The 57,671-nt window shown below is 40.9% G+C and carries 65 protein-coding genes and 1 riboswitch (1 of these 66 cut by a window edge); of the genes, 61 read left to right on the forward strand and 4 right to left on the reverse strand.

Annotated elements, in window-relative coordinates:
* A protein-coding gene (serA, locus tag ES896_RS09250) for a phosphoglycerate dehydrogenase (RefSeq protein WP_008344488.1) crosses the window boundary here: on the reverse strand, positions 1–1,081 show its 5' portion. It extends 494 nt beyond the left edge of the window; 1,081 of the gene's 1,575 nt are visible here — the first part of the coding sequence; it begins with the start codon at positions 1,079–1,081; its stop codon lies beyond the left edge, outside the window.
* 287 nt (positions 1,082–1,368) lie between these two features.
* A riboswitch (FMN riboswitch) is annotated at positions 1,369–1,501 on the forward strand.
* A 149-nt stretch (positions 1,502–1,650) separates the two neighbouring features.
* On the opposite strand from serA, the gene ES896_RS09255 reads away from it, so the two are divergent.
* Positions 1,651–2,232 (forward strand): ECF transporter S component, encoded by a 582-nt coding sequence (locus ES896_RS09255; RefSeq protein ID WP_135226725.1) that lies wholly within the window; start codon positions 1,651–1,653, stop codon positions 2,230–2,232.
* A gap of 34 nt (positions 2,233–2,266) precedes the next feature.
* Here ES896_RS09255 and ES896_RS09260 read toward each other — a convergent pair whose 3' ends face one another.
* Positions 2,267–2,515: a ferredoxin gene (locus ES896_RS09260; protein ID WP_008344492.1), complete on the reverse strand. Its 249-nt coding sequence runs from the start codon at positions 2,513–2,515 to the stop codon at positions 2,267–2,269.
* A 268-nt stretch (positions 2,516–2,783) separates the two neighbouring features.
* On the opposite strand from ES896_RS09260, the gene ES896_RS09265 reads away from it, so the two are divergent.
* The 17 genes from ES896_RS09265 to fni all read left to right on the forward strand — a co-directional run bounded on the left by ES896_RS09265 (position 2,784) and on the right by fni (position 18,817).
* Positions 2,784–3,836, forward strand: a complete 1,053-nt coding sequence (locus tag ES896_RS09265; protein WP_135226726.1) for a YpbB family protein — start codon at positions 2,784–2,786, stop codon at positions 3,834–3,836.
* Positions 3,829–5,337: a RecQ family ATP-dependent DNA helicase gene (locus ES896_RS09270; protein ID WP_135226727.1), complete on the forward strand. Its 1,509-nt coding sequence runs from the start codon at positions 3,829–3,831 to the stop codon at positions 5,335–5,337. The genes ES896_RS09265 and ES896_RS09270 overlap by 8 nt, the downstream gene beginning before the upstream one ends.
* A complete protein-coding gene (locus ES896_RS09275; RefSeq protein ID WP_008344498.1) occupies positions 5,334–5,975 on the forward strand; it encodes a CPBP family intramembrane glutamic endopeptidase in 642 nt (213 codons plus the stop codon). The genes ES896_RS09270 and ES896_RS09275 overlap by 4 nt, the downstream gene beginning before the upstream one ends.
* Positions 5,920–6,681 carry a LysM peptidoglycan-binding domain-containing protein gene (locus ES896_RS09280; RefSeq protein WP_017367515.1) on the forward strand — a complete coding sequence of 254 codons (762 nt, stop codon included), beginning with the start codon at positions 5,920–5,922 and terminating at the stop codon, positions 6,679–6,681. Before ES896_RS09275 ends, ES896_RS09280 begins: the two co-directional genes overlap by 56 nt.
* Positions 6,682–6,745: 64 nt before the next feature.
* Complete coding sequence (locus ES896_RS09285) at positions 6,746–7,198, forward strand: DUF2663 family protein (protein WP_007500988.1); 453 nt, start codon at positions 6,746–6,748, stop codon at positions 7,196–7,198.
* Positions 7,199–7,285: 87 nt separating this feature from the next.
* Complete coding sequence (locus ES896_RS09290) at positions 7,286–8,074, forward strand: metallophosphoesterase (RefSeq protein WP_017367513.1); 789 nt, start codon at positions 7,286–7,288, stop codon at positions 8,072–8,074.
* 164 nt (positions 8,075–8,238) lie between these two features.
* Entirely contained in the window at positions 8,239–8,817 is a 579-nt protein-coding gene (locus ES896_RS09295) for a genetic competence negative regulator (protein WP_007500984.1), read from the forward strand.
* 196 nt (positions 8,818–9,013) lie between these two features.
* Entirely contained in the window at positions 9,014–10,288 is a 1,275-nt protein-coding gene (locus ES896_RS09300; RefSeq protein WP_007500982.1) for a Glu/Leu/Phe/Val family dehydrogenase, read from the forward strand.
* Between the two features lie 124 nt (positions 10,289–10,412).
* On the forward strand, positions 10,413–11,384 hold the full coding sequence (locus ES896_RS09305; protein ID WP_035702895.1) for a YpdA family putative bacillithiol disulfide reductase: 972 nt from the start codon (positions 10,413–10,415) through the stop codon (positions 11,382–11,384).
* A 155-nt stretch (positions 11,385–11,539) separates the two neighbouring features.
* The gene (gene prsW, locus ES896_RS09310) at positions 11,540–12,196 is read left to right on the forward strand and encodes a glutamic-type intramembrane protease PrsW (RefSeq protein ID WP_008344507.1); all 657 of its coding nucleotides are present in this window, start codon (positions 11,540–11,542) and stop codon (positions 12,194–12,196) included.
* Positions 12,197–12,328: 132 nt separating this feature from the next.
* Positions 12,329–13,249 carry a spore cortex-lytic enzyme gene (gene sleB, locus ES896_RS09315; protein ID WP_045034327.1) on the forward strand — a complete coding sequence of 307 codons (921 nt, stop codon included), beginning with the start codon at positions 12,329–12,331 and terminating at the stop codon, positions 13,247–13,249.
* Between the two features lie 16 nt (positions 13,250–13,265).
* A complete protein-coding gene (ypeB, locus tag ES896_RS09320; RefSeq protein ID WP_135226728.1) occupies positions 13,266–14,615 on the forward strand; it encodes a germination protein YpeB in 1,350 nt (449 codons plus the stop codon).
* A 102-nt stretch (positions 14,616–14,717) separates the two neighbouring features.
* Positions 14,718–15,365, forward strand: a complete 648-nt coding sequence (locus ES896_RS09325) for a flagellar brake protein (RefSeq protein ID WP_007500975.1) — start codon at positions 14,718–14,720, stop codon at positions 15,363–15,365.
* 63 nt (positions 15,366–15,428) lie between these two features.
* Entirely contained in the window at positions 15,429–15,611 is a 183-nt protein-coding gene (locus ES896_RS09330) for a YpfB family protein (RefSeq protein ID WP_008344514.1), read from the forward strand.
* Positions 15,612–15,682: 71 nt separating this feature from the next.
* Positions 15,683–16,360 carry a (d)CMP kinase gene (gene cmk, locus ES896_RS09335; protein ID WP_135226729.1) on the forward strand — a complete coding sequence of 226 codons (678 nt, stop codon included), beginning with the start codon at positions 15,683–15,685 and terminating at the stop codon, positions 16,358–16,360.
* 223 nt (positions 16,361–16,583) lie between these two features.
* Entirely contained in the window at positions 16,584–17,735 is a 1,152-nt protein-coding gene (gene rpsA / locus ES896_RS09340) for a 30S ribosomal protein S1 (RefSeq protein ID WP_008344519.1), read from the forward strand.
* Between the two features lie 14 nt (positions 17,736–17,749).
* Positions 17,750–18,817: a type 2 isopentenyl-diphosphate Delta-isomerase gene (gene fni, locus ES896_RS09345; protein WP_017359764.1), complete on the forward strand. Its 1,068-nt coding sequence runs from the start codon at positions 17,750–17,752 to the stop codon at positions 18,815–18,817.
* A gap of 195 nt (positions 18,818–19,012) precedes the next feature.
* Here the strand turns inward: fni and ES896_RS09350 are convergent, their stop codons facing one another.
* Positions 19,013–19,144: a YpzI family protein gene (locus tag ES896_RS09350; RefSeq protein WP_008344525.1), complete on the reverse strand. Its 132-nt coding sequence runs from the start codon at positions 19,142–19,144 to the stop codon at positions 19,013–19,015.
* A 127-nt stretch (positions 19,145–19,271) separates the two neighbouring features.
* On the opposite strand from ES896_RS09350, the gene ES896_RS09355 reads away from it, so the two are divergent.
* From ES896_RS09355 to ypjB, 36 genes are all read left to right on the forward strand, one after another.
* Complete coding sequence (locus tag ES896_RS09355) at positions 19,272–19,865, forward strand: YphA family membrane protein (protein WP_427254979.1); 594 nt, start codon at positions 19,272–19,274, stop codon at positions 19,863–19,865.
* Complete coding sequence (locus ES896_RS09360; protein WP_007500964.1) at positions 19,862–20,746, forward strand: YIEGIA family protein; 885 nt, start codon at positions 19,862–19,864, stop codon at positions 20,744–20,746. Before ES896_RS09355 ends, ES896_RS09360 begins: the two co-directional genes overlap by 4 nt.
* 6 nt (positions 20,747–20,752) lie before the next feature.
* The gene (locus ES896_RS09365; RefSeq protein ID WP_008344527.1) at positions 20,753–20,947 is read left to right on the forward strand and encodes a capping complex subunit for YIEGIA; all 195 of its coding nucleotides are present in this window, start codon (positions 20,753–20,755) and stop codon (positions 20,945–20,947) included.
* 159 nt (positions 20,948–21,106) lie between these two features.
* Positions 21,107–22,417 carry a ribosome biogenesis GTPase Der gene (gene der, locus ES896_RS09370; RefSeq protein ID WP_008344528.1) on the forward strand — a complete coding sequence of 437 codons (1,311 nt, stop codon included), beginning with the start codon at positions 21,107–21,109 and terminating at the stop codon, positions 22,415–22,417.
* A gap of 14 nt (positions 22,418–22,431) precedes the next feature.
* Positions 22,432–23,469 (forward strand): NAD(P)H-dependent glycerol-3-phosphate dehydrogenase, encoded by a 1,038-nt coding sequence (locus ES896_RS09375; protein WP_008344529.1) that lies wholly within the window; start codon positions 22,432–22,434, stop codon positions 23,467–23,469.
* Between the two features lie 267 nt (positions 23,470–23,736).
* Positions 23,737–23,940: a DUF2768 domain-containing protein gene (locus ES896_RS09380; RefSeq protein WP_008344530.1), complete on the forward strand. Its 204-nt coding sequence runs from the start codon at positions 23,737–23,739 to the stop codon at positions 23,938–23,940.
* A gap of 18 nt (positions 23,941–23,958) precedes the next feature.
* Complete coding sequence (locus tag ES896_RS09385) at positions 23,959–24,684, forward strand: hypothetical protein (RefSeq protein ID WP_007500961.1); 726 nt, start codon at positions 23,959–23,961, stop codon at positions 24,682–24,684.
* A 205-nt stretch (positions 24,685–24,889) separates the two neighbouring features.
* On the forward strand, positions 24,890–26,368 hold the full coding sequence (gene spoIVA / locus ES896_RS09390) for a stage IV sporulation protein A (protein WP_008344534.1): 1,479 nt from the start codon (positions 24,890–24,892) through the stop codon (positions 26,366–26,368).
* Positions 26,369–26,742: 374 nt separating this feature from the next.
* A complete protein-coding gene (gene hbs / locus ES896_RS09395) occupies positions 26,743–27,021 on the forward strand; it encodes a non-specific DNA-binding protein Hbs (RefSeq protein WP_003215863.1) in 279 nt (92 codons plus the stop codon).
* Positions 27,022–27,211: 190 nt separating this feature from the next.
* On the forward strand, positions 27,212–27,781 hold the full coding sequence (gene folE / locus ES896_RS09400; RefSeq protein WP_003215789.1) for a GTP cyclohydrolase I FolE: 570 nt from the start codon (positions 27,212–27,214) through the stop codon (positions 27,779–27,781).
* Between the two features lie 23 nt (positions 27,782–27,804).
* Complete coding sequence (gene mtrB / locus ES896_RS09405) at positions 27,805–28,035, forward strand: trp RNA-binding attenuation protein MtrB (protein ID WP_008344541.1); 231 nt, start codon at positions 27,805–27,807, stop codon at positions 28,033–28,035.
* A 115-nt stretch (positions 28,036–28,150) separates the two neighbouring features.
* Complete coding sequence (locus tag ES896_RS09410) at positions 28,151–28,918, forward strand: heptaprenyl diphosphate synthase component 1 (RefSeq protein WP_007500958.1); 768 nt, start codon at positions 28,151–28,153, stop codon at positions 28,916–28,918.
* A 3-nt stretch (positions 28,919–28,921) separates the two neighbouring features.
* Positions 28,922–29,626, forward strand: a complete 705-nt coding sequence (locus ES896_RS09415; RefSeq protein WP_007500957.1) for a demethylmenaquinone methyltransferase — start codon at positions 28,922–28,924, stop codon at positions 29,624–29,626.
* A gap of 24 nt (positions 29,627–29,650) precedes the next feature.
* On the forward strand, positions 29,651–30,613 hold the full coding sequence (gene hepT, locus ES896_RS09420; protein WP_007500951.1) for a heptaprenyl diphosphate synthase component II: 963 nt from the start codon (positions 29,651–29,653) through the stop codon (positions 30,611–30,613).
* A 129-nt stretch (positions 30,614–30,742) separates the two neighbouring features.
* Entirely contained in the window at positions 30,743–31,189 is a 447-nt protein-coding gene (gene ndk / locus ES896_RS09425) for a nucleoside-diphosphate kinase (protein WP_135226730.1), read from the forward strand.
* A gap of 144 nt (positions 31,190–31,333) precedes the next feature.
* A complete protein-coding gene (locus ES896_RS09430; RefSeq protein ID WP_008344547.1) occupies positions 31,334–32,110 on the forward strand; it encodes a CheR family methyltransferase in 777 nt (258 codons plus the stop codon).
* A 76-nt stretch (positions 32,111–32,186) separates the two neighbouring features.
* Positions 32,187–33,359 (forward strand): chorismate synthase, encoded by a 1,173-nt coding sequence (gene aroC, locus ES896_RS09435; RefSeq protein ID WP_008344548.1) that lies wholly within the window; start codon positions 32,187–32,189, stop codon positions 33,357–33,359.
* Positions 33,359–34,450: a 3-dehydroquinate synthase gene (gene aroB, locus ES896_RS09440; protein WP_007500945.1), complete on the forward strand. Its 1,092-nt coding sequence runs from the start codon at positions 33,359–33,361 to the stop codon at positions 34,448–34,450. The genes aroC and aroB overlap by 1 nt, the downstream gene beginning before the upstream one ends.
* The gene (gene aroH, locus ES896_RS09445) at positions 34,447–34,830 is read left to right on the forward strand and encodes a chorismate mutase (RefSeq protein ID WP_035702913.1); all 384 of its coding nucleotides are present in this window, start codon (positions 34,447–34,449) and stop codon (positions 34,828–34,830) included. The genes aroB and aroH overlap by 4 nt, the downstream gene beginning before the upstream one ends.
* Positions 34,831–35,062: 232 nt before the next feature.
* Positions 35,063–36,610, forward strand: coding sequence for an anthranilate synthase component I (trpE, locus tag ES896_RS09450; protein WP_017359756.1), 1,548 nt, complete (start codon positions 35,063–35,065; stop codon positions 36,608–36,610).
* Positions 36,582–37,604, forward strand: coding sequence for an anthranilate phosphoribosyltransferase (gene trpD / locus ES896_RS09455; protein WP_025207548.1), 1,023 nt, complete (start codon positions 36,582–36,584; stop codon positions 37,602–37,604). The genes trpE and trpD overlap by 29 nt, the downstream gene beginning before the upstream one ends.
* A complete protein-coding gene (gene trpC, locus ES896_RS09460) occupies positions 37,597–38,349 on the forward strand; it encodes an indole-3-glycerol phosphate synthase TrpC (protein ID WP_008344552.1) in 753 nt (250 codons plus the stop codon). Before trpD ends, trpC begins: the two co-directional genes overlap by 8 nt.
* Positions 38,346–39,014, forward strand: coding sequence for a phosphoribosylanthranilate isomerase (locus ES896_RS09465; protein ID WP_135226731.1), 669 nt, complete (start codon positions 38,346–38,348; stop codon positions 39,012–39,014). Before trpC ends, ES896_RS09465 begins: the two co-directional genes overlap by 4 nt.
* Entirely contained in the window at positions 38,995–40,194 is a 1,200-nt protein-coding gene (trpB, locus tag ES896_RS09470) for a tryptophan synthase subunit beta (RefSeq protein WP_007500937.1), read from the forward strand. The genes ES896_RS09465 and trpB overlap by 20 nt, the downstream gene beginning before the upstream one ends.
* Positions 40,191–40,994: a tryptophan synthase subunit alpha gene (trpA, locus tag ES896_RS09475; RefSeq protein WP_017359752.1), complete on the forward strand. Its 804-nt coding sequence runs from the start codon at positions 40,191–40,193 to the stop codon at positions 40,992–40,994. Before trpB ends, trpA begins: the two co-directional genes overlap by 4 nt.
* An 11-nt stretch (positions 40,995–41,005) precedes the next feature.
* The gene (gene hisC, locus ES896_RS09480; protein ID WP_007500922.1) at positions 41,006–42,103 is read left to right on the forward strand and encodes a histidinol-phosphate transaminase; all 1,098 of its coding nucleotides are present in this window, start codon (positions 41,006–41,008) and stop codon (positions 42,101–42,103) included.
* A 117-nt stretch (positions 42,104–42,220) separates the two neighbouring features.
* Entirely contained in the window at positions 42,221–43,336 is a 1,116-nt protein-coding gene (locus ES896_RS09485; protein ID WP_113747228.1) for a prephenate dehydrogenase, read from the forward strand.
* Between the two features lie 10 nt (positions 43,337–43,346).
* Positions 43,347–44,633 carry a 3-phosphoshikimate 1-carboxyvinyltransferase gene (aroA, locus tag ES896_RS09490; RefSeq protein ID WP_048001885.1) on the forward strand — a complete coding sequence of 429 codons (1,287 nt, stop codon included), beginning with the start codon at positions 43,347–43,349 and terminating at the stop codon, positions 44,631–44,633.
* A 289-nt stretch (positions 44,634–44,922) separates the two neighbouring features.
* Positions 44,923–46,194 (forward strand): tetratricopeptide repeat protein, encoded by a 1,272-nt coding sequence (locus ES896_RS09495; RefSeq protein WP_065460635.1) that lies wholly within the window; start codon positions 44,923–44,925, stop codon positions 46,192–46,194.
* 75 nt (positions 46,195–46,269) lie between these two features.
* Positions 46,270–46,809, forward strand: coding sequence for a ReoY family proteolytic degradation factor (locus ES896_RS09500; RefSeq protein ID WP_008344562.1), 540 nt, complete (start codon positions 46,270–46,272; stop codon positions 46,807–46,809).
* 61 nt (positions 46,810–46,870) lie between these two features.
* On the forward strand, positions 46,871–47,317 hold the full coding sequence (locus ES896_RS09505) for a YpiF family protein (protein WP_076822140.1): 447 nt from the start codon (positions 46,871–46,873) through the stop codon (positions 47,315–47,317).
* 144 nt (positions 47,318–47,461) lie between these two features.
* The gene (locus tag ES896_RS09510; RefSeq protein ID WP_007500911.1) at positions 47,462–47,968 is read left to right on the forward strand and encodes a ubiquinol-cytochrome c reductase iron-sulfur subunit; all 507 of its coding nucleotides are present in this window, start codon (positions 47,462–47,464) and stop codon (positions 47,966–47,968) included.
* A gap of 2 nt (positions 47,969–47,970) precedes the next feature.
* Entirely contained in the window at positions 47,971–48,645 is a 675-nt protein-coding gene (gene qcrB, locus ES896_RS09515) for a menaquinol-cytochrome c reductase cytochrome b subunit (protein ID WP_003215804.1), read from the forward strand.
* A 41-nt stretch (positions 48,646–48,686) separates the two neighbouring features.
* Positions 48,687–49,454, forward strand: a complete 768-nt coding sequence (locus ES896_RS09520) for a menaquinol-cytochrome c reductase cytochrome b/c subunit (RefSeq protein ID WP_008344567.1) — start codon at positions 48,687–48,689, stop codon at positions 49,452–49,454.
* A gap of 102 nt (positions 49,455–49,556) precedes the next feature.
* Positions 49,557–50,150, forward strand: coding sequence for a lipoprotein heptaprenylglyceryl N-acetyltransferase LhaT (gene lhaT, locus ES896_RS09525; protein WP_135226732.1), 594 nt, complete (start codon positions 49,557–49,559; stop codon positions 50,148–50,150).
* Between the two features lie 65 nt (positions 50,151–50,215).
* The gene (gene ypjB, locus ES896_RS09530; protein ID WP_008344572.1) at positions 50,216–51,022 is read left to right on the forward strand and encodes a sporulation protein YpjB; all 807 of its coding nucleotides are present in this window, start codon (positions 50,216–50,218) and stop codon (positions 51,020–51,022) included.
* A gap of 31 nt (positions 51,023–51,053) precedes the next feature.
* Here the strand turns inward: ypjB and ES896_RS09535 are convergent, their stop codons facing one another.
* Positions 51,054–51,926 carry a YitT family protein gene (locus tag ES896_RS09535; RefSeq protein ID WP_003215598.1) on the reverse strand — a complete coding sequence of 291 codons (873 nt, stop codon included), beginning with the start codon at positions 51,924–51,926 and terminating at the stop codon, positions 51,054–51,056.
* A gap of 137 nt (positions 51,927–52,063) precedes the next feature.
* On the opposite strand from ES896_RS09535, the gene ES896_RS09540 reads away from it, so the two are divergent.
* Genes ES896_RS09540 through ES896_RS09570 form a run of 7 tightly spaced genes read left to right on the forward strand, consistent with a single transcriptional unit; the run spans position 52,064 to position 57,635 of the window.
* Positions 52,064–52,399 carry a nucleotide pyrophosphohydrolase gene (locus ES896_RS09540; RefSeq protein ID WP_008344575.1) on the forward strand — a complete coding sequence of 112 codons (336 nt, stop codon included), beginning with the start codon at positions 52,064–52,066 and terminating at the stop codon, positions 52,397–52,399.
* Between the two features lie 5 nt (positions 52,400–52,404).
* Positions 52,405–53,208: a 4-hydroxy-tetrahydrodipicolinate reductase gene (gene dapB, locus ES896_RS09545; protein WP_008344578.1), complete on the forward strand. Its 804-nt coding sequence runs from the start codon at positions 52,405–52,407 to the stop codon at positions 53,206–53,208.
* 17 nt (positions 53,209–53,225) lie between these two features.
* Entirely contained in the window at positions 53,226–53,645 is a 420-nt protein-coding gene (gene mgsA / locus ES896_RS09550; protein ID WP_048001888.1) for a methylglyoxal synthase, read from the forward strand.
* Entirely contained in the window at positions 53,632–54,336 is a 705-nt protein-coding gene (gene bshB1, locus ES896_RS09555) for a bacillithiol biosynthesis deacetylase BshB1 (RefSeq protein WP_024718519.1), read from the forward strand. Before mgsA ends, bshB1 begins: the two co-directional genes overlap by 14 nt.
* Before the next feature lie 2 nt (positions 54,337–54,338).
* Positions 54,339–55,484, forward strand: coding sequence for an N-acetyl-alpha-D-glucosaminyl L-malate synthase BshA (gene bshA / locus ES896_RS09560; RefSeq protein WP_135226733.1), 1,146 nt, complete (start codon positions 54,339–54,341; stop codon positions 55,482–55,484).
* Positions 55,477–56,679 (forward strand): CCA tRNA nucleotidyltransferase, encoded by a 1,203-nt coding sequence (locus ES896_RS09565; RefSeq protein ID WP_008344585.1) that lies wholly within the window; start codon positions 55,477–55,479, stop codon positions 56,677–56,679. The genes bshA and ES896_RS09565 overlap by 8 nt, the downstream gene beginning before the upstream one ends.
* Positions 56,652–57,635, forward strand: coding sequence for a biotin--[acetyl-CoA-carboxylase] ligase (locus ES896_RS09570; protein ID WP_135226734.1), 984 nt, complete (start codon positions 56,652–56,654; stop codon positions 57,633–57,635). Before ES896_RS09565 ends, ES896_RS09570 begins: the two co-directional genes overlap by 28 nt.
* Positions 57,636–57,671: the final 36 nt, after the last annotated feature.

Here is a 57,671-nt window from a genome sequence, read left to right on the forward strand (position 1 = left end):
ATGTTTCGAGTTTTGCGATAGATCCTTCATATGAAATGCTGACTTCTTTTACAGGTTCTCTCATCGATTGAGAAACAAGACGTCCAAGTTTTCCTGCAAATTGATGATAAGGCTGGATTTTTTTGAACTCGTCTTTTGTCATCGCTGGTAGATTAATAGATGACATGACCGGGAGTCCTTTTGCAAATTGAAGAACTTCTTCAGAGACTTGTGCCGCCACATTTAATTGTGCTTCTTTTGTAGATGCACCAAGATGCGGAGTGGCAATGACGTTTGGATGATCCACAAGTGGATTCTCAGTAGGTGGTTCTACTTCAAATACATCGAGAGCAGCCCCTGCGACATGACCATTTTCAAGTGCTTCAAGAAGGTCTCGTTCGTCAATGATGCCGCCGCGTGCACAGTTCACTAGACGAACACCTTTTTTCGTTTTTGCGATTGTTTCTTTATTGAGAAGTCCTCTAGTTTCTTTTGTTAAAGGTGTATGTACCGTAATAATATCTGATACTTCAAGCACTTCATCAAGTGATTTTGCATTGACACCAATTTTTTCGGCACGTTCTTTTGTAAGGAAAGGGTCAAATACGTTGACGGTCATGCCAAATGCTCTTGCACGCTGGGCGATTTCACTTCCAATTCTGCCTAAGCCAACAATCCCAAGAGATTTTCCGTAAAGCTCAGCACCGACATATGCGCCTCTGTTCCATTCTTTTGATTTCACAGAAATATTCGCTTGAGGAATATGACGCATGAGAGATGAGATCATCGCAAACGTATGCTCTGCCGTTGAAATCGTATTCCCATTTGGTGCATTGATGACAATCACACCGTGTTTTGTTGCTTCATCAATGTCAATGTTGTCGACTCCCACACCAGCACGGCCAACAATTTTTAATGAAGTCATTTTTTCATAAAGTTCTTTTGTTACTTTTGTGGCACTTCTGACAAGTAAGGCATCAAACGTGTGTAATTCATCTTCTGCTTCTGTTACATTTTTTTGAACAATTTCAACAAAATCTGATTCTAATAGTGGTAAAAGACCATCATTGCTCATCTTATCTGAGACTAATACTCGAAACATCGTAAGATTTCCTCCTAAAATAAACGTCATAAATATCTGATAATTTACCATATTCCTTTTCACTGTGTCAATCAAATTAAAGCAGTAAAGCGAAAAAGAAAACACGAACATTTTTTAGTGTCTTGATCAAGAATGGACACCTTTAAACAAAAGATAACCAATTTTTACGCATTTGTCATTATAAATTTTAGGTTTTTTACGATTTCTTAAAACTGATGAATTTGCTCAGGATTTTTATCTGTACAAATGCTCATATATCATATATAATGATGTCGAATTGAATAATGATCAATCTTCGGGGCAGGGTGTAATTCCCTACCGGCGGTGATGAGACATAGTCTCTAAGCCCGCGAGCCTTTTTTGGCAGGATTCGGTGTGATTCCGAAGCCGACAGTATAGTCTGGATGGGAGAAGATGGAGGTTCGTAAACGTTGAAAACATGTCTGTTTATACGTTTATTTGTGTAGCCTAAATTTCCCGCTCCTGTGTATGTATTCAGAGCGGTTTTTTTGTGGCTAAAATTGAACAATCCTCTTTTCGAAAGATTTGATCGAAAAGGAGAGAGAATATTGAATCAAAGTAGAGTAAAACGTTTAGTTGTTACCAGTATGCTTAGCAGTATTTCGTTTGTATTAATTTTATTAGATTTCCCTTTTCCGGGACTTCCAGCGTATTTAAAAATTGATTTTAGCGATATTCCGGCGATTATTGCGATTTTGATTTATGGGCCAGGTGCAGGGATTGCCGTTGAGGCTTTAAAAAATGTACTACATTACCTCATTCAGGGCAGTATGTCCGGTGTTCCTGTTGGGCAAGTAGCCAATTTCATTGCAGGCACATTATTCATTTTGCCAGTCGCTTTTATGTTTAAAAAAATCAAATCAGCAAGAGGAATGGCGTGGTCAATGGTCATCGGTACAGTGCTTATGACCGTCATGATGAGCATTTTAAATTACTTCTTGTTCCTTCCAGCGTACACATGGTTTTTAAACGCACCTGAACTATCAGATCATGCGCTTAAAACAACCATTACAGCAGGAATCTTACCTTTTAACTTTATTAAAGGAATCATCATCACCATCGTCTTTAGTTTCATTTTTGTCAAAATGCGTCCGTGGTTTGAAAATAAACGCCGACTTCAAAATACTTAATATAAAAAAAGCCCCTTTAAAAGGGGCTTTTATCCTATTCATGCTTAAGTGGATCACCATCGAAAGTTTCGTCCGCAACTTTGATTGAGTCAGTTGGGCAACCTTCAAATGCATCAAGCATATCTTCTTCAAGTACTTCTGGAACTTCTACAGTCCCCTGATTGTCATCAAGCGTGACAAATGCAATGCCTTCATCATCATAATCATAAATGTCTGGAGCAGCTGCACCGCATGCGCCGCAAGCAATACATGTGTCTTTGTCTACAATTGTATATTTTGCCATGTTAAAAAAATACCTCCCAGATTGTTCGATGGAACAAATGGTTTAACCTTTTTAGTTTCACCGATAAAAAACCAATTTCCTCAAACCTTATTGTAATGATTTTAAATTCACATTTCAACTGTAAAGTGATTGAGAATGCTTATCACATAAGGGTTTGTTCATAACTTTCCCCCATTAATTGAGTTTAAACATTTCTTCTTCAATGAAATCTGTTAAAATAAAGGGAGAAAATATTCGAATTTTGTCAGGAAGACAGGTGCTTTGGTCAATGACGATTCATTACTTGGATGTCATGTTGATGGACAGCGTACATAAATTGAACGGCGAACGCTCCATTAGTGCTGTCTACCATCTTTTTAAAGGGAAAAAATCATCACAAACGATACAGGATGCAAGTTTGTTTCAGCTTTCTAGCTACTTCGGCTGCTATCCAGCTTTTACGAGGGATCAGCTGAACCGCTCTGTGCAAAGGCTAAAAGAGCAGCACTTCATCAGAAAGACAGGGGATACATTCATCGCCACAGATGCAGGAATAAGTATGCTCAGGCAGTGTTTCACTGAAAAACCGATGCCAATTTATTTTGATGGTGCCAAGTATCATGATAAAGCAAAGGTGTTATGGATGAGGCTGTCTTTACTTGTGCAAGTCCTTTCACATCATGCAGCGGGGTCACAACAATATGCACCGATTCAAAGAGATGTATCGGTTCAAAGCTGGACGAAATCCTTTTTCTCGCAATATCACCAGAAGAAAAAGCTTTCTGAAGATATCCATCATGAGATTGAAACACTTCTTGCTCATTTAACTGATCAAGAGGCACTGCTTTTTGTTTATTCATTGACTTCAAATGAAAGAATCGGACGGACGTACCAGCAAATGGCGGAATGGATGAAAGAAGATGTATGGTATGTTTACTTGCGTTTTTGGAATGTGCTCCATTATTTTATTCAATGTGCGCAAAAAGGTGAGGCACCGATCATCCAGCGAATGATAGATGATCTTCAATTCAAACGTGTGCTGACCACCTCTACCCATAAAACGCTTGAGCTTGTACAAAAAGGGTTCAGTATTGATCAAATTGCTCATATTCGTTCATTAAAAAAAGCGACAATCGAAGATCATATTGTGGAGCTCTCGATACATGAGCCGAGCTTCTCGATTGAACCATATGTCAGCAGTGAAGCTCAAAAGGCGATACATGAGGTAGCCGGTCAGCTCCAAACCAACAAGATGAAGCTGATCAAAGAAAGTCTCGAGCATTCATTTACTTATTTTCAAATACGATTGGCATTGACAAGGATGGTGAAAGCAAATGGATAAGCTTCATCAGACGCTGATGCGATATTTTGGTTATGATGCCTTCAAAACAGGTCAGGAGGACATTATTCGAAGTGTACTTCAACAAAAAGATACGGTTGCCATGCTTCCTACTGGTGGCGGGAAGTCCCTTTGTTATCAAATTCCGGGCTATTTGACAGACGGGTTAGTGCTGATCATTTCACCTCTTTTATCACTCATGGAAGATCAAGTAGAACGCATGAAAATGCGCGGTGAAAAGCGAGTGGCTGCGCTTAACAGTACACTGTCCTTTCAGGAAAGAAGACATATTATTCGGCATTTGCCATCATATAAATTTTTATTTGTCGCACCTGAAGCGCTTATGTCAGAGGTATTGGTAGAGCAGCTCAAAGCGATGCATGTGGGTCTATTCGTTGTAGATGAAGCTCACTGTATATCGGAATGGGGACATGATTTCCGCCCGGAATACTCCAAGCTTGGAGAATGGAGAGAAGCGCTCGGCAATCCTGTCGCCTTAGCACTAACGGCAACTGCGACGAAACAAACCTTAAAAGATACTGTGCAAACGTTGCGGCTAGAGCATCCAGATGTTCATATTCATTCAGTCAACCGGCCGAATATTGCACTATTAAAAGAGGCGCATGAAACGAAAGAAGCAAAAGAGAAACGAGCACTTGAGCTTGTGGAAACCCTTCAAGGGCCTGGGCTGATTTATTGTCCGACCCGGCAAATGACAGAAGATATTTCACGTTTGGTGAAACAAAAAACGCATCAACGTGTAGAGTTTTATCATGGCGGAATGGAGTCAGGGGACCGCATGCTGATCCAGCAGCAATTTATCAGTGGTCAAATTGATCTCATTTGCTGTACAAGTGCTTTTGGAATGGGAATTGATAAAGCAAATATACGCTTTGTGATTCATATGAGTCCGCCTCAGTCAATTGAAGCATTTATGCAGGAAATTGGAAGAGCTGGACGGGACGGGAAAAATAGTGTGAGCGTTCTTTTATATACAGAAGAGGATGCGGATATTCAAAGTCATTTGATTCAAGCAGAAGGTTTTGATGATCCAGAAATTGATTTTTTCTTAGCTCGAGTATCACAAATGCCGATCAATGATGAAAAGAAATTACGTGAACAATTGATGGAAGCAGGGCTTCAGGAGACGCGCGCGCGAATGCTCTCGCATTATTACACGATGTACCAAACTGAACAGCCCCGTTTGCTCATGAAGAAGCTGAAAGAAAAGCTGCAGGATAGACAAACAGAAAAGCTAAAAAAAGTGTGGCAGTTTAAAGAGCATATCACTGGCCATCGCTGCTTTAGGCAATCTTTGTTATCATACTTTGATGAGCAGCTTGATCTAACGGAGGACGCTTCCTTTGGGAACTGCTGTTCTTCATGCGGACTTGACCTGTCTGATTACGAAAAAAAAGATCAACCATTGGAGCTGAATGAAATGAAACACTGGAAGACCGAGCTGGATCGTCTGTTTCACCTGACAAAAGAGGCGCAGCATTGATTGAACAACATCGCCGTATTATTGAAAAATTAACCGATCGACAAGTAGTAGAACAGTTGTATTTTACACAGCTGCTCATGCTGATTGTCTCTTTTTTACTAGGGATGTTTATGTTTGATCATTGGACTGATTTTACAGCCCTATGGCAGATCCGAGATATGCGTATCCTGACTTACGGAATTGGCGGCGCTTTGCTTGTGATTATTGTTGACGCTATTGTCATGAAGGTGTTTCCAGCTCATATGTACGATGATGGCGGATTAAATGAAAAAATGTTCAAAAACCGCAGCATCCCGCATATTGTTTGGTTAACGCTACTCATTGCCTTTTCAGAAGAAATTTTATTTCGCGGGATCGTTCAGCAGCAATTTGGACTGGAGATTGCAAGCATTGTGTTTGCACTTCTTCACTTTCGCTACTTGTCAAAAATACTCTTGTTTATCCTTGTGGTTTCTATTAGTATTTTTTTAGGACTTTTATACGAGTGGACAGGAAATTTATTCGTTCCTGTCATGACACACTTTGTCATTGACCTAGTCTTTGCATGTCAAATTCGTTTTAAATATTGGGGGAGGGATGAACATGGAAGAAATGTCGAGAATGAAGAGAAAAAAGCAGCAGCTGACAAACATCCATGATGATGTAGAGGAAAATCTTGAAGAAGAAAAAGTGCATCCTTCAGATGACTCTCACTTTCCTACACGAGAAGATTTTCATGAATATAAAAAGCAGCGAACCAAAAAGGTGCGTAATCCATTGTTTACGACACTGGCTATTATCTTTCCTATTATTGTCGTCACGGTTTTCTTCCTGTTGATTTATTACACATCAAAGGAAATTAACGATAACAACAATCAAGGTGTTTATATTGATAAAACATCGAGTGCTGACACAGATCCAGTCCCGTCAGCACTTGTTGAAACAAAAAATGATTCAAGCGCTGACAAAGCGGATGCGTCTGATGATGAGAAGAAAAAGAAAGATGCTGATAAAGAAAAGCAGCGTTCAAAAGAAAAAGCAGAGCAAAAGAAAAAAGAACAAGCCGCTAAAGAGAAGGCTGAGCGTGAAAAGGCCGAAGCTGCAAAAAAGCGTGAGCAGCAACAGCTCGCTCTTCAAAAACAGCAGGAAGAGAAAAAGCGAAAAGAAGCAGAAGAGAAGAAGAAGCAGGAAGAAAAACCTGTTCGTGTCGTGCAGCATACTGTTGGACCAGAGGAAAACTTGTATCGAATTTCCATGAAGTATTATCAAAACCGATCAGGGGAAGAGAAAATTCGAGCTTACAATCATTTAAAAGGAAATAGCGTGTACAGCGGACAAGTATTGAATATCCCATTAGAAAATTAATATTTGACATGAATGAATCGAAAAGCACATACATATGTAGAAAAAAGGGACAAGGGTGTATGTGATGACATTGCACGCAATCAGCCGCTATATGGATCAGCCGACACAGAAAATGATTGAAACATTGATCAAAAGGAAGCGCAAATACGAGGGGTTTGCAAAACAATGCAAAAGGTGGCAATGGACAGCCCTTTTATCACTTGCGATTCTTCTGTTTTATTTTGTGATAACAGCTAATAGCGGGGGCTCCCTGCAGCCGGAAGCGATGATTGCCACATTGCTTGGCCATGAGGTGTTTCTGTTTTGGATCATGGCTGAAGTGTTTGCTTTTTACGCATCGTATTATTATAAGAAAAAAGAAGAAAAGGCTGAGGATGAATATCATAAGCTCAGATGTGAAATTATACAGAAAAGCACAGATTTATGGCCTCAATCAAATCAATGGAAAGAGCGCGAGGCCGTTTTCCACTTCATGCAGACGCAATATGATATCAATCTCTATTATGAAAGTAAATAAATGAGCAAAAGACGTTTAAACAGTTGAAACGTCTTTTTTCATTCAAGCGTCTTATAAAAGAAAGCTGATACAAGGGAGTCATTCATAATGAAATATGCCATCGGATTTACTGCTGCCATAGCGGCTGTGACAACAGGTGTGTGTGTAACAGCGAAAATGGTGAAAACGGCAAAACAAAACAACATCAAAAAGCATTACTTTACAATAGAAGGACTTCAGTCAGATCGACCTGCAGTCATTTTCTTTATTTCTGATACCCATCGCCGTCTAATTAGTGATACTTTATTAGCGGAAGTAAAAGAGCAGCAGCCTGATGTCATTATGATCGGCGGGGACTTAGCTGAAAAGGGAGTCCCTTATGCTAGAGTTGAAGAAAATGTGAAACGTTTAGCAAGGATTGCCCCGGTGTATTTTGTGTGGGGGAATAACGACCATGAGCTGCATCAGCAAAAACTCAAAGACATCCTCCATACCTATCAGGTGACGACATTGCAAAATGAGACGGCTGTGTGGAATTTTGAAGGACAGCCCATTAAAATAGGCGGAATCGATGATATCCGGCTTGAAAAAGCAGATTATGAAGCGATACGGCCGGAGTTTGTCAAAGAAGACGTGAATATCCTTTTATCACACAACCCAGATGTGCATCATTTGATGAGTGAAGAAGAGGGAATTGATCTTGTTTTGAGCGGTCATACCCATGGGGGTCAAATTCGTATTGGGAAATTTGGTCCGTATGAAAAAGGAAGAACAGGCCAAGTCAAAGGTGCTTTCTTTCTGATTAGTAATGGTTACGGAACAACAAAGATTCCGATGCGTCTTGGAGCAGAACCAGAAACCCATCTGATCTATTTAATGCCGCTAAAAACGCGCTAAGTTGATGCCCCATCAATATTTTCCATAAAAGTCACCGTAAGCATAGCTTCATGCTTGTCTTCCGTCTTGACACAGTGTAAACTGAATACAAAATTAAGAACCTATGACTCATCATCTCATATACTACAGTATGATGTGTGTTAGAAGAGGCAGGAGGGAACGTTATGCGGCTAGAGCGTCTGAATTATAATAAAATCAAAATTTTTCTCACACTAGATGATCTGACAGACCGAGGTCTTACGAAAGAAGACCTTTGGAAAGATTCGTTCAAAGTTCATCAGCTGTTTAAAGACATGATGAACGAAGCGAATCAGGAGCTCGGTTTTGAAGCGAATGGACCGATTGCTGTTGAAGTATTTTCTCTTCAGGCGCAGGGGATGGTCGTCATTGTGACAAAGAGTCAGCAGGAAGATGCTGATGATGAGTTTGATGAAGATTACATTGAGATGCAAGTCAAGCTCGACGAGAGCAAGCATGTGCTCTATCAATTTGCCTCGTTTGAAGATGTGATTCAACTGTCCCATAGTTTAAGTCGTATTGGACTTTTAGGGGGTACAGTTTACCACTATGAAGGTCAATATTTTCTCAGCCTAGATGATTTCGAAGAACTGTCTGCAGATACAGTCATTTCTATTTTAGCGGAGTTCGGTTCTCCGACGACATTAACCATTCACCGGTTAAAAGAATACGGAAAAGTGATCATGCAGGAAGATGCAGTGAAAACGATTCAACTGTATTTTTAATCACTTTTTTCTATTATATTTAATACTGTTGTGATGAAACAACAGTATTTTTTTATATCCATTTTTATATTTATAAACGCTGATATTTTATTTTGATAAAAAACGCTTTTTACCTTTGCTTTACCAGTACGAAGGTGTATACTATTGCTTGAAAGGGAGCAGTAGATCATGAAAGATTTCTAGGGGGTTTATTTTAATGGCAGCCGATCAAAACGCCGCTCATAACGCAGAAGATAAGCTAGATGTTTTAAAGTCAACTCAAACCGTCATACATAAAGCGCTTGATAAATTGGGCTATCCGCAAGAAGTGTATGAATTGCTGAAGGAGCCAATTCGCCTATTAACGGTCAAAATTCCAGTACGTATGGATGATGGATCGGTGAAAATTTTCACTGGTTATCGTGCGCAGCATAATGATGCTGTCGGTCCAACAAAAGGCGGAATTCGATTCCACCCGAACGTTACTGAAAAAGAAGTAAAAGCGCTTTCAATTTGGATGAGTTTAAAATGTGGTATTGTGGATCTTCCTTATGGCGGAGGAAAAGGCGGTATTATCTGTGATCCAAGAGAAATGTCATTTAGGGAGCTTGAAAAACTAAGCCGCGGCTATGTTCGCGCAATTAGCCAAATCGTTGGACCAACAAAAGATGTTCCAGCACCAGATGTGTTTACAAACTCTCAAATCATGGCATGGATGATGGATGAGTATTCTAGAATTGATGAATTTAACTCGCCAGGATTTATTACAGGAAAACCAATTGTTCTTGGAGGCTCACATGGACGTGATACTGCAACGGCAAAAGGTGTAACGATCTGTATCAAAGAAGCGGCGAAGAAAAAAGGAATTGACATCAATGGGGCTCGTGTTGTCGTTCAGGGATTCGGAAATGCAGGAAGTTACTTGGCTAAATTTATGTATGATGCCGGAGCGAAAATCGTAGGAATTTCAGATGCTTACGGCGGTTTGTATGATGAAGATGGTCTCGATATTGACTACTTGCTTGACCGACGTGACAGCTTTGGAACCGTCACTAAATTATTTAATGATACAATTACAAACCAAGAGCTGCTTGAGCTAGATTGTGATATCTTAGTACCTGCAGCCATTGAAAATCAAATTACAGAAGATAATGCGGCGAACATTAAAGCCAAAATTGTCGTAGAAGCAGCAAATGGACCAACGACATTGGAAGGGACAAAAATTCTTTCAGATCGTGGTGTACTGCTTGTTCCGGACGTACTTGCAAGTGCGGGTGGAGTGACTGTTTCTTACTTTGAATGGGTTCAGAATAACCAAGGGTTCTACTGGACAGAAGAAGAAGTAGAAACTCGTTTAGAAGATATGATGGTGAAATCATTTAATAATATTTATGAAATGGCGCAAAACCGCCGTATTGATATGCGACTAGCAGCATATATGGTCGGTGTACGTAAAATGGCTGAAGCTTCTCGATTCAGAGGCTGGATTTAAGCGACTTATTTGCATCGCGCCTTAAAATCTCCTATCCTTAAATAGGAGATTTTTTTATGGAATCATGCAAAGAATCAAACAGCCCAGCAATTGTTATTGCAGTGAAACGACAGGAGTGGAACAAATGAAACAAGAAAAAGCGATCATAATAGGAGGAGGCCCGTGCGGTCTATCAGCTGCCATTGCATTCAAGCAAATTGGGATTGATGCACTTGTGATTGAAAAGGGCAATGTGGTCAACAGTATTTATCATTACCCTACACACCAAACCTTCTTCAGTACAAGTGAAAAGCTTGAGATCGGTGACGTCGCTTTTATCACTGAAAATCGGAAACCCGTTCGTATTCAGGCGCTTTCCTATTACCGAGAGGTGGTCAGACGAAAAAGCCTTCGTGTGAATGCTTTTGAAAAGGTAAACGCTGTGACGAAAAAAGATGGCCGTTTTACGGTAAATACATCAAAAGACGTCTATACATGTGACTATGTTGTGATTGCGACTGGGTACTATGATCATCCTAACTATATGAATGTAAAAGGGGAAGACCTTCCTCATGTGTATCATTATTTTAAAGAAGGACACCCCTACTTTGATAAAGATGTGACGGTGATCGGCGGGAAGAACTCTAGTGTTGATGCTGCCCTGGAACTTGTGAAATGCGGAAGCAGGGTGACGGTTTTATATAGAGGAACTGAATATTCATCCAGCATCAAACCTTGGATTTTACCAGAGTTTGAAGCGCTTGTTCGAAATGGCACCATTCGAATGGAGTTCGGTGCAGAGGTGAAAGAAATAACAGAACAGGATATTGTCTTTACAAACCAGCAGGGCCAAACGGATCGAGTGAAAAGTGATTATGTGTTTGCGATGACAGGTTATCATCCTGATCATTCATTTTTAGAAAAAATGGGTGTAACAATCGATCCAGAATCAGGCCGCCCAGCATTTGATGAACAAACAATGGAAACAAATGTAGAAGGTATTTTTATTGCAGGGGTCATTGCAGCTGGTAACAACGCCAACGAAATTTTCATTGAAAATGGAAGATTTCATGGCGGGTTAATTGCAGAAGAAATCAACAAAAGAATCAACGGGTAAAAAAAGAACTGGGTCCTTCTAAGGGATTCAGTTCTTTTTTATGTAAATTGGGATTATATAGAAGATTATTTTTGGGAAAATGGGCTCGAGTCATATAAAAAAGGGGTGATTCGTGGTACGATAATAAAGGATAATGTAGGGAAAGAGGTCTGATTATGATCGCAATCATTTCAGCAGGTTTAGCTCCCGGCATCGCACTTTTAAGTTATTTTTATTTGAAAGATCAATACGACAATGAGCCGGTTCATATGGTCATCAGATCTTTTATGCTAGGTGTCATACTTGTGTTTCCAACCATGTTTATTCAGTATGTCCTCCAAGAGGAAAATATCGCTACGAATCCTATCGTGATTTCATTTGTGACATCGGGTTTTTTAGAAGAATCATTAAAGTGGTTTATTTTAATGGTCAGTGTCTATGCGCACGTACAGTTTGATGAACACTATGACGGGATTGTCTATGGAACAAGTGTCTCGCTTGGATTTGCGACACTTGAAAATATTCTGTACTTAGTGGGTCATGGGGTAGAGTACGCGTTTACACGTGCCTTGCTGCCTGTATCAAGCCACGCTTTATTTGGTGTGGTGATGGGATTTTATATAGGTAAAGCTCGCTTCTCTGATAAAAAAGAGCAGCGAAAATGGCTGATTCTCTCTTTAATACTTCCTATCCTTTTTCATGGCTTATATGATTTCATTCTTCTTGGCATGAAAAATTGGGGATATATTATGTTGCCGTTCATGATTTTTTTATGGTGGTTTGGTCTGCGGAAAGCCAAAAAAGCCCGTGCGGTGAAGATGGTACAAATTTAAATTGGAAAACGTCCTATACGTCTTTAGGGCGTTTTTTGTCTTTTCCATCCAATTCCCTCCTGTGATGAATGTATAAAAATAGGGATCGGAAGAAACATATATTCAAACATCAAAAGTACAGGAGGATCAAATATGGACAAAGCTCGTTTCATGAAACAAATCGTCCTTATCTTCTCAATTGTTCTGCTCGCGTCTTCATTGATGACAGCTGAAAAAAGTGAAGCTTTCACGAATCAAGTGATTCAGCGAGGAGCTACAGGAGAAGATGTCGTCGAGCTCCAGGCAAGGCTCCAATACAATGGTTTTTACAATGGAAAAATAGACGGGGTGTATGGCTGGGGAACTTACTGGGCCGTGCGCAATTTTCAAAGCCAGTTTGGTGTAAAGAAAGTCGATGGACTCGTAGGGGAAAAAACAAAAAGCCTATTAGTTCAAAAGACGAAATACTATAAAGAGTTTGTGCAACAGCAGTTGCAAAAAGGGAATCAGTTTACGCATTATGGTGGGAAACCTCTTGATCAGCAAACAAAGGCTCCTGCGCAAAGAAACACGCAAAAAAAGACAGCACAAGGTGCAAAAGAGAATCAAAAAAGTCAAAGCGGAGGAAACAGCTCGTCTGGGAAGTCTGGAAACCAGTCAGGAAATGGTCAAGCAAATCAAACGCCGAAACAAACAGCAGCCAACATGCCAGGTGGTTTTTCAAGCAATGACATTCAGCTTCTTTCACAAGCTGTTTATAGTGAAGCGAGAGGTGAACCTTATGAAGGACAGGTAGCGATCGCAGCCGTCATCTTAAACCGTTTAAACAACCCGACCTTTCCAAACACGATTGCTGGTGTCATTTTTGAACCGCTTGCGTTTACTGCTGTAGCAGATGGACAATTTTATATGGCGCCAAATGAAACCGCTAAAAAGGCAGTATTTGATGCCATTAATGGCTGGGACCCATCTGAAAGCGCCGTTTATTACTTTAATCCTGATACAGCGACAAGCCCATGGATTTGGGGAAGACCACAAATTAAACGAATCGGGAAACATATTTTCTGTGAATAAAAAGAGGTGTAAATAAATGATCAGAGGAATATTGATTGCTATTTTAGGAATTGCTGTCATCTCAACAGGATACTGGGGCTATAAAGAGCATCAAGAAAAAGATGCAGTACTGCTTCATGCAGAGAACAACTATCAAAGAGCCTTCCATGATTTAACGTATCAAGTCGATCAGCTGCACGATAAACTTGGCGCAACACTTGCGATGAATAGCCAAACATCTATATCTCCAGCACTGGCAGATGTATGGAGAATGTCATCAGAAGCGCATAACAATGTCAGTCAGCTTCCGCTCACATTGATGCCTTTTAACAAAACAGAAGAGTTTCTAGCGAATGTCGGTGACTTTAGCTACAAATCGTCACTTAAATCTTTATCAGATGAACCATTAAACAAAGATACACACAAAACCATTACCACTTTATATGATCAAGCGGCAGATATTCAAAACGAACTTAGACAAGTGCAGCATCTCGTACTCAACAAAAATTTAAAATGGATGGATGTTGAAATGGCACTGGCTGATGGAGATCGAAAAAACGACAACACCATCATTGACGGATTAAAAACCGTTGAAAGAAATGCTGATGCGTTTGCAGATGTTGATCTTGGCCCTACAAATGTGTCAACTGAATCAGAAACGCAAGGCTACAATCACTTAAAAGGGCAAAAGATTTCAAAAAAAGAAGCGATCCGTATCGCCCAGCAATTTGCGCCTGACCATAACAAAGATTTTAAGGTGAGAAAAAGTGGGAGTAAAACGAACCGTGATGTCTACAGCCTATCAATGTCTGACCCAGACAATCGGGCAAACTTTTATTTAGACTTGACTGAAAAAGGCGGCCATCCTGTCTATCTTCTTCAGAACCGTGAAGTGAAAAAACAAAAAATCAGTTTAAATGATGCCTCAGAAAAAGCACTAAGTTTCTTAAAGAAGCATGGATTTGATACTGAATCATTTCATTTAGATGAGAGTGCGCAATTTGATAATATCGGCGTATTTACCTATGTCCCTTTACAGAATAACGTATTGCTTTATCCAGATAGCATTCGAATGAAAGTCGCTTTAGATGATGGAGAGGTTGTGGGATTCTCAGCGAAAGACTATTTAATGAATCACAGAAAACGTGACCTTAAAGCACCAAAAATTTCTCAAAAAGAAGCTGAAAAGACCTTAAATAAACATGTGAAGATCGAGGATACACATGTAGCTCTTGTTCAAAATGATATGTCAGAGGAAGTTCTCTGCTATGAGTTTTTAGGAACCATTAAAAACGACACGTACCGAATGTTCATTAATGCAGATACTGGAAAAGAAGAAAGAGTAGATAAACTAAAAAATGCAGAACCTATATATAAAGACCTATAGAAAAGGAAGCGAGGAAAAGGCGAATAAGCCTTTTCCTTTTGTTTTATACATGGTTTAATATAAGAGAGGATACGATTTCACAGATGAAAAGAGTGATGAGGAATGTTACAAATAGGGGATGCAATCACAATTGAGTATGTCAATGAGAACAAAGAAGTGAAAACTGCAAAATCGAAAGTTTTGGAAAATAATAACGATGATATTTGCATTAATTATCCAGCTGATAAAGAAACGGGGCGCACGATCTATTTAAATCAAGAAACAGAAATCACCGTCTTCTTTTTCGATGAAAATCAAATTCCATACAAATGTACAAGCAAAGTCATTGGGAAAAGAAAAGAAGATATCCCGATGATTGTCGTTTCGATTCCGCCAAAAGAAGAAATGATTCGGCTTCAACGAAGAGAATATCTTCGAGTGGATACGATGGTGAAAGCGTCCATTACGCAAAATGGTGAAGAAACCTTCGACACATTTATTGTCAATATGAGTGCTGGCGGTGTAGCAATTGCTGTTCCAGAAGGTGTCTCACTAAAAGAATATGGCGAGGTCGTCACAGAGTTTGAACTTTCACTTAAAGAACCAGTGAAAATTAAAGCGATTGCAGAAATGAATCGTGTTTATCAAGATGAACAGACCGGGAAAACAAGAGCGATCATGGAATTTACTGAAATCACAAACGACCACCAGCAGCACATCATGAAGTACTGCTTCCAGCAGCAGCTTCTAACACGTGTGAAAAAAGTATAAGAATAAAGGTTGTCAAAAGCTTCCATACTAGAGAGAAAGAATCTAGCGTTGGAGGCTTTTTGTATGAAAACAATGGAAAGATGGCTATTCAAAGCAGTGCTCATTCAGCTCATTCTGCTTTTGGCGGTTCAGGTCACCCTTCACCTGACGAAAGGAGAACTATTTTTGTCAAAAGTCGTACAATACGAGGGTGTGAATAACATGAGCATTGAAGATTGGATTGAGACATTTAAGCAAAAGGATTGATAGAAAATTCCCCCGTTTGAGCGGTGATCGTGTTACAATTCATAAGGGAGATTCAATCAAGGAGAGGTATTATGAAAAAGAAATTATCTATCGCAATTGACGGTCCTGCTGCAGCAGGAAAAAGCACTGTGGCAAAAATTGTCGCAGCGAAAAAATCATATATTTATATCGATACAGGTGCGATGTACCGCGCAATTACACTTGCAGCACTCAATCAAGGCGTAGACCTTGAAGACGAACAGGCACTTGATGCGTTATTGAAAAGCACAGTCATTGAACTTGTGTCAACTGACGAAGGTCAAAAAGTACATTTAGACACGATCGATGTCACAGAAGACATCAGAACAGACCGCGTAAGCAATCAAGTCTCTGTTGTTGCAAAGCATAGAGCTGTCCGGGAAGAAATGGTCCGCAGGCAGCAAGAGCTGGGGAACCGAGGCGGTGTTGTTATGGATGGAAGAGACATCGGCACGCATGTTCTTCCAGATGCAGAAGTGAAAATTTTCTTACTTGCGTCAGTAGAGGAAAGAGCAAAACGTCGTTTTGAAGAAAATCAGAAAAAAGGCTATGATGTCAATTACGATCAGCTGATCGAAGAGATTGCAAGACGTGACAAGCTTGATTCTGAGCGGGAGGTATCACCGCTGAAGAAAGCAGATGATGCCATTGAAATTGACACGACTTCCCTTTCTATTCAAGAGGTTGCAGGTAAAATTTTAGATGCAGCAGAGCGTGTAGAAAAACAGTAAGAAATTTTAGAAAACTTTTATAAGTTAGAGGTTTATCTCTTGACAAACAAGGTCTTTTATTAGAAGTTTATACTAATACTATTTTTATTGATCATTCAAGCAATTCTGTTGATTTGAATGTTTCTATAATACATATTCGGCTGGCAATCATCATGCTAAGGACACATATTCACCCAGTCGTTTTAACTAAGCTGTGTAGGTTTGGACCAAGGAGGTTATCGAAATGACAGAGGAAATGAATCAAATCGATGTTCAGGTACCAGAGGTTGGAGATGTAGTGAAAGGGATTGTTTCTAAAGTTGAGGACAAGCATGTCAATGTAGATATCGTCAATGTGAAACAACCTGGGATCATCCCAATCAGTGAATTATCAAGTCTTCACGTTGAAAAAGCATCAGATGTCGTGAAAGATGGCGACGAGTTAGAGCTTAAAGTAACAAAGGTCGAAGACGATGCTTTGATTTTATCGAAACGTGCTGTTGATGCAGACCGCGCTTGGGAAGACCTAGAGAAAAAGTTTGAAACAAAAGAAGTATTTGAAGCAGAAGTAAAAGACGTTGTCAAAGGTGGTCTAGTGGTCGACATTGGTGTTCGCGGATTTATTCCTGCGTCTCTTGTTGAGGCACACTATGTAGAAGACTTCACTGACTACAAAGGAAAAACACTCTCGCTTGTTGTGGTAGAGCTTGACCGCGAAAAAAACCGCGTGATTCTATCGCATCGTGCAGTCGTTGAGCAAGAACAATTAGACAAGAAGCAAGACTTCCTGCAAAAGCTTGCAGTAGGCAGTGTGATTGATGGAAAAGTGCAGCGTCTGACTGACTTTGGTGCATTTGTTGACATTGGCGGCATTGATGGATTAGTTCACATTTCTCAACTATCCCATGCGCATGTCGAAAAGCCATCTGACGTTGTTGAAGAAGGACAGGAAGTAAAAGTCAAAGTTCTTGCTGTTGACCGTGATAACGAACGTATCTCACTATCTATTAAAGAAACATTACCAGGACCTTGGAGCCAAATTGGTGAAAAGGTAAAACAAGGTGATGTTCTTGAAGGAACCGTTCAACGTCTTGTGAGCTTTGGAGCATTTGTTGAAATTCTGCCAGGTGTAGAAGGACTTGTGCATATTTCCCAAATTTCACACAAACATATCGGTACTCCTCAAGAAGTCCTTGAAGAAGGGCAGACTGTGAAAGTGAAAGTGCTTGATGTCAATGAAGATGAAGAGCGCATTTCACTTAGCATTCGTGAATTAGAAGAGAATCCTGAAAAACAAATCGAAGAGGATTACCGTCAATATCAGGCGAAAGAAGAAAATACAAGCGGATTCCAGCTTGGTGACCTGATTGGTGATAAACTCAATAAACTAAAATAATTTGGTGATCAAAATTGACGCGAGCAGAAAGAAAGAAACAGCATATTGAGCATGCTTTGTCGACTGGCCAGCATGCAGCAACAGGTTTACAAGATGTTTCCTTCGTTCACGCCAGTTTACCAGATCTTGCGACATCACAAATTGATACACATACGACAATTGGCGGACTGACTTTCGGTTCGCCAATTTTTATCAATGCAATGACTGGTGGAGGCGGAGAATCGACCTATGAGATTAATCGCTCTTTATCTATCGCAGCGAAGGAAACCAATATTCCAGTAGCAGTCGGATCACAAATGGCTGCACTGAAAGATGCAGACGAACGTCGTACGTATGAAGTGGTTCGAAAGGTGAATCCGGATGGACTCGTTTTTGCCAATTTAGGCAGTGAGGCGACAATTCAGCAAGCGCAGGATGCCGTTGACATGCTGGAGGCAAACATGCTCCAAATTCACTTAAACGTGATTCAAGAGATCGTCATGCCTGAAGGAGATCGTGATTTCAGAGGTGCTGTTGAGCGGATCGCAGCCATCACTGAATCAATTGAGGTACCTGTTGTCGTCAAAGAAGTTGGATTTGGGATGAATAAGGAAACAGCAAAGAAATTATTTGATGCTGGAGTTGCTGCTGTTGATGTAGGCGGATTTGGGGGAACGAATTTTTCTAAAATCGAGAACCTGCGCCGTCAAAAAGCACTTCGCTATTTTGACCAGTGGGGAATTCCAACTGCAGCGAGTCTGGCTGAAGTACATACAGCCTTTCCAGATCAAACCGTCCTAGCTTCTGGAGGCATTCAAGATGCACTTGATGTGACAAAATCAATTGCTCTTGGTGCGTCTGCCGCTGGATTAGCCGGCTTTTTCTTAAAATCCCTGACGAGTGGTGGAGAAAAGGGCCTCATTTCTGATATCATTGATCTACAAGATGATGTGAAGATGTTGATGACAGTACTTGGCATGAAGACAATTGAGGAGCTACGGCAAGCTCCAATTGTGCTTACAGGGAAAACAAGTCATTGGCTGAAAGAAAGAGGCGTGGATACTACGTACTATAGTTTAAGAAATAAGAAGACAAAGGACTAAATGAAATTTTAGCCCTTTGTTTTCTTTTCAGTGTGAAAGAAAACTTTTTTGTCTACGAAAGACAGCTGCTTTTTGCGGAGCGAATTTGACATTCATGAGCACCAATGCGCAGGACTGACATTGAATGCGCAGGACTGACATTGAATGCGAGGGTTTGTTTGCACGCTGAGACATGTGGTGATCACATGTCTTTTTTTATTGATTTCTTTTGCGAGCGTCTTCCGGGCCTTCTAAAGTTGTTGCCCCTTTGTGATGAATGGATTGATCGCGGTCAGATTCAACTCTTCTTGACGCCTTTAGGCGTTTTTCCTGTCTATCCTTACCCATTATACATCCCTCCTCAACTATTAGGGTGTCACCTCTTGTTTATTTCATGCAAATCCCGCACCTTCTCATACGTTTAAAAACTGGAGATTTTCCCATAATGTAATTGAGGTGATGAGGGTTGGAGGCATTGTACTATTATTGGTCAATATGGTTCGTTTGGATTATGGTGACATTTATCATGGAGAAAAGCACGTGGCGCAATGTGCTAGGCGTATGTGTTCTCATTCATATTATATGCAGTCATGTCATGGTTTCTATTTTAGACATTAGGATCAATGCAGGATTTTTGATGACCTTTTTATATGCTTGCATGTCATTCGTAATCTTTCGGCCTGCTCATCGAATCATGCGATTCATGCAATTAGGTTCCATGGTCAGTGCGTATGCCTTTTTTATGATTTTTGCATTATATGATCCAGTTTGGTTCACGATAATAAAGGTGGACTGGGTTGTATTTGCCTTGCTGATCTTGATGTGTTTAACATATGGGCATCGGTTAACAGAACGGATCACTTTATGGATGATGGCTATATGTCTGGGGGAAGCCCTTTATGCGCTTACGATTCATCGCCTCACATCTTCCATTGTCATAGGAGATCTCTCGTTTCTTTCCATGGCTGTTCAAGGAGCTGTCTTTCTATTAGGTGTAGGTCAGCTTGAAAAACTCTTGAACACCCGTTCATCTAGAAAACCAGTAAAAGGGGCTGCAAAATCAACATGACGGATTACACGTTTCCTGTGATTATTGGTGTCATCTTTGGGATGGCCGCTAGGCTTTATATGCTAAGAACTGATTATCGGCAATATCCCACATATATTCATGGACAAGTGATTCACATTGCGCTAGGTTTTATCGCATCAGGCCTTGGTGCTATTATTATGCCTGCGCTGATACAGGAAGAATTCACTGCAATTACCTTCCTGACGCTTGCAGCCACGCAATTTCGTGATGTGCGTAATATGGAAAGAAATACATTGACCCAAATGGATTCGTATGAGCTTGTCTCACGAGGCAGTACATATATCGAAGGCATTGCGATCGCCTTTGAAAGTCGAAATTATATTGCCATTCTTACTGCCCTTATTACAACGACCGCCTGTATTTTCTTTTCGCTCGTTGTTGGGACCGTGGTCGGTATTCTTTGTTTTTTCATGGCAAAACTATTAATGTCAGGGAGCCAATTAAAGGATATCGTGAATATTCAAAAAGGGGAACTTCGTTTTGACGGCGCAGGACTTTACGTAAATGATATTTACATTATGAATATCGGGCTGCCTGAAAAGCAAAAATTGATTTTAGAGCATGGAATGGGGTTCATCTTGACTCCGAAGAATTTTAACTCGGCCACAACCATCGCAAACCTTGGGCAGCGGCAAGCCATCTTATTTGATTTATCCAACGTGCTTGGTGTATACCGAGATTCTGGTGAACCATCGCTTTGTCCGCTTGCAAAACGTGATCTGAATAATGGCACACTTGGCGTATTCATTTTACCGCAATGGCAGCGTGAAGATTTGGCTGTCCGTGTATTAGAAGAGGTGCCTATTTTAGAAAATGCCATTAGAATGCCGACAGATTTCATTAAAAAGAAAGTGAGGTAATAGGGCATGGCGAACACCATTGAACAATTTATATTGGCTGTGGCGACAACAAATAAAGAGCGGGTCATTGGCGGAACAGCCGTTTTTTTCTGTGAAAATAAAGAAGAGCTCGACATGTATGCCATGAATTTAGAGGCCATTTTAGATGGAATTGCACACGGCATTGGAGAAGATCTTTATTTGATTGTCAAACATTTTTAAGTTATTCATTGTGGTCTGATTAAAAATTGATATAATATATAAGTTGAACCCTTCATGTTTGAAGGGTTTATTTCATAAAACTGAATGAAAATTATAAATCCCGGTTGAAACATGATGATGAACATATTGAATCGCGGCTGGATTGAAAGGAAGGGTACTATGGGTAAACCTGTCGTAGCCATTGTTGGAAGGCCCAACGTTGGAAAATCTACAATTTTTAATCGAATCGCAGGCGAAAGAATATCGATTGTAGAAGACACACCTGGTGTAACAAGAGATCGAATCTATAGCTCTGCTGAATGGTTAAATTATGACTTTAATTTAATAGATACTGGTGGAATTGATATTGGAGATGAGCCATTCTTGGCGCAAATTCGCCATCAGGCAGAAATCGCAATGGACGAAGCGGATGTCATTATCTTTATGGTGAATGGCCGAGATGGCGTGACATCTGCGGATGAAGAAGTCGCAAAAATTTTATATCGCACGAAAAAGCCAGTCGTACTTGCTGTCAATAAATTGGACAACCCTGAAATGAGAAGCGACGTGTATGACTTTTATGCACTTGGATTTGGCGAACCGTATCCGATTTCTGGAACACACGGACTCGGTCTAGGTGATCTGCTTGATGCTGTCGCAGAGCATTTCAAAAACTTACCAGATACACAGTATGATGAAGAAGTGGTCCAGTTCTGCTTAATTGGCCGCCCAAATGTAGGGAAATCCTCTTTGGTGAATGCGATGCTCGGTGAAGAACGTGTCATTGTCAGCAACATCGCTGGTACGACAAGAGATGCTGTAGATACAATGTTTACGTACAACCAACGTGACTTTGTCATTGTGGACACAGCAGGTATGAGGAAAAAAGGGAAAGTATATGAAACAACAGAGAAATACAGTGTACTCCGTGCGTTGAAAGCCATTGATCGATCGGATGTTGTCGCTGTTGTTCTTGATGGTGAAGAAGGCATTATTGAACAGGATAAACGTATTGCCGGCTACGCACACGAAGCGGGTAAAGCCGTTGTGATCATTGTGAACAAGTGGGATGCTGTTGAAAAAGACGAGCGTACAATGAAGGAATTTGAGCAAAACATTCGTGAGCATTTTCAATTCCTTGATTATGCACCTGTCTTATTCATGTCTGCTCTTACGAAAAAGAGAATTCACACGTTAATGCCAACAATTATTACCGCTAGTGAAAATCATGCGATGCGCGTTCAAACGAACATTCTAAACGATATTATCATGGATGCTGTAGCGATGAACCCAACGCCGACCCATAACGGACAGCGTCTGAAAATTTACTATGCAACACAAGTGGCGATCAAACCGCCGTCCTTTGTTGTGTTTGTAAATGATCCAGAACTTATGCACTTTTCTTATGAGCGTTTCCTAGAAAACCGAATTCGAGATGCATTTGGTTTTGAAGGAACACCAATTAAAATATTTGCGAGAGCGAGAAAATAAAAAGGGTGAGCAGGATGAAGAAAATTTCAGTACTTGGAGCAGGGAGCTGGGGAACAGCTCTTGCGCTTGTATTAGCTGATAATCATCATGATGTACACATGTGGGGACATAGACAAGAATTAATTGATCAAATCAATGAGAAACATGAAAATCATGATTACTTGCCTAATGTTGCATTGCCAGCATCTATTCAAGCGACAACAGATATGAAACAGGCACTAGAAGGGACAGATGCGATTATTGTCGCTGTGCCAACAAAGGCCATTCGAGAAGTATTGAAACAGGCAAATGAGTTCATTACGTCAAAGGTGCCATTTGTTCATGTCAGTAAAGGAATTGAACCAGATACGCTTCTTAGAATTTCTCAAATGATTGAACAAGAAGTCCCAGAAGCAAAAAGAGAAGCAGTTGTTGTCCTGTCAGGACCAAGTCACGCTGAAGAAGTTGGCTTGCGTCATCCGACAACTGTTACAGTTTCATCAGAACATATTGAAGCGGCTCAATTTGTTCAAGATTTGTTTATGAACAACAACTTCAGAGTGTACACCAACCCTGATGTGATTGGGGTGGAAATTGGCGGGGCGCTGAAAAACATCATCGCTCTTGCGGCAGGGATCACAGACGGACTCGGATATGGCGATAATGCGAAAGCAGCGCTCATCACAAGGGGTCTTGCTGAAATCGCCCGCCTCGGCACAAAAATGGGAGGAAACCCTCTTACGTTTGCCGGATTAACAGGTGTTGGAGATTTGATTGTCACATGTACAAGTGTTCATTCGCGTAACTGGCGCTGCGGGAATTTACTCGGTAAAGGATATAAGCTCGAAGAAGTGCTTGAAAAAATGGGGATGGTTGTCGAAGGCGTCCGCACAACAAAAGGCGCTTATCAGCTCTCCAAAGAATACAAGGTCAGCATGCCGATTACAGAGGCTCTTTACGGCGTCCTATTTGAAGGGAAAAAGGTAGACGATGCTGTAGAATCATTAATGGCACGTGTGAAAACACATGAGATGGAAGACCTTGTGAACATGTTCGAAAACCAAACAAAATAATTGGAAGACTGAACTTAGGCGTGTAGAGGATGCAAGAAGGGGAAGACTTGCATAACATAACAATGAAGTTTGAATAGAGCTTTGCCTCTACAGAATGAGGAAAAATAGTCGACCTAATGACTGAAGCAGAGTCCCCCTCTTTGCTTCAGTTTTTTTATGCACTTTTTTCTGAATTGATTGGAAAAATGATTGATATTTTACTTAATTTTGGTTTAGAATGAAATATAAACGCTTACAATTCGTTTGTATTAAAGGGGGACAGGCACGATGAGTTTTGCTTTAATCAAGATGTGGTTTGCGCTTGGTTCAATGGGGCTCATGTTTTTAGCCGTTGTAACCATTTATCTGAGTAGGTTTAAGCTGAAGAGCCGGTTTCTGAAAATAACAGCCTCAACTGTCGCGTACAGCTTAATGCTCATATCAGGTATCATTGTGTTTTTAGTTGTATTTAGCGGACCAGTCAATGAATAAAGAAAAAGGAAGAATGTGATGATCAAAGCAAAAATCAGTGTCATGCTGTTAACACTTATTTTACTTACGGGGTGCCTCTATCCAGAGAATCGTAAAGCTGAAAACCGCGTGCCATATAAAGAGCAGCTGCAAAGTGTGCAGACCGCAATTGAAGATTTTCAAAAAGCGACAAATGGCCTTTTACCGATTGAAACAAAAGAAGGCGACACACCTATTTATCAGAAGTATGTCATTGACTTTAAGCGTCTGTCACCAAGATATTTACACGATGTACCGTCGACATCTTTTGAAGGCGGGGGCGAATATATCTATGTCCTCACAGACGTCGAACAAAACCCAACGGTGAAACTGCTTGATGTCAAAATGACACAAACGATCAGTGAATTACGTCTAAGGATCAAAATATATCAAGATGAACATACATATCCGCCATATGGCAAAGTAGTCTCTAAAGATTTATATACGTTAAATGAAAAAAAACTAGGGTTAAAAGCACCGCCTACAGTGACGAGCCCTGTCACGGGTGAATCACTTCCATTACTGATTTCCTCAAATGGCGAAATCTATGTTGACTATCGCAGTGATTTTGCCCAGATTTTGAAAAATACGAAACAAAAGCTGAAACCAGGTGAAAATATTCAAGATGTCTATTGGCAGGAAACCCCGTTTGTACCAGCGTTTTCTGTTCCATATACGATCAACAAAAAAGGTGAGCCGGCTTTTTTAGAAAAAAAGACGTCATAAACAAGAATGAACCTTTCTCCTCTGCATATAAATGAGGAGAAAGGTTTTTTTATGGCTAAACATACTCTCAAAACAAAAAAGGTGTCATATTCAAATAGGACAACGTCATACACATATATTGTCCTGACACCTTTCAAGCACCGTTTGATTGAAGTATAGAGTATTTTATTTGAAAACGAGGATAGCAAGTCCGGGAGGGGATCACTTGGAAAAAGTCGATATTTTCAAGGATATCGCTGAACGAACAGGAGGCGATATATATTTAGGAGTCGTTGGAGCCGTTCGTACAGGGAAATCTACGTTTATTAAAAAGTTTATGGAGCTCGTGGTGCTCCCGAATATCAATAATGAGGCAGACCGTGCAAGAGCACAGGATGAATTGCCGCAAAGCGCAGCAGGAAAAACCATTATGACCACAGAACCAAAATTTGTGCCAAATCAAGCGGCATCCATTCACGTGAGCGACGGCCTGGATGTCAACATTAGGCTTGTCGATTGTGTTGGCTACACCGTGCCTGGTGCACGCGGTTATGAAGATGAAAATGGTCCGAGAATGATTAATACGCCGTGGTATGAAGAACCAATCCCGTTTCATGAAGCAGCGGAAATTGGTACACGCAAGGTCATTCAAGAGCATTCAACCATTGGTGTTGTGATTACAACAGATGGATCAATTGGAGAAATCCCAAGACATGACTATATTGAATCAGAAGAACGTGTCATTGACGAACTCAAAGAAGTTGGAAAGCCGTTTATTATGGTAATCAACTCTGTGAGACCTTATCACCCTGAAACAGAAGCACTGCGGCAGGAACTTAGTCAAAAATATGATATTCCTGTACTCGCGATGAGTGTCGAAAGTATGAGAGAACAAGACGTCCTCAGTGTACTTCGTGAAGCATTATATGAATTCCCAGTGCTTGAGGTGAATGTGAACCTGCCAAGCTGGGTCATGGTACTAAAAGAAGATCATTGGCTAAGAGAGAGTTATCAGGATTCAGTGAAAGAAACCGTCAAGGATATTAAGAGATTAAGAGATGTTGACCGAGTGGTAGGTCAGTTCAGTGAATTCGATTTTATCGAAAGAGCAGGCTTAGCAGGCATTGAAATGGGTCAGGGGATCGCAGAAATTGATCTGTATGCGCCGGATGATCTATATGATCATATCCTAAAAGAAGTGGTTGGTGTGGAAATTAGGGGCAAAGATCACCTTCTTGAGCTCATGCAAGATTTTGCACATGCGAAAACGGAGTATGATCAAGTGTCTGACGCTTTAAAAATGGTGAAGCAGACTGGATACGGAATTGCGGCACCAGCTTTGTCAGATATGAGTTTAGATGAGCCGGAAATCATTAGGCAAGGATCAAGATTCGGCGTCAGATTAAAAGCAGTCGCGCCATCTATTCATATGATTAAGGTAGATGTAGAAAGTGAGTTTGCGCCGATTATCGGAACAGAAAAACAAAGTGAAGAGCTCGTCCGATACTTAATGCAAGACTTTGAAGATGATCCGCTTTCTATCTGGAATTCCGATATATTTGGACGCTCACTCAGCTCGCTTGTCAGAGAAGGCATTCAAGCAAAACTCTCGCTGATGCCGGAAAATGCAAGGTATAAACTAAAGGAAACGCTTGAACGAATTATTAACGAAGGATCAGGCGGTCTGATCGCGATTATTCTATAGGATGTGAGACCTCTCATTGATGGGGGTCTTTTTTTGCGTGCGGGTTAAGTCATAAAAAGACAATTGTATAAAGATTAGTCAGATTCAGGCTGAAATTAGGAATATTCGTTCGCAAAAGTGCCCTTAATCCTTGACGAATAAGGATTCTTCCCTTTAAAATGCTTGATATGGTATTTCATATGTGTTAATCTACTTACAGAAAATCTTCACTTTGTTGGACAAACATTCCTTCAAAGAGAAGTTTTCTAATGAAAAGCCATGTATGACGCTTTCTAGACGCTCTTTTTTTCAAAAAAAGTGTATAGAAAGAAGATGAATTGTGAAGAAATGATAACAATCTATTGAATGCATATTTTTGGGAGGAGGTGAAAGGCATGAACAAGACAGAACTTATTAACGCGGTTGCTGAAGCAAGCGAGTTATCTAAAAAAGACGCGACAAAAGCAGTTGATTCTGTTTTTGATACAATTTTAGATGCACTTAAAAATGGTGACAAAATCCAACTTATTGGTTTTGGTAACTTTGAAGTACGTGAGCGTTCAGCTCGTAAAGGACGTAACCCACAAACTGGTGCAGAGATCGAAATCCCTGCAAGCAAAGTACCTGCTTTCAAACCAGGTAAAGCACTTAAAGACGCGGTGGCAGGTAAATAATCGTTATGTGTAATGATCCTATTGAAGGAGTTATACATATACAGTTTCACACTGGTCTAGAAAAGCCCCTTTGATAAGGGGCTTTTCCTTTTGAATCAAATGGTTTGTTTAGAACGCTCTCCTTTGCTTTTAGGATCTGAAGTGTGCTAGAATCTGAATGAAATGTAATCGCCTTTGGAGGATATAATACATGAGTGAAATAAATAAAGAATTAATCGAACACGCAGTACGCGATATATTAAAAGCAATCGGAGAAGATCCAGATCGTGAAGGACTTCTTGATACCCCAAAACGAGTAGCAAAAATGTATGAAGAAGTGTTCTCGGGATTAAATGAAGATCCAAAAGAACATTTTAAAACCATTTTTGGTGAAGATCATGAAGAACTCGTTCTTGTCAAAGATATTGCTTTTCATTCAATGTGTGAACACCATCTTGTGCCATTCTATGGCAAAGCCCATGTCGCTTATATTCCGCGCGGCGGAAAAGTAACGGGACTCAGCAAGCTGGCAAGAGCAGTAGAAGCCGTGGCAAAGCGCCCGCAGCTTCAGGAGCGCATTACATCAACGATTGCAGATAGTATGGTGGAAACTTTAAATCCACATGGTGTGATGATTGTCGTTGAAGCAGAGCATATGTGTATGACGATGCGCGGAGTGAAGAAGCCCGGCGCTAAAACAGTCACTTCAGCCGTACGCGGTACATTTGCAAATGATGCGGCAGCAAGAGCAGAAGTGCTTTCCTTTATTAAAAACGACTAATCCATAGATGGAAGGTGAACAGATTGAGTGAAAATAAAGCATCTGATTTTGTGGTGATTAAAGCCATTGATAATGGTGTCAATGTGATCGGCTTAACTAGAGGTTCCGATACAAGATTTCACCATTCCGAAAAGCTCGATAAAGGTGAAGTCATTATCGCACAATTTACTGAGCACACATCAGCCATCAAAGTGCGGGGCGATGCTGTCATTCAAACAAGCTTTGGTGAAATTCAAAGCGAAGCAAAGAAATAACGCACGACTATGCACTTGATAGCATGAAAGTCAGGCCTGATATGGTATAATAAATCTCTATACAATCTAGAGAGCTACATATGAAACTGTAATTTTTGGGACAAGGGTGATATCTTTGCAAGACATCTACGGAATTTTATCTAATCTGAATATAAAATTAAACAAAAAGCTTTCTCATCCTTATTTGGCGAAGCATTTGCGTGCGCCGCTCATCGATGAAGATAAGCTCCTTCTTTTTCATGCAATGTTTGATGAAGCTCAAATCGATGCTGAGAAAAAAGAAAATTATATTTTAACGGCGATGCTTGTGCAAATTGCCCTTGATACCCATGACGAAGTCACAACTGCTGCAGCCATCAAACAAGACGAGTTCAAAAATCGTCAGTTGACCATCCTAGCAGGAGACTATTTCAGCGGTCTCTATTACTCTCTTCTCTCTGACATGAAAGATATTTACATGATCCGCACTCTCGCCACGGCGATCAAAGAGATTAATGAACATAAAATTAGACTATATGATCGATCCATTCAAGATGCAGCCCACTTTTATAAAAGTGTTGCTACAGTGGAATCTGCGCTATTCCAAAGAATTTCTGAGCACTTTCAATTGACGCATTGGAATGAAATTGCAAGTCGCTTCCTTGTTTATAAACGTTTTATGAAACAAGCAGAAGACGACAAACATTTAAAACTTTTTTTGAACGATAGCTATACGGACGCCTATACATGTTTTGACAACTTTGAGAATGAAGGCTATGAAAAGGCCAAACGATCAATCAAGGAGCATCTAGTTTCTTCTCCGATCGTTCAAAAAGAGCTATTAAATCGCTTGGATCATATGAAAAATGAACCTGCGTACCATCAGAAAGTGGAAGAAGGGTAAGTCATGCAGCAATCAAAAGAACAGCGAGTACACGGTGTATTTGAAAAAATTTATAAAAACTATGACCAAATGAACTCTGTCATTAGCTTTAAACAGCATAAAAAATGGCGCGATAAAACAATGAAGCTCATGAATGTTCAAAAAGGAGCCAAAGCACTAGATGTATGCTGCGGAACTGCCGATTGGACAATTGCGCTTGCAGACGCTGTTGGAGAAACAGGCGAGGTCAAAGGCCTTGACTTCAGTAAAAATATGCTGAGTGTTGGCGAAACAAAGGTGAAAACAGGCGGCTACAATCAAATTGAGCTGCTCCACGGCAACGCAATGGAGCTTCCTTTTGAGGACAACTCATTTGATTATGTCACAATCGGTTTTGGCCTTCGAAATGTCCCTGATTACTTAACAGTGCTAAAGGAAATGACACGAGTGGTAAAACCCGGTGGAATGGTTGTCTGCCTTGAAACATCACAGCCTGAGATGATTGGGTTTAAACAAGGGTATTATGTCTATTTCAAATACATCATGCCGCTCTTTGGCAAGCTGTTTGCCAAAAGCTATCAGGAGTATTCATGGCTTCAAGAATCAGCCAAAACGTTCCCTGGCATGAAAGAACTGGCGTCTCTTTTTGAAGAGGCCGGTCTATCTGATGTCTCGTATCATCCATTTACAGGCGGTGTAGCAGCAACACATATCGGAAAGAAGCTTTGAATAAACGATATTTGGGTGAAAATAATGAAACTAAAAGCAATGATTTCTTTTCTAAATCATGATATCGATATAATTGAAAAAGAGCTTGAACAAACCGTTCGCTCTGATTATGCATTATTAAGTGAAGCCGGTCTTCATTTGCTGCAAGCGGGCGGAAAACGAATCCGCCCCGTTTTTGTTCTCCTTTCAGGCATGTTTGGTGACTATGATATTAATAAAATTAAATATGTAGCCGTAGCGCTTGAATTAATTCATATGGCATCACTTGTCCATGACGATGTCATTGATGATGCAGAACTGAGAAGAGGAAAACCGACGATTAAAGCAAAATGGGACAACAGAATTGCGATGTACACGGGGGATTACTTATTTGCGAGGTCACTCGAGTACATGACGAAAATCAATCACCCAATGGCACATGAAATTTTGTCAAAAATGGTCGTCGAGCTCTGTCTTGGGGAAATAGAACAAGTCAAAGATAAATACAACATGGACCAAAACCTTCGTACATATTTAAGAAGAATTAAACGAAAAACAGCTTTGCTTATTGCAGGCAGCTGCCAATTAGGCGCGATTGCAGCTGGAACAGATGAAAAAACACATAAAGCCCTTTACTGGTTTGGGTACTATGTTGGTATGTCGTACCAAATCATTGATGATGTCCTTGATTTTACATCAACTGAAGAAGAATTAGGCAAGCCTGTTGGTGGGGACCTTTTACAAGGAAATGTCACTCTTCCTGTTTTATATGCGCTTCAGAACCCGACGTTAGAAGGTCAGTTGAAGCTGATCAATAGTGAAACGACGGAAAAGCAGCTGAAACCTGTGATTGAACATCTCAAACAAACAGATGCGATCGACCGTTCCATTCGAGTGAGTGAAATGTATTTGAAAAAAGCATTTGAACAGCTCGATCAACTTCCGCGTGGGCGGGCTAAATCTTCATTAGCGTCGATTGCAAAATATATTGGTAAACGAAAATTCTGATCAACGTTTCGTTGATTGGTTTTTTTGTGAAATTTTTTGTCAAAAATTGATTATTATAAAAAAAAATGATACGATCACTTTGTAACAATGTAAGCCTATACATACATAACGACGGGGTGGAAAACGTATATGGACAAAACATTTCTTATGGTCAAACCTGATGGTGTGGAAAGACAATTAATCGGTGAAATTGTGTCAAGATTCGAAAAAAAGGGGCTTCATCTTGTTGGAGCAAAGCTCATGAGCATTCCAAAAGAAGTAGCAGAAACACATTACGGAGAGCATAAAGAAAAACCATTTTTCGGTGAATTGGTTGACTTTATTACGTCAGGACCTGTATTTGCGATGGTATGGCAAGGTGAACAAGTCGTAGACGTAACAAGGCAGATAATTGGAAAGACAAATCCGAAGGAAGCGCTTCCGGGAACAATAAGAGGCGACTATGGATTAACTGTTGGCAAAAACATTATCCATGGCTCAGACTCACCAGAAAGTGCCGAAAGAGAAATCAACCTGTTCTTCAAACAAGAAGAACTGACAAACTGGGATCAAACGATCTCAAGCTGGATTTATTAATGTTCAAGCCAAAGTGTTCATCAAACGATCACTTTGGCTTTTTTATATTGAGATTTCTATACGAATTTTCGCATGAGATGATACAAATTTATGATAAAAACAGCTATACTAGGACAAAGATAGATGAGACAGGAGAGGACATTGATGGATCAGTATCAAGTATTTGTTGGAAAATGGAAAAAACTAACTGGGGTAGATCTGAATTTATATAAAGAAGCACAAATGAAACGAAGATTAACATCTCTTTATGATAAAAAAGGATATAAAGATTTTGAGGCATTTGCGTCTGCTCTTGAAAAGGACAAAGCACTATTAGATGAAACGATGGATCGAATGACGATCAATGTGTCAGAATTTTACCGAAACTATCAGCGCTGGGAAGTACTTGATCAAAAAATCCTGCCGCTGCTTTCAAAAAACAGCGGCACCCTAAAAATATGGAGTGCAGCTTGCTCAACTGGAGAAGAGCCGTATACACTCTCAATGCTGCTATCAAGCCATCCGCTTGTGAAAGACTTCCAAATTATTGCAACGGATATTGATGATAAAGTCCTGCAATCCGCGCAAAAAGGAAGATATCATGAACGATCTTTGCAAGAGGTGCCAGATCAAATCAAGCAAAAATATTTCACCAAAGAAGATTCTTCATTTTACACGGTGAAGGATGAGATTCGAAAGCACATTCAATTTAAGAAACACAACCTTTTAGCAGATCCATATGAAAAACAGCTGGATCTCATCGTGTGCAGAAATGTCCTCATCTACTTTACAGAAGAGGCGAAAGAAGAAATTTACTTAAAAATGAGCAGCAGTTTAAAGCAAAACGGCGTATTATTTGTTGGTTCTACAGAACAAATTTTTCACCCAGAAAAGTTTGGATTAACCTCTGCTGATACTTTCTTTTATCAAAAGAAGGGGTAGTAGCTGACTTTTTAGTAGGAAGTGTGTTATCATAGTTTTACTTAAAAGCGTTAATGCGATGAAGGGAGAATAAGTCATGAGGTACTTAACAGCAGGTGAATCACATGGTCCACAACTGACCACAATTATTGAAGGAGTTCCAGCGGGACTTTACATAGAGCAGGATGACATCAATTATGAACTGGCTAGAAGACAAAAAGGTCATGGCCGCGGAAGAAGAATGCAGATTGAAAAAGACCAAGCGAAAGTGTTAAGTGGTGTCCGCCACGGGAAAACATTAGGTTCTCCTATTGCACTTGTTGTTGAAAATAATGATTGGAAGCACTGGACAAAGGTCATGGGTGCAGAGCCGATTACTGAAGAAGAAGAGAGTGAAATGAAGCGTCAAATCTCTCGTCCAAGACCAGGGCATGCGGATTTAAATGGTGCGATTAAATATGGTCACCGTGATATGAGAAACGTATTAGAGCGCTCATCAGCACGCGAGACAACGGTTCGTGTAGCAGCAGGTGCAGTAGCGAAACAAATTTTGGCTCACCTTGGAATCAAAGTGGCTGGTCACGTCCTTGAAATTGGTGGAGTAAAAGCTTCCCATACCGCTTATGAATCTATTGAAGATTTGCAAAAAGTAACAGAAGAATCACCTGTTCGCTGCTATGACAGTGAAGCTGGTCAAAAAATGATGGATGCCATTGACGAAGCGAAGCAAAACGGCGATTCAATTGGTGGTATTGTCGAAGTCATCGTTGAAGGGATGCCAGTTGGGGTCGGCAGCTATGTGCACTATGACCGCAAACTGGATAGCAAGCTTGCAGGCGCAGTACTGAGTATCAACGCTTTTAAAGGGGTTGAATTCGGTATTGGCTTTGAGGCGGCTTCTAAAAATGGCAGTGAAGTTCATGATGAAATCATCTGGGATGAAGAAAAAGGCTATACGAGAAAAACAAACCGTTTAGGTGGTCTTGAAGGCGGAATGTCAACTGGCATGCCAATCGTCGTAAGAGGGGTTATGAAACCAATCCCAACCTTATACAAACCATTGCAAAGCGTGGATATTGAAACAAAAGAACCTTTCTCTGCAAGTATTGAGCGTTCTGACAGCTGTGCTGTTCCAGCCGCAAGTGTTGTAGCAGAAGCAGTCGTTGCATGGGAAATCGCCAATGCAGTGGTTGAGCAGTTTGGTCTTGATCAAATTGACCGCATTAAAGAAAATGTGGACAAAATGCGCCAGCTTCAGAGGGAGTTTTAATGAAAACACTGGAAGTGAAGACGTCTTCAGCCACTTATCCTGTATATATCGGTGATGGGATTAGACAAAATATCGTAGACTTGATTACTTCCACTGGGCGATCCTACACGAAGCTCTTTATAGTGACAGATTCAGCCGTCGATGCCCTTTATGGAGATGAAATGGTTCAATTACTTAAACAGAAATGGTCTGTACAAAAAGTAGTGGTGCCAAACGGAGAACAATCAAAATCTTTTGCGCAGTTTGAGCAGATTCATACGAAAGCCATCCAATTTCAACTCGACCGCTCCTCATGTATCATTGCATTAGGCGGCGGGGTGATTGGAGACTTGGCTGGCTTTGCTGCTGCCACTTATATGAGAGGCATTGATTTTATTCAAGTACCGACCACGCTGCTTGCACATGATAGTGCAGTCGGCGGAAAAACCGGAATCAATCATCCGCTCGGCAAAAATTTAATTGGTGCGTTTCATCAACCGGCTGCTGTCATCTATGATACAAGTATGCTAGAGACACTCTCACCAATAGAGCTGAGATCAGGCTTTGCAGAAGTGATAAAACATGCACTGATTTCAAGTGAAGTCTTTTTATCAGAACTGATGTCCATTCGTTCGTTGACAGAATTATCAAAGGATGAACTGGCACATATGCTTTATCAAGGGATTCAAGTGAAAGCATCCATTGTTCAAGAAGATGAAAAAGAACAAGGTGTGCGGGCATACTTGAATTTAGGTCATACACTAGGGCATGCCATTGAAGCGGAGTATGGATACGGTGCGATCACGCATGGAGACGCCATTGCAATTGGCATGCAGTTTGCTTTATATGTCAGTGAAAAAGAGCAAGGACTCAGCCTAGATCGTGAGAAACTTAAAGTGTGGATGAAAGAACTAGGGTTCCCAGTACAAGTCACACAAACGATTTCAACCAAAACATTTGTCGATCGCATGATTGGTGATAAGAAGGCAAGAGGCGGGAGTGTTCAGTTTGTTTTGCTAAAACAAGTTGGAGACGTCACCCTGCAATCTTTCACAAAAGATGAGCTGTATCACTGGCTCGAAGAATGGAAACGGGAGGAGGGCTGTCTATGATGTTTCGCGGGATACGCGGGGCTACAACTGTGACAGAAGATACTGAAACAGAAGTGTTAACCAAAACGAAGCAGCTGCTAGAAGCGATCATTTCAAAAAACCAAGTAGATCCAGAGCGTGTCGTGCAGATCTTGATTTCAGCTACACAAGATATTCACTCCGTTTTTCCAGCAAAAGTACTCAGGCAGTTTGAAGGATGGACCTATGTGCCTGTCACTTGTATGCAAGAGCTTGACATTGATGGAGGTCTAAAGAAGTGCATTCGCGTTTTAATGACCGTTCAGACAGATGTCAAGCAGGAAGACATACAGCACGTATACTTGGAAGAGGCTGTCACGCTTCGGCCTGATTTACAGTTGACAAAAAACAAGGAATTATAATACGATATGAACAGCCGAAGTTTACACACAGGTGTGAACGGCATTGCAAGCTTAGAGAAGATGAGAATGAGACTAGGGTAGTTGAGATGAGTAGAGTTGAGCAGAGATACGATACTTCTATTTAATCATACTGCCTAAAAGAGCGAAGCCTCTTTTAGGCTTATTTCGTATACTCAAACAAATCCTCAAGATGTCCCCTCATTCTCCTTAATTCCATTTAAGGAGTGTGCTTATGAAATCCCAATCAAACCTTACCCAATTTTTAAGAGACAGCCAGTTTTACAAAACCATCCCGATTGTTGAAACCATTACAGTTGATACGCTCTCACCCATTCAAATTGTTGAGAAACTGAAACAGGATATTGTGTATTTGCTAGAAAGCAAAGACGAATCTTCTAGCTGGTCGAGATATTCCTTTATCGGATTACATCCTTTTTTAACATTACATGACGAGCAAGACCATTATATTGCTCGTGACGCTGCAGGAAAGTCAGTGATGCAAAAAGCGGAGCTGAAAGAGTTGCTTGACTGGATGAAAGAGCAATATCAAATCAAGACACCTGAAATTGATATCCCATTTACTGGCGGAGCCGTAGGGTACTTAAGTTACGACCTCATTCCCAACATTGAGCCGTCTGTCAAGCCGCATCCGAATGCATCAACAACAGATAATTGCACATTATTTGTTTGCCAAACAATGATCGCATTTGATCATGAAACAAACCAAGTTCATTTTATTCAGTACACGCAGCTGAACGGTCATGAAACAGACGAAGAAAAAATTCTGGTTTATCGAGAAAATCAAAAGCAGCTTGAACTGATGGTACAGCAGCTTCATACAAAAATTGATATGAAAGAACTGATTATCTCAGGGAATATGAATGAACCCCCTTCGTTTGAACAGGTGACGTCTACCTATGAAAAAGCAAAATTTTTAAAGGATGTCGAAAAAATCAAGGAGTATATTCGAGCGGGTGATATCTTCCAGGGTGTACTTTCTCAGCGTTTTGACATTCCAGTGACAGTGAGCTCATTTGAATTATATCGTGTGCTTCGGATCGTCAATCCATCACCGTATATGTATTTTATGAAATTAAAAGATCGAGACTTAGTGGGAAGCTCGCCAGAACGATTAATCCATGCGAAAAACGGTCACTTAGAAATCCATCCAATTGCTGGTACAAGAAAACGAGGAATGACAAAAGAAGAAGATGATGCACTAGCAAGAGAGTTGCTCGATGATGAAAAAGAAAAAGCAGAACATTACATGCTAGTGGATCTGGCTCGAAATGATGTGGGGCGTGTGGCAGAGTATGGCAGTGTGTCTGTCCCAACTTTTACAAAAGTCGTGAACTTTTCGCACGTCATGCACATTATTTCTATTGTGACAGGGAAGCTGAAGCAGGATACACATCCAGTAGATGCACTTATGTCCGCTTTTCCAGCAGGCACATTGACAGGCGCCCCAAAAATTAGGGCGATGCAATTATTAAACGAAATGGAGCCTGAGCCAAGAGAGACGTATGGCGGCTGTATTGCCTATATTGGTTTCGACGGCAATATCGATTCCTGTATTACCATTCGCACAATGAGCGTCAAACATCAGACTGCTTCAATACAAGCAGGTGCCGGCATTGTCGCTGATTCCGTTCCAGAAAACGAATGGGAAGAGACATGTAATAAGGCAGGAGCACTTCTAAAAGCCATTCAGCTTGCTGAACATATTTTCTCAGAAAAGGAGAGTGTGCCAAATGAATCAACGACTATCAGCTCTTGTTAATGGAGGAAAACTATCAGAAGAAGAAGCGAATGGCCTGATGCATGATATGATGAGCGGCTCGTTAACAGATGCTGAAGTCGCTGCTAGTCTATCTATTTTAGCGCATCGAGGAGAAACCGCCGAAGAAATGACAGGCTTCGTGAAAGCCATGAGGCAGCATGCAGCACCAGTGGAAAGGTCACTTGATGTCGTTGATACGTGCGGGACAGGAGGCGACGGTTTATCAACATTTAATATATCAACAGCCGCTGCCATCGTTGCTTCGGCTGCTGGGGCGAAAATCGCCAAGCACGGAAATCGTTCCGTCTCCTCTAAAAGCGGGAGTGCTGACGTGCTAGAATGTCTTGGTATTCAAATTCAATCCACACCTGAAGAAACAAGACGGCAAATACAGCAGAAAAACATGGGCTTTTTATTTGCACCGCTCTATCATTCTTCTATGAAACAAGTAGCCGCCGTACGCAAGCAGCTCGGATTTCGGACGGTATTTAACTTATTAGGACCGCTTTGCCATCCGATGCAGGCCAAAAAGCAAATCATTGGTGTGTATGCAAAGGAAAAGGCAAAGCTCATGGCGAAAGCTCTTGCTCCTTTAGAGCCAGAACATGTCCTGTTTGTTTGCGGAGATGATGGGCTGGATGAATTAACCATTACAGCAAATTCATACATCATTGAACTCAAAAAAGGTGTCATGACAGAATATACGTTAAACCCAGAAGACTTCGGACTTGAAAAAGGGCATTTATCAGACATTCAGGTCCAATCACCAGAAGAAAGTGCCAAATTGATTCAGAATATATTGAATTATCAAGCGGATGGAGCGCCGCTTCATATTACAGCGCTTAATGCTGGGGCTGCATTATATGTGGCAGGAAAAGCAGAGAGTCTGATGGCAGGCACAATGAAAGCATTAGAAACGATCAAAAACGGATCAGCTAAAGAACAATTAGCCCGTCTAAAACAAAAAACGAAAGAGGAAGAGATCTATGCTTAATCAAATTATCGCCCGTAAAAAAGAACATGTGAAAACCTTGCAATTACCTGAGGATGGACATTATGAAAGACGATCATTTAAAGAATCCCTTATGAATCCTCACCGCTCGATTGGACTGATTGCTGAGGTGAAAAAAGCGTCTCCTTCCAAAGGAATCATTCAACCTCATTTTGATCCTTTACAGACAGCAACAGCATACGAGGCATCGAATGCAGATTGTTTATCTGTCTTAACGGATGAACCGTTTTTCCAAGGGAAAAACGAATATTTGTCTCTTATTAAAGAACACATCACACGTCCTATTTTAAGAAAAGATTTCATTATTGACTCTATACAAGTAGAGGAATCGAAACGGATAGGGGCAGATGCCATTTTATTAATTGGAGAGGTGCTTGAGCCGCAAAAGCTGTATGAGCTCTATACAGAAGCGAAAGAAAAAGGACTGGATGTCCTCGTTGAAGTACATGCAGCACATACACTAGAAAAGATCTTACACCTATTCACTCCTGAGATCATCGGTGTGAACAACCGGAATCTCAATACGTTTACAACAACAGTTGAACAAACAAAAGAGATCGCGCCACTTGTTCCAAAAGACGTATTACTAGTAAGTGAAAGCGGCATAAAGACATTTGATGATCTGACCTTTGTGAAACAGCATGGAGCAAACGCCGTTCTTGTTGGTGAATCTTTAATGAGGGAACAATCACAGGAGAAAGCCGTTCAGGCATTGTTCGGAGAATGAATAGGATGAAACCTTATTTAAAATATTGCGGGGCTGTCTCACAAGAGGATGTCGCATGCATCTCGCAATCACAAGCGGATGCCATCGGTTTTATTTTTGCCCCGAGTAAAAGACGAGTTCATCCAGATCAAGTGAAACACTGGCTGTCACAAGTAAAATGCAAAAAAGAGATAGTGGGCGTATTTGTGAATGAAAAAACACCAAAAGTGTGCGAGATCACAAACAACCTCCCCTTAGATATTGTGCAGCTTCATGGTGATGAGACGCCAGAAGATGCAAGCGACATCAAACAACAAACGAAGGCTCTCGTTTGGAAAGTGTTCCATCACGAACCCGATGTAAACGACACACTTGAACATATGACGGCATTTGCTCCAAGTGTCGACGGTTTTCTCATTGATGCGAAAGTAAAAGGAATGAGAGGCGGTTCTGGAACAGCTTTTGCATGGGAGGCGGTGCCTTCATATGTTCAGCATGCAAAACAACTGGGAAAAACTTGCGCCATTGCTGGCGGGATCACGCCAGACACCATAATAGATCTGCTTGCTTTTGGTCCAGACGTCATAGACCTTTCAAGCGGTATAGAAGAAAACGGGAAGAAAAGCAGTACAAAGATGAAAGCGCTCGAAGAAAGGATGTTGAACCATGTACGCATATCCAAATGAGATTGGCAGATATGGAGAATTTGGAGGGAAATTCGTTCCTGAAACGCTCATGCAGCCACTAGAAGAGATCGAACAAGCTTTTCGTGAATTAAAAGAAGACCCTGCTTTTCAAAAGGAATATATATCGCTTTTGAAAAACTATTCAGGCAGACCAACCGCACTCACATATGCTGATCAATTATCGGCATATCTCGGCGGTGCTAAAATCTATTTAAAAAGAGAAGATTTAAACCATACAGGCGCTCATAAAATTAACAATGCGCTTGGGCAGGCACTGCTAGCGAAAAAAATGGGGAAATCAAATATTATCGCCGAAACAGGAGCAGGTCAGCACGGTGTAGCTGCTGCAACAGTGGCGGCAAAATTCGGTTTATCCTGCACTGTATTTATGGGAAAAGAAGATGTGGAAAGACAATCACTCAATGTGTTCCGAATGAAACTACTCGGCGCTGAAGTCATACCTGTTACTAGCGGGAACGGAACATTAAAGGATGCAACCAATGAAGCCATCCGCTATTGGGTCCAGCATTGCAGTGACCACTTTTATATGATTGGCTCAGTCGTTGGACCTCATCCGTATCCTCAAATCGTCAGTGAATTTCAGCGGATGATCGGAGATGAGGCAAAAGCACAGATACTTGAAAAGGAAGGGCAGCTTCCTCATAAAGTCGTTGCCTGTGTTGGCGGCGGAAGCAATGCGATAGGAATGTACCGGGCGTTCTTAGATGAAGAGGTCGATATCATTGGTGTAGAAGCTGCTGGGAAAGGAATCGACACTCCGCTTCATGCAGCAACCATCACGAAAGGGACAAAAGGTGTCATACATGGATCTTTGACATACTTGATCCAAGACGAATTTGGTCAAATTATTGAGCCTTATTCGATTTCAGCTGGATTAGACTATCCGGGGATCGGACCAGAGCATGCGTATTTGCATGCGAGCGGCCGGGTTCAATATGTGAGTGCGACAGATCAAGAAGCACTAGATGCGTTAAAGCTGCTCACAGAAAAAGAAGGAATTCTGCCAGCGATCGAATCTGCACATGCTTTAGCAAAAGCGTTTGAGATGAGCCAGAACATGAGTGAAGACGACATTGTTCTTGTCTGTTTGTCAGGCAGAGGAGATAAGGACGTGCATACATTAATGAATGTGCTTGAAAGTGAGGGTGAAACAAAATGATCACATTTCAATTAGAGCAAGGTCAGAAATTATTTATTCCATTTATTACAGCGGGTGATCCATCAGAAGAGATCACCATTGATTTAGCCCTCGCGCTTCAAGCAGCAGGGGCACATGCGATTGAACTAGGTGTTCCGTATTCCGATCCGTTAGCGGACGGCCCCGTCATTCAAAGAGCTTCTAAAAGAGCACTTCATCATGGTATGAATATCGTAAAAGCGATAGAATTAGCAGGAAAGATGAAAAAAAACGGCGTAAAAATTCCTGTAATTCTATTTACGTATTATAATCCTGTGTTACAATTAGACACAGAATACTTTTTCGCTTTACTGCGCAAAAATCATATTTCGGGACTCTTAACACCCGACTTGCCTTTTGAAGAGAGCAGCGAGCTACAGAAGAACTGTCAAGCACACGACATTTCATATATATCACTCGTTGCACCAACAAGCAAGGAACGATTAGAAAAAATTGTAGAGCAGGCAGAAGGTTTTGTGTATTGTGTTTCATCTCTCGGCGTCACAGGTGTCAGACAATCTTTCGACGCATCGATTACAGATTTTATTCAACAAGTGAAACAGTTGAGTCAAATACCAGTTGCTGTAGGTTTTGGTATTTCAACAAGAGAACAAGTAGACTCAATGAATAAAATGAGTGATGGTGTCGTTGTCGGCAGTGCGCTTGTCAAAAAAATTGAAGAGCTTCAAGAACAATTAGTAGCAAGTGATACACGCCAAGAGGCTTTAAGAGAATTTGAAACATATGCAAAAACATTTAGTCCCCTCTATTCATTCAAATGAGGTGAAACATTTTGCAAATCAAAGATCAATTAAAACAGCTAAAACCGTATCAACCTGGGAAACCAATTGAAGAGGTCAAAAAAGAATATCAATTAGACAAAATTGTGAAATTGGCTTCAAATGAAAACCCTTTTGGATGTTCCACACATGCAAGAGAGGCTATACAAGCTGAACTTGAACATTTAGCGATTTATCCAGACGGATACAGCGCAAGTTTAAGAACGGAACTGGCTGAGTTTCTTCAAGTAAATGAAAAACAATTAATATTCGGGAATGGCTCAGATGAACTTGTGCAAATTATTGCTAGGGCATTCCTTGATCAACATACAAATACGGTGATCCCATCTCCGTCATTCCCGCAATACCGTCACAATGCAGTGATTGAGCATGCAGAGATTAGAGAAGTACCACTTCTAAATGGTGGAGCTCATGATCTAAAGGGAATGCTGGATGCGATGGATGACAACACAAAAGTCGTTTGGGTGTGTAACCCGAACAATCCGACAGGAAATCATTTGTCAGAATCTGAGCTCGTATCGTTCTTAGATCAAGTGCCTGCTCATGTGCTTGTCGTTCTAGATGAAGCATATTTTGAATATGTCCGCGCAGAAGACTTTCCGAACAGTTTATCTCTATTAAAAGCCTATCAAAATGTCATTGTATTGCGCACGTTCTCTAAAGCATATGGACTTGCGGCACTTCGAGTAGGTTATGGGGTTGCCTCAGAGGAGTTGATTACCGCCATTGAACCTGCGAGAGAGCCATTTAATACAAGTCGTATCGCTCAGGCAGCTGCACGTGCAGCCATTAAAGATCAAGACTTCATTCAATCGTGCAGACAAAAAAATGAAGCAGGTCTCAAGCAATATCAAGAATTTGCGGAACGTTTTGGACTATTTATCTATCCATCTCAAACAAACTTTGTGCTGATTGACTTTAAAAGAGATGCAGATGAGCTGTTCAATGCACTTTTGAAAAAGGGCTATATCGTTCGATCTGGTAAAGCTCTCGGATTCCCAACTTCTTTACGTATTACTGTTGGAACAAAGGAGCAAAATGAAGAAATCTTAACTACACTTGCCGATTTATTACAAGGCATCCGTGCGTAGCATAACAATGAAGTCATATCCTGTTTATGGGATATGGCTTTCGTTGTAACTCATCCAATATACATATAAGCTATTGAAACAGCTTGTTTAATTTTCGCGAAAAATCAGGTGATGAACATGAATGAAGCAAACGAAACCATATTAATCGCTGGACTTGGTTTAATTGGTGGTTCTATTGCACTGTCGATTAAAAAAGAATTTCCACATAAAAAAATTGTAGGCTATGATGTCTCTAAAGAACAAATGATTGCTGCAACAAAATTAGGGATCATCGACGCGACTGCCGAGTCCTTTATAGAAGGCTTGAATGAAGCAGCAACGATTATTTTGGCAACGCCAGTACAACAAACCGTCAAAATGTTAAGTGATATTGCAGCATCTGGAATTGAAAGAGAGCTCACGATTACGGATGTAGGGAGCACAAAGCAAAAGGTCGTTCATTTTGCTGAAAAAACGTTGCCTGATCATTACCAATTTATTGGTGGGCATCCAATGGCAGGGTCTCATAAATCAGGTGTCATTGCAGCGAAAGACTTTTTATTTGAAAATGCATTCTACATTTTAACGCCAGCAAAAGTAACAAGTCGTCAGGCTGTTGACCGTTTGAAGGATCTGCTGAAGGGAACCAATGCTCATTTCATTGAAATGACACCCGAAGAACATGATGCTGTGACAAGTGTGATTAGTCACTTTCCACACATCGTCGCTGCCAGTCTTGTGCATCAAGCGCATCATTTTGAAGAAGAATTTCCTCTTGTAAAACGGTTTGCTGCAGGAGGCTTTCGAGATATTACCCGTATTGCATCAAGTAATCCTGCAATGTGGCGCGATATCCTTTTGCATAATAAAAACAAGATTTTAGACCGATTTCATGAATGGAAAAAAGAGATTGACCGCATTGAATCCTTTGTGCAACAAGAAGATGCTGAGGGGTTATTCTCTTATTTCCAAGAGGCCAAGGAATATCGCGACGGCCTGCCTCTGAGGAAAAAAGGAGCTATCCCTGCTTTTTATGATCTTTATGTCGATGTGCCGGATCATCCTGGTGTTATTTCGGAAATTACAGGATATCTAGCAAATGAAAACATTAGTATTACAAATATCCGTATTATTGAAACGCGAGAAGACATTAACGGGATTTTACGCATCAGTTTTCAAACAGATGACGATCGAAAGCGGGCAGAACTCTGTATAAAAAATAGAGCAAATTACGATACATTTTATGCTGATTGAGGTGAGGAACATGAAAATTCATAAAAGTGCTCCTATGAATGGAGAAATTCATATTCCAGGAGATAAATCCATTTCTCATAGATCTGTGATGTTTGGCGCTATTGCTGACGGGACTACAGTAGTAAAAAACTTTCTACCTGGCGCTGATTGTTTAAGCACGATTGATTGTTTTAGAAAGATGGGTGTCGACATCGAACAAAAAGGTACAGATGTTGTCATTCATGGTAAGGGACTAAAAGGACTTAAAGAGCCAAGCGATATTCTCGATGTTGGTAACTCTGGCACGACTATTCGTTTAATGATGGGAATCTTGGCTGGCTGTGAGTTCCACAGTACGCTGATCGGAGACGAAAGTATTGCCAAAAGACCGATGAAACGGGTAACAGGTCCGCTAAGACAATTGGGAGCCAAGATAGATGGCAGAGCAAATGGCGAGTATACACCACTTTCTATACGTGGGGGTAATTTAAAAGCTATCTCTTATGAGTCTCCAGTTGCCAGTGCCCAGATTAAATCGGCTGTCCTTTTAGCTGGACTGCAGGCAGAAGGAACAACGACGTTAACTGAACCGCATAAATCAAGAGACCATACCGAAAGAATGTTATCAATGTTTGGTGTCTCGCTACATGAAGATGCACAAAGTGTTGCAATTGAAGGTGGACAAACGTTAAAAGCAACAGATGTATTTGTCCCTGGAGATATTTCTTCAGCTGCATTTTTCTTAGTGGCTGGATCTATCGTTCCAAACAGCCGGATTGTATTGAGAAATGTCGGTTTGAACAAAACGAGAACTGGTATTATAGATGTGCTGAAACAAATGGGTGCAGACCTCGACATTCAAGAAGTGGATGCTAAAGGCGGAGAACCGTACGGTGATTTAACGATCTCTACCTCTTCATTAAAAGGGATCGACATTTCAGGTGATATGATCTCTAGACTCATCGACGAAATTCCTATTATTGCGCTCCTAGCTACTCAAGCAGAAGGAACAACGATCATTAAAGATGCCGCTGAATTAAAAGTGAAAGAAACCAATCGTATTGATACAGTCGTTTCAGAACTTAAAAAACTAGGTGCTCATATTGAAGCAACAGATGATGGAATGAAGATTCATGGTAAAACGAGCCTTAAAGGCGGCGCAGTCGTCTCAAGCTACGGAGATCATCGAATTGGTATGATGTTAGGAATTGCGGCATGTATAACAGAGCAAGCAATCGAGATTGAAGATACAGATGCAGTACGTGTATCTTACCCAAATTTCTTTGAACACATTGAATACTTAACGCAAACAGTCTGAGGATTTCCTCAGGCTTTTTCTTTCCTTTTGCATATTTGAAAGAACTATAGCATAGCTTGTCTCAAGGTGAAACCTTGAAAAAGAGCATTTTGCTGATTCAAAAACAATTTTTTAGCGTATTCGGTTTACAAATCGTCAGTTTAGTAAAGTAATGATTGAAAAAGAGTCTTCAAAACACAAAAATGGCCTCATGTTAAAAGAGCAACATATTTGCTGGATATGCAGCTGTCGATTATGATATGAAGTAACAACAGTCTAGGTTTTTGGAAACAGAAAGGAACGGTTTGATTTGAATAGTTCATTACAAGAAGCCATAAAATTAGTTGAGGCGGGTGAGACTGAAAAGGGACTCAAAACACTTGCTCAAGCAGAGAAGCATCTTCATGATGAAGAAAAAGCGCAGGCAGCTCAGTTATATTATGACTGGGGAGATATTGATAAAGCACGGAATCTCATTAGTGATTTACATGATTTATATCCAGAAGAAACAGGATTAACCTGTTTTTATGCAGAGCTGTTAATAGACTCTGATGAAGAAGAGAAGGCAATAGCAGTTCTTGAAACGATTCCTGAAGATGACGATGCGTATCCAGAGAGTTTATTGTTAATGGCAGATTTGTATCAAATGCAAGGACTATTTGAAGTAAGTGAACAAAAGCTTTTAAAAGCGAAAGAGTTACTACCTCATGAAGCCGTCATTGATTTTGCTTTAGGGGAATTGTATTTTTCTCAAGGTCTTTCAAAGAAAGCAGCCGACTATTTCTACAAAGTGGCCGATCAACAAAATGAAATTGGCGGTGTCAATGTATATCAGCGGCTCGCTGAATCATTAAGCACAGCTGGAGAATTTGAAGATGCCCTTGAATGGTATGAAAAGGCTGTAAAGGATCAAGTGGATCCAAATACACTTTTTGGCTACGGATTTACAGCGATGAGGGCTGGCAGAACGAAAACGGCTATTCAGCAGCTTTCTGAACTAAAAGATATTGATCCTTCGTATTCGTCACTTTATATGCCTTTAGCCAAAAGCTATGAGGAAGAAGGACTATATCATGAAGCTTTAGAGATAGTAAAAGAAGGAATTAAAGTGGATGAGTATAACAAAGAGTTATATTTATATGGGGCAAAGATTGATTTGAAAAATGGCCATTCGGAAGATGCGAAAAAATTGCTTCAAGAAGCACTTGCTCTTGATCCAGGATATATTGAAGCGGTTCAAACGCTGCTTGCGATCTATTTAAATGAAGAGCTGTTTGATGAAATTCTGGATGTGATTAAAGAGGTTAAAAGCTTTGGGGAAGAAGATCCAAAATGGAATTGGTATGCTGCTTCTGCTTCTGTCGGACGAGAAGAATACGATGAAGCCGCTGAGTATTTCAAACTTGCTCTGCCTGATTTTGATGAGGAACGTGACTTTTTATATGAATATGCTTCGTTCCTTTTAGAAGAAGGCAGACAAAAAGAAGCCTTGCCGTTATTACGAAAAGTTCTTCAGAAAGATGGCACGAATGAAGAAATTGAAGAAACGATTTTAAGAATTGAAGACGAAATTTCCTTATAGTTTGCAGGAATGAAGAACTGGTTTGTTGAATAATTCATGTATAGCAATTTAATTTACGATAGAGGAGGGAATAACATGCAGACCCCTGTTTCTGTCAATGAAAAGAAGGAATTTATCCGGTGGTTCTTAAACCATTATCAGTTAAAGCGAAGAGAGTGTGTTTGGATATTAAATTATTTAATGAGTCACGACTCTTTGATGGAAAAGGTTCATTTTGTAGAGCAAGCAGAATTTTGCCCAAGGGGAATTATTATGTCAACACACTGTGTGGATGAAGTTCCCTTTAGATTTTATAAAGAAAATATCATGACGACAGATGCAGAAAAATCATTTCATGATATTCGTTTGAATAAACAGCAAGATTTGTTTATTCAATTGAATTTCCGATCTGCATATCGTTCGCCGGAATATGCCGCTGTACTTGAAACAAATCCTCATATTCCTAAAGATCTTTATGAAAATGAAAAAGATAAAGATCTTGCTGAGAAAGTGCTAGAGCATTCTATCGCTACTTTCCAAAAAGAACGGCTGATGAAAGAAATCGATGAAGCGCTTGACCGTCATGATCAAGAAACATTTAATAAGTTAGCAAAAGAATTAAGCCTATTATCATAAACCAAGCCAATAAGCCTTGCCCTATACAGGCAGGGCTTATGTGATGAAAGAGGGGAACTAGATGAAATTTCAGGCGGAGGACGCGGATCTCTTTTTACAATCTAAAGATTACATTGATACCGCTATCATTCCATTAGTTGGGATAGATGCAAGCCATATCAAACAAACCGTGTCTTTAGGTGAGTTTACAATGCTTGTGGCAGAGGATCTTGAAAGGCAACTGAAAGGCAGAGTGTTTCTTTTTCCTCCACATACATATTTAGAAGTAAATAGTCGTAAGCAAGAAGACATACTTGCAGTAAAACAATCATTGCAAGAACATTTTCAGCATGTTGTGTTTATCACATCTGATAACAAATGGAAAGAACAGCTAGAAGTGAGCGAATCGGCATTTATATTGCAGTCTGTTCCGCTTGAGCATTTAAAGGTCAATTTAAAGCAAAAAGTTATTCAAGACAGTGTAGAACAAATTTTGAACTTTTTGTTACAAAAATGGAACCCTTCATAAAAACCCTTACATTTGCATTGTACATAGCTTTTTAGGCTGTTGACCTTGTGAATAGATTGATATATTATGAGGGTGTCCTAGTTTTATGAAATTTTTTCTAATTCAGTTATAAAGTAGCTGTCGACCTGAGGGGGGGAGAAAAAAATGAGCGAGAAGAGACATGGAGTGTCCAGGCGTCAATTTTTGAATTACACGTTGACCGGCGTGGGGGGATTTATGGCCGCTGGAATGCTCATGCCTATGGTTCGCTTTGCGCTTGACCCTGTGCTAAAAGGAACAGAGGATCAGGATATGGTTCAAGTTGTCAGTGTAGATGAACTGACAAAAGAACCGAAGCGCTTTGACTTTAAAATTGATCAAGTAGATGCATGGTATGAGTCAAAGGAATCTAGGTCTGCATGGGTGTACAAAGAAGGGGATGAAATTGTCGCTTTATCGCCAATCTGTAAACATTTGGGATGTACAGTGAACTGGAACAGTGATCCGAAAAATCCAAACAAATTTTTCTGCCCATGCCATTATGGGCTGTACGACAAGGATGGTACAAACGTACCCGGAACTCCACCGCTTGCACCGCTTGATCATTATAAGCAGCAAGTGAAGGACGGATACCTCTATCTTGGAAAAGCTGTGCCGAAAGGGGAAGGGTAACGATGCTTAACAAGATTTACGATTGGGTAGATGAGCGGCTGGACATCACACCGATATGGAGAGACATTGCGGATCATGAAGTGCCTGAGCACGTCAATCCAGCACATCATTTCTCTGCTTTTGTGTATTGTTTTGGCGGTTTAACGTTTTTTGTGACGGTCATTCAAGTCCTTTCGGGCATGTTTTTAACGATGTATTATGTACCGGATATTAAAAACGCATGGGAATCTGTCTATTATTTGCAAAATGAAGTGGCATTCGGACAGATTGTAAGAGGGATGCACCACTGGGGTGCGAGTCTAGTCATTGTTATGATGTTTTTACATACGCTGAGGGTCTTTTTCCAAGGGGCGTATAAAAAGCCTAGAGAGCTAAACTGGATTGTCGGTGTGCTCATTTTCTTTGTGATGCTTGGACTTGGTTTTACAGGATATCTTTTACCGTGGGATATGAAGGCGCTATTTGCGACGAAGGTTGGTCTTCAAATTGCAGAGGCGACACCTTTCATTGGGAAAGAGATTAAAACGCTGCTTGCAGGTCATCCTGACATTGTAGGTGCACAAACGCTGACGAGATTTTTCGCTATCCATGTCTTTTTCTTGCCAGCGGCATTATTTGGGCTGATGGCTGCCCACTTTATTATGATTCGTAAGCAAGGAATTTCTGGACCGCTGTAAAATTTTGCGTTTGATGAATGTTCAATGAGGAGGGGATGACTTTGCATAGGGGAAAAGGGATGAAGTTTGTCGGAGATTCCAGAATACCGGCAGAAAGAAAACCTAACATACCTAAAGACTATTCCGAATATCCGGGAAAAACCGAAGCCTTTTGGCCGAACTTTCTTTTAAAGGAATGGCTTGTAGGTGCTGTTTTTTTAATTGGATTTCTTGTCCTAACTGTTGTTCATGCACCTCCGCTTGAGCGGATGGCTGATCCGACAGATACGGGCTATATTCCGCTGCCAGACTGGTATTTCCTATTTTTATACCAGTTGTTAAAATATGAGTTTGCTGCAGGGAGCTATACGGTAGTTGGCGCAATGATTATGCCTGGAATTGCGTTTGGTGCTCTTTTACTCGCGCCATTTCTTGATTCTGGTCCTGAACGTAGGCCATATCGAAGACCAATTGCAGTTGGAATGATGATTCTTGCAGTTGGTGCAGCAACCTATTTAACATGGGAGTCTGTTGCTACTCATGACTGGGAAGCAGCTGCGAAGCAAGGTGAAATCAAGAAAGAAGCAGAGATTGATACCTCAGCTGAAGAGTATAAAATCTATCAAGAGCAGACATGTATCTCCTGTCACGGAGATAATATGCAAGGCGGGGCAGCTGGACCGTCACTTGTTGACAATGGCTTAGCACCAGAGGAAATTGCGAAAATCGCTGTAGAAGGAAAAGGCAACATGCCTAAGGGCATTTTTAAAGGCAGCGATGAAGAACTTGAAAAGCTCTCGAAATATTTATCTGAGGTCAAATCTAAATAATTCAGTTGTTTAAATGCAAGTACAAGGATATACTCAAAAGGAGAAAAAAGCTGGCGCTGTCAGCTTTTTTCTGATTTTAACAGATCGTGAGTGAAGAGAAATATGAGATGGATTCAATATCTGCTAGCCACACGCTACATGCTTGTGCTCGTGCTCATTGTCAACTTTCTTGGCACTGCGTACGGCTACTACTGGTATATTCCGCAGCTCGTTGAGACGCCGGCTGTCTTTTTACCTTTTGTACCGGACAGTCCGACGGCAAGCTTTTTCTTTTTATTTGTATTACTAGCCTTTCTAATGAAACGCCATGCTCCTTATTTTGAAGCACTGGCCCTTGTCACCTTGATCAAATATGGATTATGGGCTGTAGGGATGAATCTTTTCGTGCTCGTTTCTGTTGATGATTTTCCGTGGGAAGGATATATGCTAATTGGTTCGCACTTTGCGATGGCGGTACAGGCTGTGTTATTTGCGCCGTATTATCGTTTTCACATGCGTCATTTGGTTGTAGCAGGCATATGGATTTTACATAATGATGTGATTGATTATGTGTTTGGAATGATGCCGCGTTATTCTATGCTTTCTGCCTATTCAAATGAGATCGGCTACGTGACGTTTTGGTTAAGTATTGCCGTTCTTCTTGTTTCGTATTATCTTGTCCTCTCGAAAAAATCGGTCAAGCTTAAACTCCCTTAACAATGTTGGTCTAACCTTGTCCTTTTCTTCATACGCTGTATGGAGAAAGGCTAGGAGGGACTTGCATGAAACGAAAGTCAATCGCGATGATTCTATTATTATTTCTCGTCTTGCATCCAGCTGCTGCAAAAGGTGAGGAAACAACAGCTGCTAAAGCGCTGCAAGAATTAACGGAACTATCAGATTCAATCTTTCAATTAACGAGACAAGCTAAATATGATGAGGCATTACAAGTCGCATTGTATGCTGAAAAGACATTTAAAGCTGAGAATTGGCGTGGAACTCTGACGAATACGCAGGTTCGGCAAATTACACTTGGCTATCAAGATATCATTAAAGGACTCCCGCAGGAAGACTTAAATGAGCGCGAAAAACTTCGGTATGCCTCTCAGTTTAGAATGCTTCTCGATGCGATACAATCAAATTCAGAACCTCTTTGGGGATCTCTCGAGAAGCCGATTATGGGGTCTTTTCCGACATTAAAGAAAGAAGTAAAAGATCCAGAATCGACGACGTTCTATGAAACTTGGAATGAGCTGGTTTCATTGTATGATATGATTTATCCGAGTTTAACCATTGATATCTCGCCTGAAAAGCTGCAGACGATTAAGCAGCACATGGAAGTAATTGAACAAGGTGAATTTTTAAAAGCATCGAGTGGGACAAAGCTTGAGCGTCTCACGAAACTTGAAGAAGATTTATCAAGTGTGTTTGCGAACGTTGATCAAGATGAAGCGGATCCATCGCTTTTATGGGTCATCTTAACAACAGGAAGTATGATTTTACTCACTCTAACGTATGTTGGGTTTAGGAAATACCGTGCTGAAAAAGAAAAAAAGCAAAAGCGACAAGCCGATTATCCAAAATCATAAAAAAAGAAGCACCGTTATCGGGCTTCTTTTTTTAGTGGGGATTGAGCGGCTTTTTATGTTCATCTAATGTGAAGCCTTCACCAAGTACGTCATGCACGTCACTCACTGATACAAAGGCATGAGGATCGACGGAAGTTACGACGCTCTTGAGGTGGACAAGCTCATTTTTTGGAACGACGCAGTAAAGCACGTTGCGTTCCTGTTTCGTATAGGAGCCGACACCCTTTAAAATGGTCACTCCGCGCTCCATTTCCTCTGTGATTTTCTTTTGAATGATGTCATCCTTTTCAGAAATAATCATCGCTCCTTTGGCAGCGTAAGCGCCTTCTTGCATGAAGTCGATGACTTTTGCAGCAACAAATACAGCAACAAGTGTATACATGGCTTCTTTGTAATTTAAATAGGTGAGAGAGATGGTAATGACGCATGCGTCGAAGATAAACATCGTTCTTCCCATTGCGACTTGATAATGTTTGTTGATCAGTCTTGCAATAATGTCCACGCCGCCTGTTGTCCCGCCGAATTTAAAGATGATTCCGAGGCCTGTTCCGATAAACACACCTGCAAAGAGTGCGGCTAAGGCTAAATCGTGCTGAAGAGGCATATGTATTTGAAAGCGCTGGAAGATGGCTAGAAAGACAGAAAGACTGACGGTTCCGACAATTGTATATGTAAACATGGTTCTGCCAAGCATTTTCCAGCCGATAAAAAAGATCGGAATGTTTAACACAAGGTTTGAAATAGATGGGTCAATGTGAAATAGAAAATATAAAAGCAGTGTGATACCTGTAAATCCGCCTTCCGCCAAGTTGTTCTGCATATTAAAATGAACAAGGCCGAAAGAAAAAATCGCAGATCCTATTAAAATAAATACGATATTTTTAAGACGAATTTCTTTTAGCAAAAGATCACTCCTTTTTTTGCTTAGACAGCGATAATATTATATGGTATGGAAGAGAAACAAGCAAACTGAGTTTTAAACATTTGTCAAATATTTATGATTTCGCTAACATGTAAGAGATGGATAGGAGGATGAGCTTCATGACGAATGAAAAAACGCTGCGTCACGTGCAGCAAGAAGTAGATGATTACATAGGACAATTTAAAGAAGGCTATTTCAGCCCGCTTGCCATGATGGCCCGTCTGACAGAAGAATTAGGTGAACTGGCAAGAGAGGTTAACCATTACTATGGAGAAAAGCCGAAAAAAACAACTGAAACAGAAAAAAGCATGGAAGAAGAAATTGGCGATGTGCTGTTTGTGTTAACATGCCTTGCCAATTCACTCAATATATCACTTGAAGAAGCCCATGATCGTGTGATGCATAAATTCAATACAAGAGACAAAGACCGCTGGACGAAAAAAGAAGGGAAGTAGAGAAGATGACGAATCAAACCATCAAAGTCGTAATCGCTGGAGCAAGAGGAAGAATGGGGATAGAGGCTGTCAAGCTGGCAGAAGAAACAAGCCATTTTGAACTGGTAGCAGCACTTGATCACACACATGAGGGGAAAAAGCTATCTGATGTGCTTCATACAACATCTGATGCGCCCATTTATACGGATATTGACGTGTGTCTTTCAGAAACAGCACCGGATGTATTAATTGATTTGACGACCCCAGAAATCGGGAAAGTACATACAAGAAAAGCCCTTGAACATGGCGTACGTCCAGTTGTAGGCACAACAGGTTTTTCAGAAGACGACCTAAAAGAACTTCAGCAATTAACAGAAGAAAAAGGGATAGGCTGTATTATTGCGCCTAACTTTGCTGTTGGTGCTGTTTTAATGATGAAGTTTGCCAAAATGGCAGCAAATTATTTTCCTGATGTTGAAATCATTGAGCTTCATCATGATAAAAAATTGGACGCTCCGAGCGGTACAGGACTAAAAACAGCTGAAATGATCGCAGAAGTAAGAGAAAGTAAAAAGCAGGGGCACCCTGAAGAAAAAGAACTAATCGAAGGTGCACGAGGAGCAGATTATGATGGCATCCGCCTTCACAGCGTAAGACTTCCAGGCATGATTGCACATCAAGAAGTGCTGTTTGGAATGGACGGACAGACGCTCACGATCCGTCATGATTCTTATAACCGTGCATCCTTTATGTCAGGTGTGAAGCTTTCTGTTGAACAGGTGATGCATATTGATCAACTCGTCTATGGCTTAGAAAATATTATCGACTAATAAGGAGTGGACCCCTGATGAACATTGCTTTAATCGCTCACGATAAGAAAAAAAGTGACATGATTCAATTCGCCATTGCATATCGAGATATTTTGGCCGATCATACACTTTATGCAACAGGAACAACAGGTTTAAGAGTGAAAGAAGCGACTGGGCTTCCCGTTCATCGTTTCCAATCAGGACCACTTGGAGGGGATCAGCAGATTGGTGCCATGATTGCTGATAATGCAATGGATCTTGTGCTCTTTTTTAGAGACCCTCTCACTGCACAACCGCATGAACCGGATGTATCTGCACTCATCCGGCTTTGCGATGTGTATGCCATTCCATTAGCGACCAATATGGGGACTGCCGAAATTTTAGTCAGGAATTTAAATAAAGGTACGTTTGATTTTCGAGATGTAGCAAAAAACGGAGGAACGCATGAAACCACTTGATATCCTTGCATTCGGTGCCCATAGCGATGATGTAGAGATCGGTATGGGTGGAACGATTGCAAAATACGTAAAAAAAGGGGCACGTGTTGGGATTTGTGACTTGACTCAGGCTGAATTATCTTCAAATGGAACGGTTGAAAGCCGAAAAGAAGAAGCCAGAGCAGCCGCTGCCATTTTAGGAGTCACGACTCGAATCCAGCTCACGCTGCCAGATAGAGGACTTTATCTGAATGACGAAGCGATGAAAGAAATTGCAGGTGTCATCCGAACATACAAACCGAGACTTATTTTTGCCCCGCACCACCAAGATCGACATCCTGATCATGGTCATGCGGGTTCACTTGTAGAAGAGGCCGCTTTTTCTGCAGGTATACATAAATTTGAAGATTCATACAAGCAGCCAGCGCATAAAATAAGCCAGATGTATTATTACATGATTAATGGCCACCATCGTCCAGATTTTGTGATTGATATTTCAGACGAGATGAAGCAAAAAATTGATAGCTTACATGCGTATAAAAGCCAATTTGTCAAAACAGAGAGTTCAGTGGAGACACCGCTTGTAAATGGTTATATCGATTTTGTCAAAATGAGAGAGTCGATGTATGGAAGGGAAGTCAATAAACCTTTTGCAGAAGGGTTTTTGACAAAGAAGCCACTTTTGATGGACGATGACTTACTTGGGGGGTAATTATGAAAAAATTGAAGATCGGAATCACTTGTTATCCGAGTGTTGGCGGTTCGGGCATTATTGCCACAGAGCTTGGAAAACGTTTAGCTGAAAAAGGGCACGATGTTCATTTCATTACCTCAAGTATTCCGTTTAGACTCAATAAAGTGTATCCGAATATTTATTTTCATGAGGTGGATGTCAATCAATATGCTGTATTTCAATATCCGCCTTATGACCTTGCACTGGCAAGTAAACTCGCAGAAGTCGCAAAACGAGAGAAGCTTGATATTATTCATGCGCATTATGCGGTCCCTCACGCTGTCTGTGCGTTCTTAGCCAAACAAATGACTGGACAGTCTGTCAAAGTCGTCACCACCCTTCACGGGACGGATATTACGGTTTTAGGCTATGACCCATCTTTAAAGGAAGTCATCCGGTTTGCGATCGAATCATCTGACCGCGTAACGGCTGTATCACATTCATTAGCTGCGCAGACATACGATCTGATTAAACCGAATAAAAAAATTGATACGATCCATAATTTCGTCGATGAGCGCGTATATTTGCGTGAAGATCACGAACTGCTGAAGACGCATTATGGTCTTCTGCAGGATGAGAAGGTCGTCATCCATGTATCAAATTTCCGTAAAGTGAAGCGGGTGCATGACGTGATCCATGTGTTTAAACAGATTTCTGAACAGGTGAATGCAAAACTGCTACTGATTGGGGACGGACCTGAAAAATCGGTTGTTTGCGAGCTTGTGAAAAAGCTTGGATTAACGGACCGCGTGTTATTTTTAGGAAAGCAAGAGAAGGTGGAGGAGCTCTATTCGATTAGTGATTTGAAGCTGCTGCTTTCTGAGAAAGAGAGTTTTGGTCTTGTACTACTTGAAGCAATGGCATGCGGAGTACCTTGTATAGGAACAGATGTTGGAGGAATTCCAGAGGTGATTGCACATGGAGAGACAGGATTCCTTGTTCCGCTTGGTGATGTAGATGGAGCAGCAAAACATGCCATCACTATTCTGAAAGACAATGCGCTCCATCAGCAAATATCGATGGCAGCCAAGTCTAGTGTTGAAGCCAATTTCTCTTCTGACAAAATTGTGAGAGAGTATGAAGAGCTTTATTTAGAATTGATCGAAGGTGATGTTGAAGATGAATGAACCATTCACACATGCGATCCCTATTTTACATACGCTGCACGAACATGGGTATCAAGCTTATTTTGTCGGCGGTGCGGTGAGAGATGTCCTTTTAGGCAGGGAAATTGGGGATATCGATATTGCGACAGATGCCACACCTGATGTGGTGGAGTCTTTATTTGATAAAACAGTAGATGTCGGCAAAGAGCATGGCACTGTTATTGTGTTACTTGACGGAGTCAGCTATGAGGTCACTACGTTTCGGACTGAATCAGAATATGAAGACTTTCGCCGGCCTAAAGAAGTGGCGTTTATTTCATCACTAAAAGAAGATCTTTTAAGAAGAGATTTAACGATCAATGCAGTGGCCATGGATATTCATGGTGACATCATTGACCATGTAGGCGGCAAGCGGGATATTAAGCGGAGACGAATTCAAACGGTTGGAGATCCTGCATGCCGCTTTCAAGAAGATGCGCTTCGGATGATGAGAGCGGTGCGGTTTTTAAGCCAGCTCGGGTTTGAGCTTTCTAAAGAGACGGAAGAAGCAATGAAAAAAGATAAACATCTGCTTGCTAATATATCTGTTGAACGCAAAAAAATCGAAATGGAAAAACTTTTAAAAGGACGCTACTGTGAGCAAGCCATCAAGGTGCTCATCTCCACCAAATTGTATGAAGAATTGCCCGGTCTCAAAAAGGATCAGCTGAATGAAACGTTCCAAGCTTTCCCGTATTATTTATTGGATGGGTTAGATGAGGTGTGGGGAGCCTTTATCCATTTACTTGGTCTAGATGAGGCGGAGGCGGTGTCCTTTTTAAAAGAATGGAAGTTATCAACGAAACTTTTAAAAGAAGCCGTTGCCATTAGCAAATATGTTGATTGTGACTGGGATGCGGAAAAAATGTTTGAAGCTGGTGAACATGTCCTGCTTTCTAGTATGAAAATCACGCAGCTCAAACATGAGCGTCGCATTTTCTTTGATGAGCTGGAGGCGGCGAAACGTTCATATGATGCGCTGCCGATTAAACAGCTTCAAGACCTTGCAGTGTCAGGAAAAGATTTGATGGCCTTTCGGCAAAAGCCAGCTGGTAAATGGATTGCAGAAGAGCTTGCTTCTGTGAAAAAAGCCGTTTTGCAAAACCAGCTTGAAAACCGAAAAGAAGCCATAGAGGAGTGGCTCATAGCGTGCGATCAGCGATTAGAAAACGATTAATTGAACTATTTACAGCATCTGAGCAAGATTTTGTCTCAAGCCAGCAAATATGTGATGAGCTTGGCTGCTCCCGAACGGCAGTATGGAAGCATATAGAGGATTTGCGAAAAGAGGGATATGAGGTCGAAGCGGTCAGAAGAAAAGGATACCGACTGCTTCGTAAACCGGACAAAATTAGTGAAGACGAAATTCTGTTTGGTTTGGAAACAGAGCTGTTTGGCAGGCATATTTACTTTCAAGAAGAAGTCGCCTCAACTCAGCTCATTGCCCATGACCTCGTCAATAAAGGAGCCCCGCACGGCTCGCTTGTTGTCAGTGATCATCAGACAAACGGAAAAGGCCGCCTTCAAAGAACGTGGCATTCACCAAATGGGACAGGCATTTGGATGAGTTTGATTCTTCGGCCGGAAATACCGCTGCACAAAGCGCCGCAAATGACGCTTTTAGCATCTGTCGCCATCTCTGAAGCCATAGCGCAGCAAACGGGTCTCAGTCCATCGATCAAATGGCCAAACGATATTTTGCTAAACGGAAAAAAGGTCGTTGGTATTTTGACTGAATTAAAAGCAGAAGCTGACCAAGTTCACGCAGTCATTATTGGCCCAGGCATTAACGTGAATCAGACGGCAAATGATTTTCCTGAAGAATTAAAGGATGTTGCGACGAGTTTGCGAATGGAGCTTGGTCAAAAGGTAGACAGAGCGGCACTGATTCAAACCATCATGTCCACCTTTGAAAAAAGGTATGATGAATATATGACATATGGTTTTGCTCCGATCAAACAATTATGGGAATCGTATGCGATGACCATTGGAAAACGTATCATCGCACGCACCGTCAATGGACAATATGCTGGAACGGCGCTTGGGATTAACGATGAAGGCGTTCTCTTACTCGAAACGGAGGGCGGAATCCAAAACATCTACTCCGCTGACATTGAGATCAAGTCAACTTAAGTGGAACACCCGGCACATTTTTGATATACTTCGTGT

The organism is Bacillus sp. 005/A4HT-01/001, assembly GCF_004634445.1.
GTDB classification, from domain to species: Bacteria; Bacillota; Bacilli; order Bacillales; family Bacillaceae; genus Bacillus; species Bacillus altitudinis.

What these genes read in the sequence shown, in the direction of transcription:
- ES896_RS09260 (WP_008344492.1), bottom strand. Translation starts at nt 2,515, where the DNA reads ATGGCAAAATATACAATTGTAGACAAAGACACATGTATTGCTTGCGGC.
- ES896_RS09265 (WP_135226726.1), top strand. Translation starts at nt 2,784, where the DNA reads ATGACGATTCATTACTTGGATGTCATGTTGATGGACAGCGTACATAAA.
- ES896_RS09270 (WP_135226727.1), top strand. Translation starts at nt 3,829, where the DNA reads ATGGATAAGCTTCATCAGACGCTGATGCGATATTTTGGTTATGATGCC.
- ES896_RS09280 (WP_017367515.1), top strand. Translation starts at nt 5,920, where the DNA reads ATGGAAGAAATGTCGAGAATGAAGAGAAAAAAGCAGCAGCTGACAAAC.
- ES896_RS09285 (WP_007500988.1), top strand. Translation starts at nt 6,746, where the DNA reads ATGACATTGCACGCAATCAGCCGCTATATGGATCAGCCGACACAGAAA.
- ES896_RS09290 (WP_017367513.1), top strand. Translation starts at nt 7,286, where the DNA reads ATGAAATATGCCATCGGATTTACTGCTGCCATAGCGGCTGTGACAACA.
- ES896_RS09295 (WP_007500984.1), top strand. Translation starts at nt 8,239, where the DNA reads ATGCGGCTAGAGCGTCTGAATTATAATAAAATCAAAATTTTTCTCACA.
- ES896_RS09300 (WP_007500982.1), top strand. Translation starts at nt 9,014, where the DNA reads ATGGCAGCCGATCAAAACGCCGCTCATAACGCAGAAGATAAGCTAGAT.
- ES896_RS09305 (WP_035702895.1), top strand. Translation starts at nt 10,413, where the DNA reads ATGAAACAAGAAAAAGCGATCATAATAGGAGGAGGCCCGTGCGGTCTA.
- prsW (WP_008344507.1), top strand. Translation starts at nt 11,540, where the DNA reads ATGATCGCAATCATTTCAGCAGGTTTAGCTCCCGGCATCGCACTTTTA.
- sleB (WP_045034327.1), top strand. Translation starts at nt 12,329, where the DNA reads ATGGACAAAGCTCGTTTCATGAAACAAATCGTCCTTATCTTCTCAATT.
- ypeB (WP_135226728.1), top strand. Translation starts at nt 13,266, where the DNA reads ATGATCAGAGGAATATTGATTGCTATTTTAGGAATTGCTGTCATCTCA.
- ES896_RS09325 (WP_007500975.1), top strand. Translation starts at nt 14,718, where the DNA reads ATGTTACAAATAGGGGATGCAATCACAATTGAGTATGTCAATGAGAAC.
- ES896_RS09330 (WP_008344514.1), top strand. Translation starts at nt 15,429, where the DNA reads ATGAAAACAATGGAAAGATGGCTATTCAAAGCAGTGCTCATTCAGCTC.
- cmk (WP_135226729.1), top strand. Translation starts at nt 15,683, where the DNA reads ATGAAAAAGAAATTATCTATCGCAATTGACGGTCCTGCTGCAGCAGGA.
- rpsA (WP_008344519.1), top strand. Translation starts at nt 16,584, where the DNA reads ATGACAGAGGAAATGAATCAAATCGATGTTCAGGTACCAGAGGTTGGA.
- ES896_RS09350 (WP_008344525.1), bottom strand. Translation starts at nt 19,144, where the DNA reads ATGGGTAAGGATAGACAGGAAAAACGCCTAAAGGCGTCAAGAAGAGTT.
- ES896_RS09360 (WP_007500964.1), top strand. Translation starts at nt 19,862, where the DNA reads ATGACGGATTACACGTTTCCTGTGATTATTGGTGTCATCTTTGGGATG.
- ES896_RS09365 (WP_008344527.1), top strand. Translation starts at nt 20,753, where the DNA reads ATGGCGAACACCATTGAACAATTTATATTGGCTGTGGCGACAACAAAT.
- der (WP_008344528.1), top strand. Translation starts at nt 21,107, where the DNA reads ATGGGTAAACCTGTCGTAGCCATTGTTGGAAGGCCCAACGTTGGAAAA.
- ES896_RS09375 (WP_008344529.1), top strand. Translation starts at nt 22,432, where the DNA reads ATGAAGAAAATTTCAGTACTTGGAGCAGGGAGCTGGGGAACAGCTCTT.
- ES896_RS09380 (WP_008344530.1), top strand. Translation starts at nt 23,737, where the DNA reads ATGAGTTTTGCTTTAATCAAGATGTGGTTTGCGCTTGGTTCAATGGGG.
- ES896_RS09385 (WP_007500961.1), top strand. Translation starts at nt 23,959, where the DNA reads ATGATCAAAGCAAAAATCAGTGTCATGCTGTTAACACTTATTTTACTT.
- hbs (WP_003215863.1), top strand. Translation starts at nt 26,743, where the DNA reads ATGAACAAGACAGAACTTATTAACGCGGTTGCTGAAGCAAGCGAGTTA.
- folE (WP_003215789.1), top strand. Translation starts at nt 27,212, where the DNA reads ATGAGTGAAATAAATAAAGAATTAATCGAACACGCAGTACGCGATATA.
- ES896_RS09415 (WP_007500957.1), top strand. Translation starts at nt 28,922, where the DNA reads ATGCAGCAATCAAAAGAACAGCGAGTACACGGTGTATTTGAAAAAATT.
- hepT (WP_007500951.1), top strand. Translation starts at nt 29,651, where the DNA reads ATGAAACTAAAAGCAATGATTTCTTTTCTAAATCATGATATCGATATA.
- ndk (WP_135226730.1), top strand. Translation starts at nt 30,743, where the DNA reads ATGGACAAAACATTTCTTATGGTCAAACCTGATGGTGTGGAAAGACAA.
- ES896_RS09430 (WP_008344547.1), top strand. Translation starts at nt 31,334, where the DNA reads ATGGATCAGTATCAAGTATTTGTTGGAAAATGGAAAAAACTAACTGGG.
- aroC (WP_008344548.1), top strand. Translation starts at nt 32,187, where the DNA reads ATGAGGTACTTAACAGCAGGTGAATCACATGGTCCACAACTGACCACA.
- aroB (WP_007500945.1), top strand. Translation starts at nt 33,359, where the DNA reads ATGAAAACACTGGAAGTGAAGACGTCTTCAGCCACTTATCCTGTATAT.
- aroH (WP_035702913.1), top strand. Translation starts at nt 34,447, where the DNA reads ATGATGTTTCGCGGGATACGCGGGGCTACAACTGTGACAGAAGATACT.
- trpE (WP_017359756.1), top strand. Translation starts at nt 35,063, where the DNA reads ATGAAATCCCAATCAAACCTTACCCAATTTTTAAGAGACAGCCAGTTT.
- trpD (WP_025207548.1), top strand. Translation starts at nt 36,582, where the DNA reads ATGAATCAACGACTATCAGCTCTTGTTAATGGAGGAAAACTATCAGAA.
- trpC (WP_008344552.1), top strand. Translation starts at nt 37,597, where the DNA reads ATGCTTAATCAAATTATCGCCCGTAAAAAAGAACATGTGAAAACCTTG.
- ES896_RS09465 (WP_135226731.1), top strand. Translation starts at nt 38,346, where the DNA reads ATGAATAGGATGAAACCTTATTTAAAATATTGCGGGGCTGTCTCACAA.
- trpB (WP_007500937.1), top strand. Translation starts at nt 38,995, where the DNA reads ATGTACGCATATCCAAATGAGATTGGCAGATATGGAGAATTTGGAGGG.
- trpA (WP_017359752.1), top strand. Translation starts at nt 40,191, where the DNA reads ATGATCACATTTCAATTAGAGCAAGGTCAGAAATTATTTATTCCATTT.
- ES896_RS09485 (WP_113747228.1), top strand. Translation starts at nt 42,221, where the DNA reads ATGAATGAAGCAAACGAAACCATATTAATCGCTGGACTTGGTTTAATT.
- aroA (WP_048001885.1), top strand. Translation starts at nt 43,347, where the DNA reads ATGAAAATTCATAAAAGTGCTCCTATGAATGGAGAAATTCATATTCCA.
- ES896_RS09500 (WP_008344562.1), top strand. Translation starts at nt 46,270, where the DNA reads ATGCAGACCCCTGTTTCTGTCAATGAAAAGAAGGAATTTATCCGGTGG.
- ES896_RS09505 (WP_076822140.1), top strand. Translation starts at nt 46,871, where the DNA reads ATGAAATTTCAGGCGGAGGACGCGGATCTCTTTTTACAATCTAAAGAT.
- ES896_RS09510 (WP_007500911.1), top strand. Translation starts at nt 47,462, where the DNA reads ATGAGCGAGAAGAGACATGGAGTGTCCAGGCGTCAATTTTTGAATTAC.
- qcrB (WP_003215804.1), top strand. Translation starts at nt 47,971, where the DNA reads ATGCTTAACAAGATTTACGATTGGGTAGATGAGCGGCTGGACATCACA.
- lhaT (WP_135226732.1), top strand. Translation starts at nt 49,557, where the DNA reads ATGAGATGGATTCAATATCTGCTAGCCACACGCTACATGCTTGTGCTC.
- ypjB (WP_008344572.1), top strand. Translation starts at nt 50,216, where the DNA reads ATGAAACGAAAGTCAATCGCGATGATTCTATTATTATTTCTCGTCTTG.
- ES896_RS09540 (WP_008344575.1), top strand. Translation starts at nt 52,064, where the DNA reads ATGACGAATGAAAAAACGCTGCGTCACGTGCAGCAAGAAGTAGATGAT.
- dapB (WP_008344578.1), top strand. Translation starts at nt 52,405, where the DNA reads ATGACGAATCAAACCATCAAAGTCGTAATCGCTGGAGCAAGAGGAAGA.
- mgsA (WP_048001888.1), top strand. Translation starts at nt 53,226, where the DNA reads ATGAACATTGCTTTAATCGCTCACGATAAGAAAAAAAGTGACATGATT.
- bshB1 (WP_024718519.1), top strand. Translation starts at nt 53,632, where the DNA reads ATGAAACCACTTGATATCCTTGCATTCGGTGCCCATAGCGATGATGTA.
- bshA (WP_135226733.1), top strand. Translation starts at nt 54,339, where the DNA reads ATGAAAAAATTGAAGATCGGAATCACTTGTTATCCGAGTGTTGGCGGT.
- ES896_RS09565 (WP_008344585.1), top strand. Translation starts at nt 55,477, where the DNA reads ATGAATGAACCATTCACACATGCGATCCCTATTTTACATACGCTGCAC.